55 protein-coding genes (1 of these 55 cut by a window edge) are annotated in these 56,230 nt (G+C 62.3%); 27 read left to right on the top strand and 28 right to left on the bottom strand.

Annotation, left to right across the window (positions count from 1 at the left end):
* Positions 1-553, top strand: partial view of an SDR family NAD(P)-dependent oxidoreductase gene (locus AC07UR_RS16085; RefSeq protein WP_209791141.1) — the 3' portion only. It extends 305 nt beyond the left edge of the window; the window shows 553 of its 858 coding nt (coding positions 306-858); the start codon falls outside the window, past its left edge; the stop codon is at positions 551-553.
* A 95-nt stretch (positions 554-648) separates the two neighbouring features.
* Complete coding sequence (locus AC07UR_RS16080) at positions 649-2,202, top strand: VOC family protein (protein WP_209791095.1); 1,554 nt, start codon at positions 649-651, stop codon at positions 2,200-2,202.
* Positions 2,203-2,507: 305 nt separating this feature from the next.
* Here AC07UR_RS16080 and AC07UR_RS16075 read toward each other — a convergent pair whose 3' ends face one another.
* The 11 genes from AC07UR_RS16075 to speB all read right to left on the bottom strand — a co-directional run bounded on the left by AC07UR_RS16075 (position 2,508) and on the right by speB (position 12,315).
* Positions 2,508-3,071: an NADPH-dependent FMN reductase gene (locus AC07UR_RS16075; RefSeq protein ID WP_209791096.1), complete on the bottom strand. Its 564-nt coding sequence runs from the start codon at positions 3,069-3,071 to the stop codon at positions 2,508-2,510.
* Positions 3,072-3,191: 120 nt separating this feature from the next.
* Positions 3,192-4,145: a ring-cleaving dioxygenase gene (locus AC07UR_RS16070; RefSeq protein ID WP_209791097.1), complete on the bottom strand. Its 954-nt coding sequence runs from the start codon at positions 4,143-4,145 to the stop codon at positions 3,192-3,194.
* A 103-nt stretch (positions 4,146-4,248) separates the two neighbouring features.
* Entirely contained in the window at positions 4,249-5,028 is a 780-nt protein-coding gene (locus AC07UR_RS16065; protein ID WP_209791098.1) for a carbon-nitrogen hydrolase family protein, read from the bottom strand.
* Positions 5,025-5,825 carry an ABC transporter permease gene (locus tag AC07UR_RS16060; RefSeq protein WP_209791099.1) on the bottom strand — a complete coding sequence of 267 codons (801 nt, stop codon included), beginning with the start codon at positions 5,823-5,825 and terminating at the stop codon, positions 5,025-5,027. Before AC07UR_RS16060 ends, AC07UR_RS16065 begins: the two co-directional genes overlap by 4 nt.
* Positions 5,822-6,676 carry an ABC transporter permease gene (locus AC07UR_RS16055; protein ID WP_173423867.1) on the bottom strand — a complete coding sequence of 285 codons (855 nt, stop codon included), beginning with the start codon at positions 6,674-6,676 and terminating at the stop codon, positions 5,822-5,824. Before AC07UR_RS16055 ends, AC07UR_RS16060 begins: the two co-directional genes overlap by 4 nt.
* Positions 6,673-7,710, bottom strand: a complete 1,038-nt coding sequence (locus AC07UR_RS16050; protein WP_173423866.1) for an ABC transporter ATP-binding protein — start codon at positions 7,708-7,710, stop codon at positions 6,673-6,675. The genes AC07UR_RS16055 and AC07UR_RS16050 overlap by 4 nt, the downstream gene beginning before the upstream one ends.
* 124 nt (positions 7,711-7,834) lie before the next feature.
* The gene (locus tag AC07UR_RS16045) at positions 7,835-8,914 is read right to left on the bottom strand and encodes an ABC transporter substrate-binding protein (protein WP_173423865.1); all 1,080 of its coding nucleotides are present in this window, start codon (positions 8,912-8,914) and stop codon (positions 7,835-7,837) included.
* Between the two features lie 73 nt (positions 8,915-8,987).
* Complete coding sequence (locus tag AC07UR_RS16040; RefSeq protein WP_209791100.1) at positions 8,988-9,635, bottom strand: amino acid ABC transporter permease; 648 nt, start codon at positions 9,633-9,635, stop codon at positions 8,988-8,990.
* Positions 9,632-10,300 (bottom strand): amino acid ABC transporter permease, encoded by a 669-nt coding sequence (locus AC07UR_RS16035; RefSeq protein ID WP_209791101.1) that lies wholly within the window; start codon positions 10,298-10,300, stop codon positions 9,632-9,634. Before AC07UR_RS16035 ends, AC07UR_RS16040 begins: the two co-directional genes overlap by 4 nt.
* 63 nt (positions 10,301-10,363) lie before the next feature.
* Positions 10,364-11,158 carry a transporter substrate-binding domain-containing protein gene (locus tag AC07UR_RS16030; protein ID WP_209791102.1) on the bottom strand — a complete coding sequence of 265 codons (795 nt, stop codon included), beginning with the start codon at positions 11,156-11,158 and terminating at the stop codon, positions 10,364-10,366.
* A 95-nt stretch (positions 11,159-11,253) separates the two neighbouring features.
* The gene (speB, locus tag AC07UR_RS16025) at positions 11,254-12,315 is read right to left on the bottom strand and encodes an agmatinase (protein WP_209791103.1); all 1,062 of its coding nucleotides are present in this window, start codon (positions 12,313-12,315) and stop codon (positions 11,254-11,256) included.
* Between the two features lie 221 nt (positions 12,316-12,536).
* Here speB and AC07UR_RS16020 point away from each other — a divergent pair, with 221 nt between their 5' ends.
* On the top strand, positions 12,537-13,583 hold the full coding sequence (locus tag AC07UR_RS16020) for a LysR substrate-binding domain-containing protein (protein ID WP_209791104.1): 1,047 nt from the start codon (positions 12,537-12,539) through the stop codon (positions 13,581-13,583).
* 17 nt (positions 13,584-13,600) lie between these two features.
* Positions 13,601-14,779 (top strand): aminotransferase, encoded by a 1,179-nt coding sequence (locus AC07UR_RS16015; protein ID WP_209791105.1) that lies wholly within the window; start codon positions 13,601-13,603, stop codon positions 14,777-14,779.
* A gap of 105 nt (positions 14,780-14,884) precedes the next feature.
* Here the strand turns inward: AC07UR_RS16015 and AC07UR_RS16010 are convergent, their stop codons facing one another.
* From AC07UR_RS16010 to AC07UR_RS15980, 7 genes are all read right to left on the bottom strand, one after another.
* Complete coding sequence (locus AC07UR_RS16010) at positions 14,885-15,808, bottom strand: DMT family transporter (RefSeq protein ID WP_412728389.1); 924 nt, start codon at positions 15,806-15,808, stop codon at positions 14,885-14,887.
* 146 nt (positions 15,809-15,954) lie between these two features.
* Positions 15,955-17,388 carry an aldehyde dehydrogenase family protein gene (locus tag AC07UR_RS16005; RefSeq protein WP_209791106.1) on the bottom strand — a complete coding sequence of 478 codons (1,434 nt, stop codon included), beginning with the start codon at positions 17,386-17,388 and terminating at the stop codon, positions 15,955-15,957.
* A 16-nt stretch (positions 17,389-17,404) separates the two neighbouring features.
* The gene (locus AC07UR_RS16000; protein WP_209791107.1) at positions 17,405-18,139 is read right to left on the bottom strand and encodes an MBL fold metallo-hydrolase; all 735 of its coding nucleotides are present in this window, start codon (positions 18,137-18,139) and stop codon (positions 17,405-17,407) included.
* A 4-nt stretch (positions 18,140-18,143) separates the two neighbouring features.
* Positions 18,144-19,244 carry an ABC transporter ATP-binding protein gene (locus AC07UR_RS15995; protein WP_209791108.1) on the bottom strand — a complete coding sequence of 367 codons (1,101 nt, stop codon included), beginning with the start codon at positions 19,242-19,244 and terminating at the stop codon, positions 18,144-18,146.
* Positions 19,241-20,032, bottom strand: coding sequence for an ABC transporter permease (locus tag AC07UR_RS15990; protein WP_209791109.1), 792 nt, complete (start codon positions 20,030-20,032; stop codon positions 19,241-19,243). The genes AC07UR_RS15995 and AC07UR_RS15990 overlap by 4 nt, the downstream gene beginning before the upstream one ends.
* On the bottom strand, positions 20,032-20,895 hold the full coding sequence (locus tag AC07UR_RS15985) for an ABC transporter permease (protein ID WP_173423854.1): 864 nt from the start codon (positions 20,893-20,895) through the stop codon (positions 20,032-20,034). The genes AC07UR_RS15990 and AC07UR_RS15985 overlap by 1 nt, the downstream gene beginning before the upstream one ends.
* Before the next feature lie 126 nt (positions 20,896-21,021).
* Positions 21,022-22,119, bottom strand: coding sequence for an ABC transporter substrate-binding protein (locus tag AC07UR_RS15980; protein WP_173423853.1), 1,098 nt, complete (start codon positions 22,117-22,119; stop codon positions 21,022-21,024).
* 114 nt (positions 22,120-22,233) lie between these two features.
* On the opposite strand from AC07UR_RS15980, the gene AC07UR_RS15975 reads away from it, so the two are divergent.
* Both AC07UR_RS15975 and AC07UR_RS15970 read left to right on the top strand, forming a co-directional pair.
* Positions 22,234-22,851, top strand: coding sequence for a TetR/AcrR family transcriptional regulator (locus tag AC07UR_RS15975; RefSeq protein ID WP_209791110.1), 618 nt, complete (start codon positions 22,234-22,236; stop codon positions 22,849-22,851).
* Positions 22,852-22,879: 28 nt separating this feature from the next.
* A complete protein-coding gene (locus tag AC07UR_RS15970; RefSeq protein ID WP_209791111.1) occupies positions 22,880-23,272 on the top strand; it encodes a YybH family protein in 393 nt (130 codons plus the stop codon).
* Between the two features lie 16 nt (positions 23,273-23,288).
* On the opposite strand, the gene AC07UR_RS15965 is transcribed toward AC07UR_RS15970, so the two are convergent.
* Positions 23,289-23,438, bottom strand: coding sequence for a hypothetical protein (locus tag AC07UR_RS15965; RefSeq protein ID WP_173423850.1), 150 nt, complete (start codon positions 23,436-23,438; stop codon positions 23,289-23,291).
* 133 nt (positions 23,439-23,571) lie between these two features.
* Entirely contained in the window at positions 23,572-24,486 is a 915-nt protein-coding gene (locus AC07UR_RS15960) for a transglutaminase-like domain-containing protein (RefSeq protein WP_173423849.1), read from the bottom strand.
* 378 nt (positions 24,487-24,864) lie between these two features.
* On the opposite strand from AC07UR_RS15960, the gene AC07UR_RS15955 reads away from it, so the two are divergent.
* Positions 24,865-26,766, top strand: a complete 1,902-nt coding sequence (locus tag AC07UR_RS15955) for a PAS domain-containing HWE histidine kinase family protein (RefSeq protein ID WP_494700050.1) — start codon at positions 24,865-24,867, stop codon at positions 26,764-26,766.
* A gap of 84 nt (positions 26,767-26,850) precedes the next feature.
* Here the strand turns inward: AC07UR_RS15955 and AC07UR_RS15950 are convergent, their stop codons facing one another.
* The 3 genes from AC07UR_RS15950 to AC07UR_RS15940 all read right to left on the bottom strand — a co-directional run bounded on the left by AC07UR_RS15950 (position 26,851) and on the right by AC07UR_RS15940 (position 30,172).
* Positions 26,851-27,270 (bottom strand): response regulator, encoded by a 420-nt coding sequence (locus tag AC07UR_RS15950; protein ID WP_327795866.1) that lies wholly within the window; start codon positions 27,268-27,270, stop codon positions 26,851-26,853.
* 224 nt (positions 27,271-27,494) lie between these two features.
* Positions 27,495-28,808 carry an NAD(P)/FAD-dependent oxidoreductase gene (locus tag AC07UR_RS15945; RefSeq protein ID WP_209791113.1) on the bottom strand — a complete coding sequence of 438 codons (1,314 nt, stop codon included), beginning with the start codon at positions 28,806-28,808 and terminating at the stop codon, positions 27,495-27,497.
* Positions 28,805-30,172, bottom strand: coding sequence for a glutamine synthetase family protein (locus AC07UR_RS15940; RefSeq protein ID WP_173423845.1), 1,368 nt, complete (start codon positions 30,170-30,172; stop codon positions 28,805-28,807). Before AC07UR_RS15940 ends, AC07UR_RS15945 begins: the two co-directional genes overlap by 4 nt.
* Before the next feature lie 123 nt (positions 30,173-30,295).
* On the opposite strand from AC07UR_RS15940, the gene AC07UR_RS15935 reads away from it, so the two are divergent.
* The 3 genes from AC07UR_RS15935 (at position 30,296) to AC07UR_RS15925 (ending at position 33,147) form a co-directional block, all read left to right on the top strand.
* Complete coding sequence (locus tag AC07UR_RS15935; protein WP_173423844.1) at positions 30,296-30,988, top strand: GntR family transcriptional regulator; 693 nt, start codon at positions 30,296-30,298, stop codon at positions 30,986-30,988.
* 194 nt (positions 30,989-31,182) lie between these two features.
* Positions 31,183-31,869 (top strand): helix-turn-helix domain-containing protein, encoded by a 687-nt coding sequence (locus AC07UR_RS15930; RefSeq protein ID WP_209791114.1) that lies wholly within the window; start codon positions 31,183-31,185, stop codon positions 31,867-31,869.
* A 174-nt stretch (positions 31,870-32,043) separates the two neighbouring features.
* On the top strand, positions 32,044-33,147 hold the full coding sequence (locus AC07UR_RS15925) for a M24 family metallopeptidase (RefSeq protein WP_209791115.1): 1,104 nt from the start codon (positions 32,044-32,046) through the stop codon (positions 33,145-33,147).
* Positions 33,148-33,224: 77 nt separating this feature from the next.
* Here the strand turns inward: AC07UR_RS15925 and AC07UR_RS15920 are convergent, their stop codons facing one another.
* Complete coding sequence (locus tag AC07UR_RS15920; protein WP_209791116.1) at positions 33,225-33,473, bottom strand: hypothetical protein; 249 nt, start codon at positions 33,471-33,473, stop codon at positions 33,225-33,227.
* A 144-nt stretch (positions 33,474-33,617) separates the two neighbouring features.
* Here AC07UR_RS15920 and AC07UR_RS15915 point away from each other — a divergent pair, with 144 nt between their 5' ends.
* From AC07UR_RS15915 to AC07UR_RS15860, 12 genes are all read left to right on the top strand, one after another.
* Positions 33,618-34,334: a FadR/GntR family transcriptional regulator gene (locus tag AC07UR_RS15915; protein WP_173423840.1), complete on the top strand. Its 717-nt coding sequence runs from the start codon at positions 33,618-33,620 to the stop codon at positions 34,332-34,334.
* Positions 34,331-35,503 (top strand): PLP-dependent transferase, encoded by a 1,173-nt coding sequence (locus tag AC07UR_RS15910; protein WP_209791117.1) that lies wholly within the window; start codon positions 34,331-34,333, stop codon positions 35,501-35,503. Before AC07UR_RS15915 ends, AC07UR_RS15910 begins: the two co-directional genes overlap by 4 nt.
* A 67-nt stretch (positions 35,504-35,570) precedes the next feature.
* Complete coding sequence (locus AC07UR_RS15905; protein ID WP_173423838.1) at positions 35,571-36,830, top strand: ABC transporter substrate-binding protein; 1,260 nt, start codon at positions 35,571-35,573, stop codon at positions 36,828-36,830.
* Positions 36,831-36,931: 101 nt separating this feature from the next.
* The gene (locus tag AC07UR_RS15900) at positions 36,932-37,867 is read left to right on the top strand and encodes a carbohydrate ABC transporter permease (protein ID WP_173423837.1); all 936 of its coding nucleotides are present in this window, start codon (positions 36,932-36,934) and stop codon (positions 37,865-37,867) included.
* Between the two features lie 5 nt (positions 37,868-37,872).
* Positions 37,873-38,706 (top strand): carbohydrate ABC transporter permease, encoded by an 834-nt coding sequence (locus AC07UR_RS15895; protein ID WP_173423836.1) that lies wholly within the window; start codon positions 37,873-37,875, stop codon positions 38,704-38,706.
* 9 nt (positions 38,707-38,715) lie between these two features.
* Positions 38,716-39,783, top strand: a complete 1,068-nt coding sequence (locus tag AC07UR_RS15890; RefSeq protein ID WP_209791118.1) for an ABC transporter ATP-binding protein — start codon at positions 38,716-38,718, stop codon at positions 39,781-39,783.
* A gap of 212 nt (positions 39,784-39,995) precedes the next feature.
* Positions 39,996-40,382: a c-type cytochrome gene (locus AC07UR_RS15885; protein ID WP_173423834.1), complete on the top strand. Its 387-nt coding sequence runs from the start codon at positions 39,996-39,998 to the stop codon at positions 40,380-40,382.
* A 140-nt stretch (positions 40,383-40,522) separates the two neighbouring features.
* Complete coding sequence (locus AC07UR_RS15880) at positions 40,523-41,365, top strand: cytochrome c oxidase subunit II (protein ID WP_173423976.1); 843 nt, start codon at positions 40,523-40,525, stop codon at positions 41,363-41,365.
* Positions 41,366-41,400: 35 nt separating this feature from the next.
* Complete coding sequence (ctaD, locus tag AC07UR_RS15875) at positions 41,401-43,176, top strand: cytochrome c oxidase subunit I (RefSeq protein ID WP_209791119.1); 1,776 nt, start codon at positions 41,401-41,403, stop codon at positions 43,174-43,176.
* Positions 43,173-43,877: a cytochrome c oxidase subunit 3 gene (locus AC07UR_RS15870; protein ID WP_209791120.1), complete on the top strand. Its 705-nt coding sequence runs from the start codon at positions 43,173-43,175 to the stop codon at positions 43,875-43,877. Before ctaD ends, AC07UR_RS15870 begins: the two co-directional genes overlap by 4 nt.
* Positions 43,878-43,887: 10 nt before the next feature.
* Positions 43,888-44,610 (top strand): heme-copper oxidase subunit III family protein, encoded by a 723-nt coding sequence (locus AC07UR_RS15865; protein ID WP_173423831.1) that lies wholly within the window; start codon positions 43,888-43,890, stop codon positions 44,608-44,610.
* Positions 44,611-44,619: 9 nt separating this feature from the next.
* Positions 44,620-44,964 carry a cytochrome C oxidase subunit IV family protein gene (locus AC07UR_RS15860; protein WP_173423830.1) on the top strand — a complete coding sequence of 115 codons (345 nt, stop codon included), beginning with the start codon at positions 44,620-44,622 and terminating at the stop codon, positions 44,962-44,964.
* A 15-nt stretch (positions 44,965-44,979) separates the two neighbouring features.
* Here AC07UR_RS15860 and AC07UR_RS15855 read toward each other — a convergent pair whose 3' ends face one another.
* From AC07UR_RS15855 to AC07UR_RS15845, 3 genes are all read right to left on the bottom strand, one after another.
* Positions 44,980-46,041 (bottom strand): hypothetical protein, encoded by a 1,062-nt coding sequence (locus AC07UR_RS15855; protein WP_173423829.1) that lies wholly within the window; start codon positions 46,039-46,041, stop codon positions 44,980-44,982.
* Positions 46,042-46,212: 171 nt separating this feature from the next.
* Entirely contained in the window at positions 46,213-47,169 is a 957-nt protein-coding gene (locus AC07UR_RS15850) for a DUF2950 domain-containing protein (protein WP_173423828.1), read from the bottom strand.
* A 25-nt stretch (positions 47,170-47,194) separates the two neighbouring features.
* The gene (locus AC07UR_RS15845; RefSeq protein WP_209791121.1) at positions 47,195-48,655 is read right to left on the bottom strand and encodes a DUF3300 domain-containing protein; all 1,461 of its coding nucleotides are present in this window, start codon (positions 48,653-48,655) and stop codon (positions 47,195-47,197) included.
* Between the two features lie 388 nt (positions 48,656-49,043).
* Here AC07UR_RS15845 and AC07UR_RS15840 point away from each other — a divergent pair, with 388 nt between their 5' ends.
* From AC07UR_RS15840 to AC07UR_RS15820, 5 genes are all read left to right on the top strand, one after another.
* Entirely contained in the window at positions 49,044-50,126 is a 1,083-nt protein-coding gene (locus AC07UR_RS15840) for a hypothetical protein (RefSeq protein WP_173423826.1), read from the top strand.
* Positions 50,127-50,408: 282 nt separating this feature from the next.
* Entirely contained in the window at positions 50,409-51,038 is a 630-nt protein-coding gene (locus AC07UR_RS15835) for a PE-PGRS family protein (protein ID WP_173423825.1), read from the top strand.
* Between the two features lie 101 nt (positions 51,039-51,139).
* A complete protein-coding gene (locus AC07UR_RS15830; protein ID WP_173423824.1) occupies positions 51,140-52,855 on the top strand; it encodes a type I secretion system permease/ATPase in 1,716 nt (571 codons plus the stop codon).
* Between the two features lie 15 nt (positions 52,856-52,870).
* Positions 52,871-54,313: an HlyD family type I secretion periplasmic adaptor subunit gene (locus AC07UR_RS15825; RefSeq protein WP_209791122.1), complete on the top strand. Its 1,443-nt coding sequence runs from the start codon at positions 52,871-52,873 to the stop codon at positions 54,311-54,313.
* Positions 54,314-54,421: 108 nt separating this feature from the next.
* Positions 54,422-54,691 carry a transposase gene (locus AC07UR_RS15820; RefSeq protein WP_173423822.1) on the top strand — a complete coding sequence of 90 codons (270 nt, stop codon included), beginning with the start codon at positions 54,422-54,424 and terminating at the stop codon, positions 54,689-54,691.
* A 108-nt stretch (positions 54,692-54,799) separates the two neighbouring features.
* On the opposite strand, the gene AC07UR_RS15815 is transcribed toward AC07UR_RS15820, so the two are convergent.
* Entirely contained in the window at positions 54,800-55,537 is a 738-nt protein-coding gene (locus tag AC07UR_RS15815; RefSeq protein WP_209791123.1) for a response regulator transcription factor, read from the bottom strand.
* Positions 55,538-56,230 lie beyond the last annotated feature (693 nt).

Raw genomic sequence — 56,230 nt, 5'->3', positions numbered from 1 at the left:
GGGCAGCGCCATGTTCGGTCCGCAGGCAAACTGGGAGGCGGTGCTCGCCGTCAATCTCTGGGGCGTCATCAATGGTTCGCGCGTCTTCGCGCCGCACATGACTGCCCATGGGCAACCGGCCGTGATCATCAACACCGGCTCGAAGCAGGGCATCACCACGCCTCCCGGCGATCCCGCCTACAATGTTTCGAAGGCCGGCGTGAAGGCGTTCACCGAGGCGCTCGAACATGACCTGCGCAACATCGCCGGAGGACAGGTCCACGCCCATCTGCTCATTCCCGGTTTCGTCTATACGTCTCTCACCGCCAATGGCCGCACGGAAAAACCCGAGGGCGCCTGGACGTCCGACCAGACCGTCGACTTCATGATGGAAAGCCTGGAGCGCGGCGATTTCTATATTCTCTGCCCTGACAACGACGTCGTGAGGTCCACCGACGAGAAGCGCATCCTGTGGGCGGCCGGCGACATCGTCGAGAACCGACCGCCGCTGTCGCGCTGGCATCCGGATTTTGCCGATGCCTTCAAGGCCTTCCTCTCCAAGGACCGGAACTGATTTTCCGCCCGCGTTGAACACAGCGTTCTCCGCCGGGGTTCTGGCGCGGATGACCTGCATGTGGTTTGTGAGCGCATCATATCGGGAGACGACACATGACGAGCGGCATCCACCACATCACGCTGATTGCCCGCAAGGTGCAGGCGAACGTCGATTTTTACGTCGGCTTTCTCGGCCTGCGCCTCGTCAAGCGGACCGGCGGCTACGAGGATGCGACCCAGCTCCATCTCTTCTACGGCGACGCCGAAGGGTCCCCCGGCTCGCTTGTCACTTTCCTGATGTGGGAAGACGGCGCACCCGGCCGCGTCGGCCACGGCCAGCCGAGCGAAATCGCCTTTGCCATCGCGCCTGAAAGCATCGGCTTCTGGCTGACGCGCACATTGCAGCACAACATCAAGATCTCCGGTCCGGCCCAGGAATTCGGCGAGCCAGTACTGCGGCTGAAGGACCCGGACGGTGTCATCGTCAAGCTTGTTGGAACGGCCACTCTTTCGGCAGCCTCGCCCTGGAGCACGCGCGACATTCCCGAAGCGGACGCCATCCGGCGCCTGCGCGGCGCGACGATCCTGACGGAGCAGCCGGCCGACTCCGCCCGCTTCCTCGCCGAGCATTTCGGCTATGTCGAAACCGGCGCCACCGACACCATCCGTCGCTTTACCTCGCAATCGGGCGACATTATCGACGTGCGCGACGCCACCGGCTTCTGGACCGCAGCACCCGGCACCGGCACGATCGATCACATCGCCTTTCGCGCCCCCGACAAGGAAACCGTGCTGAAGGTTCGCGACGACCTGAAGCGCGACGATGCCACCGTCAACGCCCATGATCGCAAGTACTTCTATTCGCTCTACGCCCGCGAACCCGGCGGTTCGCTCTACGAATTTGCCACGGACAAACCCGGCTTCACCTTGGATGAACCGAAGGAAACGCTCGGCACGCAGCTGTTCATCCCGGCCCACTTCGCCGATCGCACTGCGGAAACGCTGGTCAGCCTGCCGCAATTCGCGCTGCCGGGCGAGCCGCGCTTGACGGAGCGCGACCTGCCCTTCGTTCACCGCTTCTATCATCCGGAGACGCCCGACGGCCGCACCTTCGTGCTTCTGCACGGCAGCGGCGGCAACGAGACGCAACTGCTGCACCTCGGCCATCAGGTTGACGATAAAGCCACGCTGCTCGGCGTTCGCGGCCGCTCCACTGAAGAAGGCTCGCCGCGCTGGTTCCGGCGCTATTCCTCGACCACCTTCGACCAGAAGGACGCGCGCGCCGAAGCCGATGCCTTTGCCGCCTTTCTCGAAGGCGCGCGCGACGGCTACGGTATCGATCTGTCAAAGGTCGTGTTCATCGGCTATTCGAACGGCGCCAATCTACTGGTCGCGCTGATGACGCTGCACCCCGGTCTGATCCGGAACGTGGTGCTGATGCGCTCGATGCTCGTCCTCGACGATATGCCCACGCCGGACCTTGCAGGCACGAACATCCTGCTTTTGACTGGCAAGTCCGACAGCTACGGCCAGTTCGCACCACGGCTCAAAGCGGAGCTTGCAAAGACCGGTGCCAGCCTCACGGCCCTTGATCTCGACATGGGCCACGAGATCGGCGCTCCTGATATCGCCGCTATCCAGCAATGGCTGGAGAAAGAAGGCGTCTGAGGGTTCGCAGTCGGCCGGCGGATTTCGGAGCCGCGGCCGCGGCCGACCCGCACCCTCCGTCATGCTCGGGCTTGACCCGAGCATGACGGAGATCGGTTAGGCGCACAACCATGATGGATCGTCGGGTCAAGCCCGAGGAAGACAAACGTCGGAGATGGGTTGTTGCCGTGGCCGCACCTAAAGCCGCCCTATGACTGCAGCTCCTAAAGCATTTCCAGGAAAAGTGCGGAGCGGTTTTCCGTCAGGAAATGCGTAAAAACAGAGATATAGAGCGTTTCTGTGTTTCCGTCTAAATCGGAAACGCTCTAGCGACTGCTCTCCGCCCCCGCAAAGTCCGCAAAAGCTTTGACGAATGCGCTCAGCCTAGCGCCGGCTTCGGCATCGCTCAGCGTCCCATTCTCGTCAAACAGGGTTTCCGCCCGCGGCAGCATCAGCCGTTTGCCCGACCAGAGTTCGGCGCCAAGCGTGCGCATGACCGGCAGCCAGGCATTCTGGCTGAGGATCGTGCCGAAGTTTCCCGGCGACGTGCCGGCAAGCGCGAAGTGACGGCCGCGAAACACCTTGGCGATATCGGCCGACGGCCGGCTCAGCCAGTCGATCGCATTCTTGAAAACGCCGGGTATCGAATTGTTGTATTCGGGCGTGAACAGGATCACGCCATCGGCGGCCATGATCTTTTGCTTCAGGCCGGTGACCGCTTCAGGGATTCCGTCCTTTGCCTCGACATCGCCGTCATAGAGCGGAATGCCGTGGAGCGTCGCGGTTTCGAATTCGACACCATCGGGCGCGTCAACTGCCGCCGCCTGCATCAGGCCGGTGTTGAACGACGCCCGCCGCAGACTTCCTGAAATGCCGAGGATTTTCACCATGATCTGACCCTTTGTTGCGCGTTGGCGCCATCATGGGTCGGTCCCGCCAGAAAGCCAATGGGATCAGTGGGATATAGACGAAAAAGCCGGGGACGAGCCCCGGCTTTCTGTTTTTCATCACTATTCCAGCGGCTTCAGCCGTGCCTCGATCTGGGGCCGCTTCGGCTCCAGGAACGGCGGCAGCGACAGGCTTTCACCCAGCGTCTCCATCGGTTCGTCGACGGCAAAACCAGGCCCGTCGGTGGCGATCTCGAAGAGCACGCCGTTCGGCTCGCGGAAATAGAGCGAGCGGAAATAATAGCGTTCGACTTCGCCGCTCGACGGCAGGCGGAAGCCCTGCAGGCGCTCGGTCCACGCCGTCAGCGCGTCGGTATCCGGTGCCCGGAAGGCGACGTGATGCACGGCGCCGGCGCCCTGGCGGGCAATCGGCAGGCCCGGCTGGACAGCCACATGCAGTTCGGCCGCAGGACCGCCCTCGCCCATCGAGAACACATGTACCTGGCCCTCGCCATCCGGCGACGGATAGCGTCTCGCCTCAGTCATGTTCATCACCTGCGTCAACACCAACTCGGTGTTGGTGATGTCGGGCACGCTGATAGTGATGGGACCAAGCCCCTTGATCTGGTGCTCTGAAGGAACCGAGCTCTTTTCCCACGGGTGCGAGGGCGAAAGCCCGCCATCGTCGATCAACCGGAAACGCTGGCCTTCGCCGTCCTCGAAGTCGAGCGAGGTGCGGCCATCGAGATCACTGACGTCGCCGGCAGTCACCTTCATCTCATCGAGATGCACCTTCCACCAGCGAACGCTGTCGGCGCTGCCGACCCGCAGGCCGGTGCGCGAGATACTGTGCGTACCGCGACCTTCGCGGCCAACCGGCCAGTCAAAGAAGGTCAGGTCCGTGCCGGGCGTAGCCTGGCCGTCGGCGTAAAAAAGGTGATAGGCGGTGGTATCGTCCTGATTGACGGTCTTCTTGACCAGGCGCAGCCCGAGAACCTTGGTGTAGAAACGCAGGTTCTCCGGCGCGTTCGCCGTGATCGCCGTCAGATGATGAATACCGGTCAGTTGCAAGCTCATGATTGCCTCCAATGTGGCTTTTCCGTTGAGCACAATATGGGTCGGCACGGCACTATCAAAAGGAGACGATCAAGAACGGATTGTTCTTCCGGAGTGAACGATGTCAGGCGCGATTCAGATCGCCGAGATAGGTGTTTTCCAGACGCGAGACCGCGAAGCTCGCCGGATCGATATCGGCAATCATCAGCGCTTCATGGGCCGCGTCGCCCTTTGCCAGCACCTGTCCGTCCGGAGAGGCGATGCGCGACAGGCCGGCGAAGGAAAACAGCGGATCGGAACCGCAATGGTTGATATAGGCCACGAAGACCTGGTTCTCGAAGGCCCGTGTCTGGATCATGTGATCGGCGATGAAGGTGCCCGACCATCCGGCCGGCAGCGCCGTCGGCACCAGAACGGCCTCGGCGCCGGCCAGGGCCAGCCGACGCACATTCTCCGGAAACTCGACGTCATAGCAGATCAGCATGCCGCAGGTGACGCCGCGATGGACGAAGAGCTTCGTTGACGGTCTCTCCGGCGCAAAATGCGAGCGCTCGTAGTCGCCATAGAGATGCGATTTCCGGTAGACCGTCGGCTTCGCATCACCATCAACATGGACGGCACTGTTATAGACGACGTCCCCGTCCCGCTCGGCAAACCCGGCGATCAGCGCGATACCGGTTTCCCGCGATATCTCCACCAGGCGCCGGACGATAGGTCCATCGATCGGTTCGGCGAGAGCGCGGATCGCATCCCCCGCCCCATAGCCGGTGAGCCCGAGTTCCGGCGTCAACAAAAGCGTCGCGCCCTTCGACGCCGCTTCCCTTGCCGCCCGCGCGAGGCGGTCGAGATTGGCGGCAACGTCGCCGCAGGCCGATTGCATCTGGAGAGCGGCGAGTTTCATCATTTTCCGTCCGATGACATGGCGCCAAGCAGCTTCGGCAGGTCACCGAAACGGGCAACGAGACCGAAGATCACGGCGGCGGTGGTGACAAACAGAACGGTCACCGACGCCATCGTCGGCGTGTAGCCGTAGCGAAGCGCGTTGAAGATCTTGATCGGCAGCGTTTCCATGGTGAAGCCGACCGTCATGTAGGCAACGATATATTCGTTGAGTGAGAGCACGAAGGCGAAGGCGTAGCCGGAGACTATGTAAGGCAGGATCAGCGGCAGGACGACCGTGCGGAAGATCGTGCGCTCGTCGGCGCCCATCGTCGCGGCCGCCTCGACCAGCGACCGGTCGATCGAGGTAAAGCCGAGCGACAAGGTCACCAGCGGGAGGGTGACGAAGAAGATCGCGTGGCTGACGACCGCGGTCCATGGCTGGCCGTAAAAGCCGACGGTGGCCCAGAAGGTGAGCATGCCAAGCGCGGTGATGACGGGCGGAAGCGTGAAGGGCGCAACGCCGAGCACCTGGAAAATGTTGGCCCAGGGTGCGATGCGCCGCCAGAGGAACCAGGCGAGCGGCAGCGCGATGGCAACCGCGAGCGCCGCTGACAAGAGCGCCAGCGTGACGGAGGCAAACAGCGCGCTGCGCCATTCCGGATTGAAAAAGATCTCGCCGTACCAGGAGAGCGAAAAGCCCTGCGGCGGGAAGGCCAGCGTCTGCTTGGCGTTGACCGAGACGCCGGCAACGACAATGATCGGCAGCGCCAGGAACAGCCCGATCAGGAAGAAATAGGCCTTGCGGAAGATCGAGGTCATGCCGCTTCTCCCTTGCGTCCGGCAATCACGGTCAGCGCCACGAGCCCAAGCGTCACCAGCACCAGGAACACCGCCATCGCCGCAGCGAAAGGCATGTTCGACTGGTAGATCGCCTGGTCGGTGATCAGCACCGACAGCGTCCAGTGCTGCGGCCGGCCGAGCAGCTGCGGCAACAGATAAGAGCCGAGCGCGAAGATGAAGACCATGATCAGCGTGGCGGTGATGGTGTTTCTGAGCGCCGGCACGACGACGGTGAAGAAGGCCTTGAGCGGCGATGCGCCGAGCGTCCGGGCAGCTTCCGTCAGCGTCGGGTCAAGCCGCACGAGGGCCGGAAACAGCACCAGCACCGTATAGGGGAACGCCTGGTAGACCATGCCGGTCAGAACCGCGCCGAAGCTCGGCGTCAGTGCCTTGGCTTCCGACATGATCCCGAGCGCGACCAGAATGTTGGTGATCCCTGCGGTGCGCGAAAACAGCGTCGACCAGGCAAAGCCGATGATGACTTCCGATAGCGACAGGATCGACAAGAGCGCCACAAGCCAGACCACCTGCACCTTCCGGCCCATGCGCGTCAGCATGTAAGTGAAGGGCAGCGCCAGCACGACGCAGCAGATCGCGACGGTGATCGCCAGGAACAGCGAAAAGCCGAGCACGCCGCCGAAGAAAGCGGAGAGGAAGCGCGCATAATTGTCGAAGACGAAGGCCGGCGTGTAGAAACCACCCTGCAGACGTTGAAAAAAGCTGACGGCGATCATCGTGCCGAACGGCACGACGAAGAAGATCGTCAGCATCGCTGCGGGAAAGAGAAGCGGGGCGTAATCGCCGAGTTTTTGCGGAGGTTCGCGTCTCATTTCTTCAGCACCACGCAAACGTCAGGCGTGAGCGCGATGCCGACCTCCTGGCCGACGGTGACGTCTGGCCGGGCGCGCGGCGTCGAGACCGCGACGATCTGACGGCCGGCAATGTCGACGAAAGTTTCGATCGTGCCGCCGAGATCGCGCACGAAGGTGACCTTGCCCGAGAGCGCGCCGGCGCCCGGCGCCGTCAGGTGCACGTCTTCAGGGCGAACCGACAGCGTTCCCTTGGATGCACCCGCCGGCAAGGCGAGGCCGGCAATCGGCTGGCCCAGCACCTCGACGCGGCCAGCGCTGTCGGCCTGCACCTCGAGCAGATTGGTCTGGCCGATGAAGTCGGCGACAAAGCTATCGGCAGGGCGGCGGTAGATCTCGATCGGCGATGCGGCCTGGCGGATTTCGCCGCCGTTCATGACGACGACCGTGTCGGCCATGGTCATCGCTTCGCGCTGGTCGTGGGTAACGACGATGGTGGTGATCCCCAGTTTCTGCTGCAGCTGGCGCAATTCCACCTGCATCGCCTCGCGCAGCTTGGCGTCGAGCGCCGAAAGTGGCTCGTCGAGCAGGAAAAGCTTGGGCGAGATCGCAAGCGCCCGGGCAATCGCCACGCGCTGGCGCTGGCCGCCGGAAAGCTTGGCAACGGGTCTGTCGGCATAGCCGGTGAGATGGATCATCGACAGCAGCTCGTCGACCCGCTTCTTCTGGTCCTCCTTTGCCGCACCGCGGATGCGCAAGGGATAGGCGATGTTCTCGCCGACGGTCAGATGCGGGAACAGTGCCAGCGACTGGAACACCATGCCGAGATTGCGCTTATGCGTCGGCACATGGGTGATGTCTTCGCCATCGAGCCGGATCGCCCCGCCGGTCGGCAGGTCAAGGCCGGCAATCATGCGCAGAAGCGTGGTCTTGCCGCAGCCGGAAGGCCCGAGCATGCAGACGAACGTCCCGTGAGGCACGTTGAGCTCGACATTGTTGACGGCTCTGAAGGACCCGAATTCCTTGACGACGTTTTGAAGGGCAAGTCCGGACATTGTCTCTCCGCGGAAATGTCCCCTCCTCATCATGGGAGGGGCAAGGGCGGGGAGTAGCCCGTGGGCCCTCCCCGTCAGTCAGCATAGGCCCTCCCCGCCGAGGCGAGGAGGTTGGTCGTCGCAATCAGCCGACGATCAGCTCGGTCCACTTCTGGTTCAGCCAATCGGACTTGGACTGGTACAGGTCGTAGCGCGGCACGATCGGCTCGATATCCGACGAAACGGCTGCGAATTCCTTGTCCGTCAGGTCGGTGACTTCGCGCTTGACGGTCGGCGACGTGCCGACCTTGCGCGACAGCGTTGCCTGGATCGAAGGCTGGCACATGTAGTCGATGAAGATATGGGCTTCCTCGGACTTCTGCGACGCGCGCGACAGCGCCCAGCAACCGGAATCCTGGATGCCGCCTTCCTTCGGGAAGGTCGAGCGCACCGGATTGCCGTCAGCAGCCGCAAGGCCGGTCACGTCGTGGTAGTACTGGCCCATCGGGATTTCGCCTGACTTCAGCGACTGCTCGAACTGCGCCTCGTCGCGGTACCAGAGCCGGACGTTCGGCTTCACTTCGGCAAGCTTGTCGAACACCTTGAGGATGCCCTCTTCGGTGTCGAGCGCATTGGTGCCGCCGAAGAAGGTCTTGGCGGTCACTTCGAGCAGGAACGAGTTGGAAACCAGCGCCAGCAGGCCAAGCTTGTCGGCGTTTGCCGGATCCCAGAACGCAGCCCAAGAGGTCGGCGCTTCCTTGTAGACGTCGGTGTTGGTGACGAGGGTGATGTACCAGGAGACGGCACCGATGCCGGCCACGCGTCCGTCAGGGTACTTGTTGATGAAGCGGTCGAGCAGGTTCGAGCTGTTCTTGATCTTCGACATGTCGATCGGCGTCCACAGCTCGGTCGACTGGCCCTTAAGCATCGCGACCTGCGACATCATCGAGACGTCGGCAGGCGCCTGGCCGGCGCGCGCGGCCTGTTCCAGCTGGACGAGCCAGGCTTCGCCGGTCGGCTCGGCGATCGATTCGACCGCGATGCCCGTCGCCTTGGTGAATTCCGGGAAGATGTTCTTGTCGAACGAGGTTTTGAAATAGCCGCCGTAAACGCCGACCTTCAGCGACTTGTCCTGGGCGCGCAGCACCGAGGGCATCGCCAGCATCGAGGCGCCGGCAAGGCCCGCGCCGAGCAGCGTGCGGCGCTTGATGGAAGTTGTAATCATCGTCTGTCTCCTTTGTTTCGGCGGTGATCCGCCTTGTTCCCTGTTCTCGTTGATTTCTTGCACATTTTCGGTCTCAGTGCGCGGGTATTTTGCGCTCCAGCATGCGTGCATATTGCGTCAACGGATAGCACAGCACGAAGAAGATCACCGCAACCAGCCCATAGACCGTGAAAGGTTCGAAGGTTGCATTATTGATCGCATTCGCGGTTCTGAGAAGCTCCTCGAAGCCGATGATCGACGTCAGCGCCGTGCTCTTGATGAGCTGGACGAGAAAGCCGACAGCCGGCGGCCGGGTGATCGCAAACGCTTGCGGCAGGATCACCAGGCGCAGTTCCTGCAACCGGTGCAGACCCAGGCTGGCACCGGCATCCCACTGGCCGAGCGGCAGCGCTTCGACGCCGCCGCGCCAGATTTCGGCGAGATAGGCGCTGGCATAAAAGGTCAGCCCCAGTGCCGCAGCCGTCCATGGCTCGATGCGAAAGCCGAGCATCGGCAGGCCGAAGAACATCAGGAACAGCTGCATCAACAGCGGCGTGCCCTGAAACAAGGCGATGTAGCCCGAACCGAACCGACGCAGCCACTTCTGTTTGGAGATGCGGGCAAACAGGATCATCAGGCCGACGGCAGCGCCGCCGGCAAAGGCGACAGCCGACAGAAGCACCGTCCAGCGGGTGGCGAATACCAGGTTGCGCAGGATGTCCCAGAAAGTGAATTCGATCATGACACGCCCGCTCCCAGCATGCGCCTGCCGCCGGCGACAAACAGCCGACGGATGGCCATCGACAGAGCCAGATAGATCAGCGTGACGACAAAATAGGTCTCGAAGGACCGGAAGGTGCGTGCCTGCAAGAGGTCAGCCTCATGGGCGAGTTCGCGCACTGCGATCTGCGACACGACGGCCGATTCCAGCATCATGATGATCACCTGGCTGATCAGCGCCGGGAAGATGACTTTCAGCGCCTGTGGCAGGATGATCTTGACGAAAACCTGACGTGGCCTGAGGCCGAGCGCATAGGCCGCCTCGCCTTGGCCTTTCGGCACGGCGTCGAGGCCGGCGCCAACGATCTCCGTGGTGTAGGCCGCCATGTTGAGCGTCATCGCCAGGATCGCGGCAACGACCGGATCGAGCCTGATGCCGATGCTCGGCAGGCCGAAGTAGATGAAGAACAGCTGCACCAGAAACGGCGTGTTGCGGATCACCTCGACATAGACCGCAACCGCCTTGCGCAGGATGCCGTAGCGGCTGCGGCGGGCGGCGGCAAAGAGAATGCTGATCACGATGCCGAGCACCGTGGTGCAGGCGATCAGGAAGAGCGTCATCATGGCGCCATGGGCAATCGCGCCCGCGGCATCCCGAAGCCATCCGAAATCGAGGCTGTAACCCATCGTCGCAACCTTTCCCCGAAAGGCCCACGGAGACGCCAAGTCCCCGTGGGCGTCAAGAGCTGATTAGTCCTTGAGGTTTTCGGGGTTGAGCGGCGTCTTCAGCCAGGCCTCGGAGCTGGCGTTCAGCTTGCCGTCGGCCAGCATCTTGGCAACGGCGTCGTTGACGGCCGTCTTCAGTGCTTCCTCGTTCTTGTTGAGGCCGATATGCGACGGCGAGGTCAGGAGCTGGAACTTCTGCTCCGGCTTCAGCGCCTCCTGGCGGGCCAGCACCTGCGCGCCGACGTCGTTGCCGACGACCATCAGCTGGGTCTGGCCGGAGATGAACGCCTGGATCACGGCATTGTAGTTGTCGAAGCGCTGGATCGCGGCGGTCGACGGGGCCGCCTCGGTCAGCGACGTATCTTCCAGCGTGCCGCGGTTGACGGCGATGGTCTTGTCGGCGAGGTCTTCCTTGCCGGCGACCTTGAGGTCCGCCGGGCCGATGACGGCGATGTAGTAGGGCGCGTAGGCGGCTGCGAAGTCGATCACTTCGGCGCGCTCCTTGGAGAACCCGACGCTCATCAGGATGTCGACGCGCTTGTCGTTGAGATAGGGAATGCGGTTCTGGCCGGTAACGCTGACGAGGTTCAGCTTGACGCCGAGGCCGTCGGCGATCTGCTGGGCGACGTCGACGTCATAACCCTTGATGCTCATGTCGGCGCTGGCAGAGGAGAAGGGCGGGAAGTCGGAGAAGATGCCGACCTTGATCTCGCCGGCCGACTTGATGTCGGCGAGCGCGTCGGCACGGGCGATACCGGTTGCAGCACCGAGCATGAGCGCGGCGGCGAAGGCTGCTTTCATTGTCTTTTGAAGTGTCATTGTCGTTCCCCTGTCTGGAAGCATTGTTGATTGTGGGCATTTTCTGGTCGGCTGCCGCTTCCAGTCCGGCAGCCGACGAATCTTTCTCTAAAGTGTCAAGCCGATTTGCCTGTGACAGCAGGGCTGAACACCATGAGGCTGAGGATTTCGAACAGAACCTGAGCGCCGGCATGCGCCGTGTTGGTGGTCGCATCATATTGCGGCGCGACCTCGACGACATCGCCGCCGACAAGGTTGATGCCCTTGAAGCCGCGGATCAGTTCCAGCACTTCGCGGGTGGTAAGGCCGCCGACTTCGGGCGTGCCGGTGCCCGGCGCAAAGCTCGGGTCGAGGCTGTCGATGTCGAAGGAGAGATAGGTCGGGCCGTCGCCGACGATCTTCTTCGCCTTCTCGATGATCGCGGGAATGCCGAGACCGGTCACTTCCTCCGCATGGATCACGGTCATGCCGGACTCGTAGGAGAACTCCCAGAGATATTCGGCCGAGCCGCGAATGCCGATCTGCACGACGCGGGTCGGATCAAGCACGCCGTCAAGCACCGCGTTGCGGAACGGGCCGCCGTGGTGGAACTTGGTCAGATCGTAGGCACCGCCGGTGTCGCAATGGGCATCGATGTGGATCATGCCAACCGGCTTCTTCTTGCCGACGGCCTTCAGGATCGGATGGGTGATCGAATGGTCGCCGCCGACAGACAAGGGCAGAACACCGGCATCGACGATCTGGTTGATGCGCTTTTCGATGTCGTCATGGCTGAGCTCCAGCCGGTAACGGCTCTGGAACGGCACGTCGCCGATATCGGCAACACGCAGCTCGTGAACCGGTGCGCAGCCGAGCACGTGGTTATAGGGGCCGATACGCTCGATCGAACGCAGCGCCCGCGGTCCGAAACGCGAGCCCGGACGGTTGGTGACGCCGAGATCCATGGGAATGCCGACAATCGCGACCTGCAGATTGCCGAAATCAGGCTCGTCGGCATCGATGGCCATATGCGGCGCGGTCAGGAAGGTCGGAATGCCGGAATAGGGCGCAAGGCGGGTGCCGCTCTTCGTGAAGATCTTGTCGGCAACGCGGCGGAAGGTCGGGTCGAACAGCTCGCCGCCATGGCTCTCGCCGTATTTCGCCTTGAGTTCGCCAAGCTTCTTATCGTCCCAGGCCATCCACAATCCTCCGTCACGTCAGCCGGGAAATGCGCACGAAGGCGCCACAGATCAACATCTGCGGATGGGGCCGGTTCTCTCCGGCGCTATCAAGTTCCCCAGGCTTTTTGCCCTTGTTGAGCAGCATTAGGTGACAAATCCGCTGGAAAATCAATTGACATTGTTATAGCGTTTCGTGTGAGAAAAATTCACATCGTTTAAGCCCGCCGGAACCCCAAGATTTGTCCAGCCGCCTGCCGCCCCTGAACCCCTTGCGCGCCTTCGAGGCGACGGCGCGCCGTGGCTCGGTCTCGGCTGCCGCCCGCGAGCTCAACGTCACCCACGGCGCTATCAGCCACCAGATCCGCGCGCTGGAACTGTCGATCAACGCCACGCTGTTCGAGCGCGGCGGCAAGCGGCTAAAGCTGACGCCGCAGGGCGCACTGCTGCTACCGGCCGTCACCCACGCCTTTGCCGAGATCGCGGCGGCGACCGCCGCCATGACGCGACCGACCACCAGCGGCGAGTTGCGCATCACCTGCGTGCCTGCGCTCCTCTCCTTCTGGCTGATCCCGCGTCTGCATTTGTTCACCGAGCAGTTTCCCGATGTGCGCCTGACGCTGATCGCCTCCAACGACGCCGCCTATCTCGATGCGTCCGATGTCGATGTCTGCCTGATCTATGGCGACGGCAACTGGCCCGGATGCTGGTCGAAGCTCTGGAGCCGGCTCGCCCTCTTCCCGGTCGTCAGCCCGACTTTGCTCAACATGCGGCCACTGCGCTCCGTACGCGACCTGCGCGACCACGTGATGCTGCACGGCGACGACGGGCGCGAATGGAACACCTGGCTGGCGGCAGCCGACGCCAGCGACCTGCAGCGCGGCCGCCAGCACTTCATGAGCGACGCGCGGCTTTCGACCGAGGCCGCCCTTCACAATCAGGGTGTCGCCCTTGGCGACACCATCACCGCCGGCAGCCTGATCGCCCGCGGCGAGCTGATCGCGCCGTTCGACCTGACAGTTCCGGCCAACGACGCCTTTTACGTCGCCTGCCGTAACGAGGTTCTGGCCGCCCCGATCGTGCGCATCTTCATCGACTGGATGTTCTCGGCGCTCGAAAACGACCCGATGCCGGAGCTGCAGACCTCGGCGCGCACGATTATTCGCAGCCGAGCCTCGAAATCCGAGCCGACAGATCGTAAATCGGTGCATGACGGCTTTCAGCCGGTTTCAGCTCCGGCCCGTGGCCGACGCATGGAACGCCCCCAGAAACGCAAGAACAAAGCCTGAGCCATAGGAACTCCGCCATGCCGCATTTCAATCCGCTCGTCGAAAAGCTCTCGCCGCCGCCCGTCCCCTCGGTGCTCGCTTGGGCGAAAAGCTATGATGGCTCCCGCGGGCCGCTGATCGACCTGTCGCAGGCGGTGCCCGGCTATCCGGCGCACCCGGACATGCTGGCCTGGCTCGGCGAAGCTGCCGCATCGACCGCCTTTACCGGCTATGGCGCGATCGAGGGCGAAGCGGTGCTGCGCGACGCCTACGGCGCGCATGTGGCAAGCCTCTATGGCGCCGCGATCACGGCCGACAACATCCACATCACGTCGGGCTGCAACCAGGCTTTCATCTGTACCGCGATGGCAATTGCCTCGGCCGGCGACACGATCCTGATGACCAACCCCTACTACTTCAACCAGGAAACGACGCTGGCGATGCTCGGCATCAATGTCGAGCTGGTGCCCTGCGACGCCGGTCACGGTTTCCTGCCGGAGGTGGACGCAATCGCCGCTGCGCTGCGGCCAGGCATCCGGGCGCTCGCGCTGGTGTCGCCAAACAACCCGACCGGTGCGATCTATCCGCCTGAGCTTCTGGCGCGCATTCACGAGGCCTGCCGCGCCAACGGCACCTGGTTGATCCTCGACGAAACCTATCGCGACTTCCTGCCCGATGCCGGTGCTGCACCGCACGGTCTGCTGCAGACGGAAGGGTGGCAGGACAGCTTCATCGGCCTCTACAGCTTCTCCAAATCCTTCTGCATCCCCGGCCATAGGCTCGGCGCGATAACCGCCGGGCCTGCACTCGTCGATCAGGTCACCAAGATCATGGACAACCTGCAGATCTGCGCCCCGCGCTCGGCGCAGGCAGCAGTCGCCAGGGCCATTCCGGCGCTTGCTGAGTGGCGCCTGGGCAATCGCGTCGAGATCGCCGCGCGCGCCGATGCGCTGCGCGACGTCATGAGCCGGCTGCCGCAATGGAAGCTGCAGGCGATCGGCGCCTACTTCGCCTATATCCGCCACCCCTTCCCCGACATCGATTCGCAGTTCGTCGCCGAGAAACTGGCGAAACTCGCCGGCGTCGTCTGCCTGCCGGGCGACTACTTTGGCGAGGGCCAGGAAAACTACCTGCGCTTTGCCTTTGCCAATGCCGATGCGGCCACGATCCGCCAGCTGGAAGAGCGGCTCGCCGGCTTCAACCTGCCCGGTCTCTGAAGCGAACGAGAGCGTTTCCAGCGTCGTCGGCGACGTGGAAACGCTCAACCTCTTTGTTTTTACGCATTTCCTCGCGGAAAACCGCTTCACACTTTTTGGAGATGCTTAACCCCGGCGAGCGATCAGGATGCCGACGAGCACGATCGCCCCGCCGATTGCCTGCATCAGCCCGACCGGTTCGGACAGCAGGATCCAGGCAAGGATGGCTGCGACCACCGGCTGCAGCAGCAGCGTCAGCGACGAAAACGCCGGCGGCAGATAGGCAAGCGCATAGGTGATCGCCACCTGCCCGCCCGCGTGGCTGACGAAGGCGAGGCCGAACAGCATCGACCAGCCGAAGGGCGTCGGCGGCATCAGCGTCGGTTCGGACAAAAGCACGATCGGCAGCATGCAGATGGCGGCCGAGGCCGTGCTCCAGACCATGATCCTGATGGTGCTGAAGAGGCTGCGCAACCGGCCGATCGCCAGGATATAGCCGGCATAGAACATCGCGGCGACAACGGCGACGCCGTCGCCCAGCAGATTGCCGTCGCCAAGCGCCATCGGCCCGCCCTTCAGCGTGATCACCCCGACAACCGCCGTCACCAGCCCGATGGCAAAGACGGTGCTGATGCGGGCGCGGAACAATAGCCAGCTCGCGAGCGTGACGAACACAGGGGCAAGGTTGGCGAGAAGCGTGGCATTGGCGACAGACGTCTTGGTCAGCGCATAGTGCCAGGCGGCAAGGTCGATCGCGAGGAACACGCCCGGCAACACCAGCAGCGCATATTCCGAGAGCTTCTCGGGCCGCCGGTCCCCCGCCGGCGCGCCGCGAAACCAGGACCAGGCCAGAAGCGGGATCAGCGCCAGCGCCACCCGCCAGAAGGCCGTCGCCATCGGCCCGACCTCGGACAGCCGCACGAAGATCGGCGAGCCGCCGATCGCAGCCCCGCCGATCAATAGAGCGGCCATGGCAAGGCGGTTATGGGACGAGGCGGTGGTGGGTGCTCGGGTCACGGCAATGTCGCTATTCTGCTGGCGGGCAATCATGGCGCCCTCAACAAGGCAGCTAACAGAAGACCGGCATCGGCGACAGTCGCAATAAATCGCCCACCAGAACAATGGCGGCCGCCCTGCACAAACGGGGCGGCCGCTGGTTTATCTATCGCGTCTGACGGACGCGATGCTTCGTTCCGTCAGGCTGCGTCCGGAATGTGCACGGTCTTCACCTCGAGGAAATCCTCAAGGCCGAACATGCCGCCTTCACGCCCGTTGCCGGACTGCTTGTAGCCACCGAACGGGCTGCCGTAGCGATGCGGCCCGCCATTGATGTGAACCATGCCGGCGCGCAGGCGCGATGCCACCCGCTCGGCCCGCTTTGGATCGCCGGTCTGCACATAGGCGGCGAGGCCGTAATTGGTGTCGTTGGCAATCGTGATCGCTTCTTCCTCGGTATCGAAGGGAATGATCGCCAGCACCGGCCCAAACACCTCCTCGCGGGCGATGCGCATGGTGTTGTTGACGTCGGCAAAGATGGTCGGCTTGACGAAATAGCCGGTCTCGAAGCCCGAGGGCTTGCCGGCACCGCCGACGACAAGACGCGCGCCTTCGGCAATGCCCGCCTCGATCAGCGCCTGCACCCGGCCGAACTGGACGTCGCTCACCAGCGGTCCGATGTGGCTGCCTTCCTTGGTCGGATCGCCAACAGCCGCCTCGCGGCCGACGCGGCCGGCGATCTCGACCACCTTGTCGTAGACGCTGCGTTCGACCAGCATGCGCGTCGGCGCATCGCAGGACTGGCCGGAATTGTTGAAGCATTCGAGCACGCTTCCGGTGACACGGTCTTCAAGGTTGGCATCGGCGAAGACGATGTTGGGCGACTTGCCGCCGAGCTCGAGCGTCACCCGCTTGACCGTTTCGGCCGCGTCCTTGCTGACGGCGATGCCGGCGCGGGTCGAGCCGGTGAACGACATCATGTCGATGTCGCGGTGCTTCGAGAGGGCGGCACCAGCGTTGATGCCGTCGCCGTTGACGAGGTTGAAGACACCCGCCGGGAAGCCGGCCTCGTCGATCATCTCGGCATAGAGCATGGCGTTGAGCGGCGTAAACTCGCTCGGCTTCAAGACGCAGGTAGAACCCGTGGCCAGTGCCGGAACGACTTTGAGCGCGATCTGGTTGATCGGCCAGTTCCAGGGCGTGATCAGGCCACACACACCGATCGGCTCGCGCAGGATCACGTCGCCGTTCGGAAGCGTGTCGCGGGTCTTCAGCCGCTTCAAGGCGTCGATGAACCCCTGCAGATGGCCGACGCCGACATCAGCCTGCTGTTCGCGCGTCATCGTCTTGGGAGCGCCGAGTTCCATGGTGATGGTCGCGACCATTTCGTCATAACGGCGCTTGTAGATCGAAAGCAGCTTTTCGAGCAGCGCGAGCCGCTCGTCGACGCTCGTGTGGCTATAGGTGGCGAACACCTTCTTCGCGGCGGCAACCGCACGATCGATATCCGCGGCCATGCCCATCGAGATCACCGCAACCGGCTTTTCGGTCGCCGGGTTCAGCACCTCCAGATCGTTGGCCGTAATCGGATCGACCCATTGGCCATCAATGTAAAACTTCCTCTTGTCGAGCATGTGCTCCTCCTTCCCGTCAGATTGTCTTTTCTTTCTCAGCGAGCCAGTCCTTGATGAGCGTGCGATACCGCGCGCCGGAAAAGCTCGGAAAATGTCCGCCGTGGACGATACGCGCCGGAATGCGCAGCAACCGTTCCATCGACGCCAGATAGTCGTCGGCATTGGCGTGGTAGGTGTCCTCGATCAGCGGCCCGTCGTAGAGGATGTCGCCGGAAAAGAGCACGCCGGTGCTTTCCTCCCAAAGCGCGATGCCACCGGGCGAATGGCCGGGCGTGTGGATCACCTCGAACACCCGGTCGCCAAGATCGATATGATCACCGTCATTGAGCAGTCGCGTCGCCGGCGCTGCCTTAACCGCATAGGTCGCGGAGGCATAGGGCTCGGGCGGCAGCGCATCGAAGATCTCGTCGGCAACATAGGGCTCGGCCAGCGTGTTCCTGCGTGTCGGATGCGCCAGGAGATCCGCTTCGCCTGAATGCACGCAACGGCAATCGAACTCGTGATGGCAGCCGATATGGTCGAAATGCGTATGGCTGGCGACGGCCGTCAGGGGGCGTTCGGTGACCAGCGGCACCCATTCGCGCAGGGACACCACCCCCATGCCGCTATCGACCAGCATGTCACGGTCACGTCCGCGCACATGCCAGATGTTGCAGCGATAGAATTCCTGGATGAAGGGTTCGCAGATAGAGGTGACATCGTCGTCGAGACGCTTCACCTGATACCAGTCTTTCGGAGCAATTCGCCGCATTTTTCTACAGGGTTCCGCTTGCCGCCGGCAAAGCTACGACGTCGGCAGCCCGCACGGCAAGGGGGACAATCTCGCCGTCACGCACGTCGGAGGATTGCGGCAGATGTGCCACCAGCGCATCGCCGTCGGTGGCACAAGGCTGGAGGTGGCAACGGTAGTGTGTGCCGAAGAAGGCGCTGCCGGCAACCCGGGCATCCCCCAAAGCGAACATCGGATCGTCCGATTTGTCTTCGCCGCGAAAATGCTCCGGCCGGATGGTCAGCGTGATCGCGTCACCGGCCTTCGGCACGGCAGCGGTAAAATTGGCGGCCGGAAGCGCCAAGCTGCCGAGCGAAGTTTCGACCTCGGCCGAAGATGCGTTGGCGGTCTTGACCCGGCCGGGGACGAAATTGACCTCACCCATAAAACCTGCCGAAAACAGCGAGCGCGGTCGCATGTAGATCTGCGACGGCGGGCCGAAATCCTCGATCCGGCCCTGGTTCATGACGACGATCCGGTCGGCGATCGCCATCGCCTCCTCCTGGTCGTGGGTGACATGCACGAAGGTGGTGCCGACCCGCTTCTGGATCGCTTTCAGCTCGTCCTGCATCTGGCGACGCAGCTTCAGGTCCAGCGCGCCAAGTGGTTCGTCGAGCAGCAGCACTTCAGGATCGACCGCCAGCGCCCGGGCAAGGGCCACGCGTTGCCGCTGGCCGCCGGAAAGCTCGTGCGGCCGCTTGCCGGCGGACGCCTTGAGACCGACGAGGTCGAGAAAGCCGAGCGCCTTTTCGTCCCGCTCCGCTTTACCGAGGCCGCGCATCCGGAGCCCGAAGCCGACATTGTCGACCAGCCGCATATGCGGAAACAGCGCATAGTCCTGAAACATCGTCGTCGTCGGGCGCTTGGCCGGCGTCACGAAGGTCATGTCGCGATCGCCGATCACGACACGGCCGGAACTTGGCGACAGGAACCCGCCGAGAATGGACAGAAGCGTGGTCTTGCCGCAGCCCGACGGGCCAAGCAGCACGATGAACTCCCCTGCCCGGATATCGAGCGAAACCTTGTCGAGCGCCGTGAAGTGGCCGAAGGTCTTGCTGACGTTTTCGATCGAGACGGGAGCGGTCATTGTTTCTTCGTCCTTCCGAACAGGGAAAACTCGAGGATCAGCAGCAGCGCCACCGAGGCGAGAAAGACCAGCGAGCCGATGGCATTGGTCTTGGGATTGAGGCCGGAGCGCAGCATGCTCCAGATCTCGACAGGCAGGGTCACGTCGAAGCGCGACAGCAGGAAGGCGATGATGAACTCGTCCCAGCTGAAGGTCACCGACAGGAAGAAGGCGGCCAGGATCGACGGTATCAGCATTGGTGCTGTCACCAGCGCCATAACCTTGAAATCGCTGGCGCCGAGATCGCGCGCCGCCCGCTCGATGTTGATCTGGTGATCCCCCATCGAGGCGTAAATGATAGCAAAGCAGAGGGGCAGGTTGATCACCACATGGCCGATGCCGACGGTCAGAAGCGACAGCGGCATGTGCAGCGCATTGAGCAGCGCCAGAAGCCCGAGCGCGATGATGAGATAGCTGACCGTCATCGGCGCGATCAGCAGGCCCCTTTGCAGGGCCGAGCCCGGCAGCTTGTAGCGCGCCAGCGAATAGGCGGCGAGAAAGCCGAGCACGCAGGAGACAACCGACGAGGAGATGGCGACCAGCATCGAATTGCCGAGCGCTGCCATCAGCTTGCGGTCGGCGAAGACGGCCTCGTACCACTGCGTGGAAAAGCCGTTGAACGGCGGCACCGGCAGCCGTCCGTCCTGGAAGGAGAACAACACCAGCACGGCGACCGGCAGGAAGATGAAGGCGTAGACGAGGGCAAGGTAGGTCCAGGACACACCACTGACGAAAACTCTGCGCAGCATCACGCCCTCTCGATCTTCAGCCAACGGGCGCACAGGACATAGGCGACGGTGACGGCCAGCATGAGAATGATCGACAGCGCCGCCGCCATCGGGAAATCGGCGCGCCGGCCGAGCTGCAGCATGATGATCTGCGGCAGCACCAGCTCGTTGTTGCCGCCGAGAATCTGCGGCGTCACGTAGTCGCCGATGCACAGCACGAAGGTCAGAAACGCACCGGTCATGATGCCGGGCAAGGTCAGCGGCAGCACCACATGCCAGAAGGTCTGGAAGGCGTTGGCACCAAGGTCGGCGGCCGCGCGGCGATAGTTCGGCGAGAGCTGGATCAAGTTGGAATAGATGGTCAGCGTCAACAACATGACGAAGAAATGTACGAAGCCAATCACCGTTGCCGTGCGCGTGCTGGCGATCTCCAGCGGTTCGGCGATCAGTCCCAGGCCCGTCAGCATCTGGTTGATGACGCCGTTTTTCGACAGCACCAGCAGCCAGGAGTAGGAGCGGACCACATAGGAGGTCCAGAACGGCAGGATCGCGAGAATAAGCGCCATGCGCTGGAACCGCTTCGGCACGCGCTCGGCGATGATCCAGGCGAGCGGATAGGCAAGCAGCACCGAAAGCACCGTGACGATGACGGTAATCTCAAGCGAATTGACCAGGCCCTGCAACAGGGCGTTCTCGGAGAAGAAGCGCGCGTAGTTGTCGAGGTTCCAGACGCGGACGATCTCCCGCCCCTCACGCTTCCAGAGGCTCATCGCCGCCATGAAGAGGAAGGGGACGACGAAGAAGGCGAGTGTCCACAAAAGCGCTGGCGCTGCGAAGCCCCAGGCCTTTCGACGGTCGGCATCCTCAAGGGTTGTCGCAGTCATGAAAGCTCCAGATTTGAGCGCGCCCCGACAAGGTGTTGGACGCAGTCCACCGTCCCACGGAAAGGTGGGGCGGCAGTCGGGCTGAAGGATCGGCGACCGCCGCGTGCGGTCGCCAGGTATCAGGCGTTATTGCTGCAGCATCTCCGTCCAGGCATCCTGGAACTGCTGATCGAGTTCGGTCGACGGGATCGGGTAGAGCTGCGTCTTCTTCAGGTATTCGGCCTGTTCGTTGAAACGCAGCGCCGCCTTCTGCGGGTCGGTCAGATGCTCGCCCGCCTTGCTGTTTGCCGGCATCGCCCAGTAGCAGGAGGATGTAGCAAGCCGCGCCTGGCCCTCAGGGCTGACAATATACTGCACGAATTTCAGTGCCAGATCCTGCTTGGCGGAATCCTTCATCACGCCGATCGACTGCGCCCAGCGCACAGCACCCTGCTCCGGGATGGTCCAGTCGAGGTTTGGCTTGTCGGCCGAAAGCACCGCCGTGATCCATTCGCCGCCGCCGACCAGGATATCGACTTCGCCAGTTGCCAGCGCCGTCTGCGAAGACACGACATCACTGACCTGCTTGGAAGCCGCCCGCATCTCAGCGAGCTTCTCCTTGAGAGCCGGCATGTCGGCCTCGGAAAGCTCAGCGGTCTTCTTGCCAAGGCCAAGCCCGGCAAGGCCGATCATCGGCAGGTAGTAGTCATAGAGGGCGATGCGGCCCTTGTACTTGTCGGAGAAGACAACCGAAAGATCCTGCATGTCCTTCGGATCGACCTTGGACTTGTCGTAGGAGACGGTGTTGTAGCCAAACTTTTCCGTGACGGCGTAGGTCTTGCCGTCCTTGGTGTTGTTGGCTTCCATCCGCACCTCGGGGAAAATGTCTGCCGTCGGCAGCGCGTCGGCCGGCATTTCTGCAAGCAGGTCGAGATCGATGGCACGGTGGACGTCGACGCCGTCGATGACGAGCACGTCCCAATCGCCCGGGCGGGATTGATCGAGGATCGAGAGCGCGGCACCCGTTCCCTCATAGACCTTGAGATTGACCTTGACGTCGTTGGCTTTCTCGAACGGTTCGACCAGCGCCGGATCCGTGTGGTCGCACCAGACGAGCGCATTGAGCTCTTCGGTGGCAAAAGCCGGTGCCGGAACCGAGATTAGCGAGGCGGCGACGATCGCGCCTGCGGCGACCGAGGAGAAAAACCGGCGCAGGTGCGCGCCGTCATGAACTGACTGCATCATGCTGTTGCCCTCTAGTTTTGACGCTCGTTTCGGCGTCTTCAAAAAAAGATTGAATGAATTCATTTTTTAAGTCAATCTCAATTTTGAGGACATTCATAATTCAGGAAAACGCATATGACAGGGCTGCGCGCACGGCAGAAAGCCGACCGGAACAGACGTATCCTGGACGCCGCTGCCTTGTTGTTTCGCGAGGTCGGCTACGACAGCGCCCGCATCGAGGACATCGCCGAGCGGGCCGAGGTGTCGGTCGGCACTTTCTACAATTACTATGAAAACAAGGGCGACATCCTGGTCGCGACCGTCTCGATGGAAGTCGAGGAAGTGCTCGCCGCCGGGCGCACCATCGTCGACAATCCGCCCTCCTCCGTGGAAGGCGCGCTGCAGGCCCTGATCGATCAGTATTACGATCACTCGCTCGTCTATCTCTCCAAGGAGATGTGGCGCACGGCGATGGCGATCTCGATCCAGCAGCCGGAAAGCCCCTTCAGCAAGCGCTACACCGAGCTCGATCGCCGGCTTTGCGATCAGGTCTCGACGCTCATCCACAAGCTGCAGATCAAGGGCCTCGTCGCCCCCGGCACCGACGTTCGCGCCGTCGGCGAAATGCTGTTCAACAATCTCAACCTGATGTTCATCGAATTCGCAAAGGACGAGGCCATGCCGCTCGATGAGCTCAAGGCGCGCGTTGCCCGACAGAACCGGCCGATTGCCTCGCTGATCGCGGCACTATGATCCACCTCCGACAATAAAGAGAGTATCGATGCAGGACACGGAAAAGACGGTGCTGGACGCCGCCGATCGGCTCGTCGAGGCCTTTGCCCGCCATGACGCGCAAGCCTATTTCTCAGCCTTCGCGCCGAACGCGACCTTCATCTTCCACAATCTTGAACGGCCCTTGCGCAGCCGGGCAGAGTATGAGGCCGAATGGGCGTTGTGGGAGACCCGCGACAAATTCCGCGTTCGTGCCTGCCAGTCCAGCGACCGGCATGTGCAGGTAATCGGCAACGTTGCCGTCTTCACGCACGGCGTTCAGACCGAACTTGAAATCGGCGGCGAAGCGCTGACGTCGCAGGAAAGAGAAACGATCGTGTTTGAACGGGATGCAACCGGCGCTTGGCTTGCGGTTCACGAACATCTGTCGCGCGCCAGCTAGAGGTGCAGACGTTCGGCTAGAGAGCGCCGATAACCACGGCGGAGATGAAACAGAACGCAGCCATGAAGGCGATTGCGTGCGGGAAAAGTGCGATCGGCGAGCGGCGCTGTGGGGCCGCCGCGTAAAACGCGTATCGGGACTGGATCGTCGGTTTCGCAGCGTTCATCGCGTCTCTCCGTCGTTCAGGTCGGAAACAGGACCGTCAATAGTCATGTTCTCCGATATTCTCGATTGAGTTTATAGATATTATTTTCTCCATTCCACCCCGAAAGTGAAAAATCATCCGCCGACCGTCCGCTTCAGTGCCGATTGCGGTCGCGCTCCTGAACATGTCTGGACCAGCTTTCGCTGAACCATGGCGTCAGCAACGACACATCGGCTTCGCGATGGGAGCGGGTAAGACCGACGTCGGCCTCAACGCAGGTCCACACCGTGAACGCGGTCAGTTCGTGTTTTCCGAAGGTCTGGATCAGCGGGATGTCGGCTGCATCGCGGCCACGGGCAACGGCGATGCGTCCTGCCCGGCGCACATTGTTCTTGGCGTCGAACGTAAACCAGCGGTCACCGAGAAACACCTCGAACCAGGCATTGAAATCCATCGGCGCAACCCTCTCCTCGCCTTCGAGGTCGGGCATGTAGCCGTTGACGTAGCGCGCCGGCATGTTCATGCAACGGCAAAGCGCGATGGCGAGATGCGCATAGTCGCGGCTGACGCCGAGGCGATCCTCATGCGCTTCGAGCGCGCTGCGCATCGCCTGGGCATAGCCGTAGCTGAACACCAGGCGCTCATGCACATAATCGCAGATTGCCTGCACGCGCGACCAACCTGGCGCCGCATCACCAAAAAGCCTCCAGGCAAGCGCGCCCAGCCGATCGGTCTCGCAATAGCGGCTGGCGGCGAGATAGGGCAGCGTGTTCGGCGGGAGTTTTTCGACGGGAACGGCCAGCGCCAGTGGATCGGACGCGTCGGGCCGGCCATCGTCCTCTATGACGGCATCATAGGTCAGCATGAAATCACCTTCCGGCGCGATCATGCGCAGGCAGGCGTTCTTGTGCGGATCGACAACCTCCTCCATCTTGACGATCGGCGAGGTCACGGGGCCGCGCTCGCGCCTGATATCGGGTCGCCTTTCGGCAACCACGGAAAGGTAAGTCATCATCGGCGTCGGCTGGGGACAGCGGATGCCGATCTCATAGCCAAAGCGTACGAACATCTCCAACCTCCCTCGTTCGGCAGGAATGTTTCACGCCCCCCTTTGTTCCCTCAGGATCGGGACAAATCCGTGCTGCATACGCACACAAGAAAACGCTGAAACAAGAAGGGTCGCGGGCTCGACAAAGGTCTAGATATCGATGGCTCAGGCTCACGAGAAGCCCGGGTCGAGCCTGCCCATTCCGAGCCCAATTCTAGGCCCGAACGCCGCAGGCGACAACCGCATTCGCCGGTGCCGCCCAACCGAAGTGCACCAGACCGGGCTCGACGACTGTCGCCGGCAGGAAAGTCTACGCGGACACATGACATCTGGCGAAACTCGCCTATATTGGCGCGAAAGCGGCAGAAATGCCGACAAATCAAATGTTTGGAACCGTCGATGACCGCCCCTTTGTTCCCGAAGGCAGATACGAGACCGCCCGGAAAACTTGGCTCCAGCAAAATGTACGCTCAGTTTCAAACCTTCGACTGGTCCGCAACAGCGCTCGGTGCGGTCGACGACTGGCCCACGGCGCTGACGATGACCCTGAGAATGATGTTCACGTCGCCGGTCGCAATGGCTGTCCTTGCCGGTCGGGACGGCGTGATGATCTACAACGACGCCTATATCGAGATCGCCGGCAAGCGTCACCCCGATTGCTTCGGTCAATCGGTCTTGATCACATGGCCGGAGGTTGCCGCATTCAACCGGCAGATCATTGCCGTTGTCTTTGCCGGCGAAACCGCATCCTTCGAGGATGCGCCGCTGACGCTCTATCGCAATGATGTTGCCGAAGATGTCTGGCTCGATCTGGATTACAGTCCTGTTGTCGATGACGATGGCAGCACAATCGCGGTGCTTGCCATCCTCGCAGAAACGACGAAGCGGGTAAAAGCGGAGAAAGCCCTTCGCGACAACCAGGAGCGCCTGTCGCTGGCGCTCAGCGCTTCCGGCGTCGTCGGCATCTGGGACTGGCGGGTCAGGGAAGACCGGATCTACGCCGACGAACGTTTTTCCGACCTGTTCCATGTGTCGCGGGACATTGCTCGCGACGGTGCACCGATATCGGCCTATCTCGCCTCCATCCATCCGGATGATCTCGAGAGCCTTGAAGCGGCGATGACGCGGGCCATTGAAACCGGCGAAAGCTTCACATGGGAATACCGGATCGTTCAGCCGGAAGGTGGCGTGCGCTGGGTGCTTGCCGAAGGCCGGCCGGCGCTCGACGAGCATGGCATCTGCGTCCGCTTCCCCGGCATTGCCGTCGATATTACCGAGCATAAGGAGGCGATCGAGGCGCACGCCCGATCCGAGGCGGCCTTTCGAACACTCGCAAACGCCATGCCGCAAATGGTCTGGTCGACCCGACCCGACGGCTATCACGATTATTACAACGCCCGCTGGTACGAATTCACCGGCGTGCCGGAAAACTCGACCGACGGCGAAGGCTGGAACGGCATGTTCCACGCGGAAGACCAGGAGCGCGCCTGGGCAAGCTGGCGCCATTCTCTGGAAACGGGCGACCCTTACCAGATCGAGTATCGCCTGCGCCACCACAGCGGCGTCTACCGCTGGGTGCTGGGGCGGGCCCTTGCGATCCGCGACAATCGCGGACGGATAACCCGCTGGTACGGCACCTGCACCGACATTCACGACACCAAAATGGCCGCCGCCGAGCGGGAGGTGGTGGCCCATGAGCTCAGCCACCGCATCAAGAACATCTTCTCCGTGCTCAGCAGCATCATCAGCCTTTCCGCGCGCTCGAATCCCGATGCCCAGCCCTTTGCCCTGGAATTGCGCAAGCGCATCGAGGCGATGGGCCGGGCGCATGATTTCGTGCGCCCGCACAGCCAGGCGTCACGCCCTGTGCCTGTAGAACAGTCGATCTTCGGGCTGGTCGAGGAACTGCTGGTTCCCTACGGCAATGCTGACGAACGCATCAGCGTCAGCGGTGAGGACATCCAGCTTGGCGACAGCGCCGCCACGCCGCTGGCACTACTGCTGCACGAACTGGCGACGAACGCGGCAAAGTATGGCGCGCTTTCTGGCGATGCGGGTAAGCTCGCAATCAGCGGCCGACAGCATGAAACCGACTATATCCTGGAATGGCGTGAACATGGCGGAACGGGCGCTGTCGGCGAACCCGATCAGGAAGGTTTTGGATCGCGGCTGATGAGAATCAGTGTCGAGGGCCAGCTCGGCGGCAAGCTCGTCAGGCGCTGGGAGCCGGATGGCGTTCACGTAACGGTCACCATGCCGCGCGCAGCAGTTACGCGAACGAACCGACTTTCGGGTCAGTAGGACTGAGACACCATGTGAAAGGCAGCGCGAAGTCGCCGCCTTTGATCGCCGCTATAGTTGGCGCACGCTCAGGACCGCTGCGCGTCAGGCGAAAAGCGTCAGGCGCTCCGGCGGCTCCGCGTCAAGTGTGCGGCGGCGCGCGACGGCATAGTTGACGGCCTGCTTCATCTCATGATCGGCAACGGGCTTGCTGATGACGCCGACGGTTCCGGGCACGCCGTCCCCGAGCTGCGCCGGATTGGCTGTCATGTAGAGGACGGTGATGCCGTGTTCGGCGGCAAGCATCCGCCCGATGTCCTTGCCGGTCGGCCCATCCCTCAGGTTGAGATCGACAAGGGCGACCTCCGCCATCGGAGCAAGGCTGATCGCGGTTGCCTGATCGGCAGCTATGCCCACCGGACGATGCCCGAGTTCCGAGACCACGTATTCGATTTCGGTCGCAACGAGAAACTCGTCTTCGACAATCAGTACTCTGCAAGCCATATCAACTTTCCAACGCTTCACTTCGCGGCATTGGCGGAACCGTCTCCCAAGGTTTCCGGCTTATGCCTGTTAAACTTCAACGGTACAACGCACCATTGTCCAGCAGGGTTCCCCCTGTTTTCAATCGCGACATGCCGTTCTGCACAAGAAGGGAAGCCCGAACGATGCGGACATGCATTCGGGCGACAGGAAACGATCCCTGCCGCCTTTTTGTTCCAGGCAAATGAAAATAATCTAAACCGGCTTTACCAGCCGACCGCATCCTTGAACGAATACCACCAGGAGCCGATGGTCGAATACTGGGCACGGAACATCCGCCCACCCGGGAACGGATACCAGGGCAGCTTCTCGAACATGTCGAAGCGCGTCGCGTCGCCGTCGATCGCCTCGGCGAGCGTGCGCCCGAACAGGTGAGATCCGGTCACGCCGTGGCCGCTATAGCCGTGGGCGAAATAGGTGTTCGTCCCGATACGGCCCATCTGGGGTACGCGGGTAAACGAGAGCGCGAAATTGCCGCTCCAGGCATAGTCGATCTTCACGCCTTTCAGCCTCGGGAAGACCTTCTCCAGATTGGGCTTGAGCTTGGCCACGACATCGGCCGGGTCGGTCCCACCATAGACTGTACCGCCGCCGAAGATCATCCGCTTGTCGGCCGACAGCCTGAAATAATCGAGGATGTAGCGCACGTCCTCGACGCACATGTCGCTCGGGATCAGCGAATGGGCAAGTTCCTCGCCAAGCGGCGCCGTGGTGATCATCTGGGTCGAGACTGGCATGACGCGCGACACGAGCTTCGGCACCGCATCGCCGAGATAGGCATTGCCGCAGAGGACGACGATGCGCGCAGACACTTCGCCTTCGGCGGTGTAGACCGTCGGCCTCACCGCCTCATGGTCGACCCGCGTGACCGGCGACTGTTCGTAGATCGTACCACCAAGGCTTTCGAGCGCACGCGCTTCGCCAAGCACCAGATTGAGCGGATGCATGTGGCCGCCCGTCGTATCAAGCATGCCGCCGCAATAGGCGTCGGACTTCACCAGCTTGCTGAGCGCGTCGCGGTCGAGCAGCTGGTGGTCGTCCATGCCATACTTGCGCCAGAGCGCCTGCTTGGCTTCCAGTTCCTTCATGTGCGCCGGCGTATAGGCCGCATAGATGTTGCCGGGCTTCAGGTCGCAATCGATCTGATACTGGCTGACCAGCCGTCGGATAATCTTGCCGCCTTCCTGCACCAGCCCGCCGACGAAGCTTGCCGCATCCTCGCCGTAGCGGCGCTGGATGGTGGCAAGGCTTGCGTTGAGACCGTTGACCACCTGGCCACCATTGCGCCCCGAGGCGCCCCAGCCGACCTGCGCGCCCTCGATGACGACGACCTTGTAGCCCTTCTCGGCGAGGTGGATGGCCGTCGACAGACCGGAATAGCCGGCGCCGACGACGCAGACATCCGTCTCGACGCGACCTTTGAGCGAAACCGGCGTGCGGATGATATTGCGGGAGGCGGCGTAGTAGCTGGTGGGATAGCTGCCGTCACCGGCATAGGATTTTTGGTGTCTCGTCATCATACGATTTCCAGATAGGCACTGAATTCATAATCCGTGACCTGCTCGGCAAAGCCGGCGATCTCCTGCCGTTTGCAGGCGATCAGCATCGAGCGCAGCACGGGATCGAAGATTTCGGCGGCAATCGGTCCTGCCTCGAAGGCATCGACCGCCTGCCCCCAATCAGCGGGAATTTTGGGCAATTTCTCCGCTGCATAGGCCCGGCCCGTCACCGGCGCCGAGGGTTTCCACTTGTTGCGGATGCCGACCAGTGCCGCGCCGAGGATCGCGGCGATGACGAGATAGGGATTGGCGTCGGCACCGGCCACCCGGTGCTCGATGCGGCGCGCTGCCGGATTGCCGCCGGGAATGCGGATCGCCGAGGTGCGGTTCTCATAGCCCCAGCACACCGCCGTCGGCGCATGCGTATCCGGCCGCAGCCGGCGATAGGAGTTGAAATGCGGCGCAAACAGCAGCGTCGTTTCCGGCATGCCGCGCAGCAGGCCCGCGACGGCGTTCTTGAGGACTGCCGAGCCTTCGTCGGTGCCGTCGTTGAAGACGTTGTTGCCATCGGCATCGAGCAGGCTGAAGTGAATGTGCATGCCGTTGCCCGAGCGCGTTCCGTAGGGCTTGGCCATGAAGGTTGCCGCCAGCCCATGCTTGCGGGCGACCCCCTTGACGATGCGCTTGAAGAAGATCGCGTCATCCGCCGCCTTCAGGGGATCATCCGTATGCAGCAGATTGATCTCGAACTGGCCGATGCCGTTCTCGGCGATCGCCGCATCCGCCGGCACGTTCTGACGGGCACACTCCTTGTAGACATCGGAGAAGAACTCGCCGAAATCGTCGAGTTCGTCGATCGACAGGATCGCGTCGGAGTCGAGCCGTTTGCCGGTATAGGGCGAGATCGGCGGCACCGCGCTGTCGGGCTCCGGATCGATCAGATAAAATTCCATTTCGGTCGCGACCACCGGCCGCAAACCCAGCTCCTCGTATTCGCGCACGATCGCCGCCAGCGCCTGGCGCGGATCGGCCAGGAACGGCTTGCCGTCCTCGAGCAGGAGCCAGAGCGGCACCAGGGCACTTGGCCGCGATGTCCAATTGACCGGCAGCGCGCCGCGCCCGGTGACGCCGCAGATGCCGTCGCGGTCACCGCTCGCAAACACCTGCTCGCTGTTGATGATGTCCTCGCCCCACACATCGACGCCGACGATCGACAGCGGCATGCGGATGCCGCCGCCAAGCACTTTCGCCGCCTGCTCGACCGGCACGCGCTTGCCGCGCATGATGCCGTTGAGATCACAGACCACGGCCTGGATGCTTTCGATAGGGCCGTTCTGCTCCAGCCAGGCCTTAAAGGCGCTCGGGTCTTCCGCGTCGAGGGTCATATCGCAAATCTCATTTTGTGATCACATTTTCGCAAAGTTGACATAATTCAGAAGTTGGAGTCAACCTCGACGGATGTTATCAGCCCGCGAACATTCCCCGTGTGGCAGAAGGAACCCGCTGATTTGAAGACCCCGACGCTGCCGCTCTTTGACCGCCCGGAAGGCATGACCACCCATGACTACGCCTTCGCCAGGCTTCGCCAGGCGATCATGGTCGGCAGTTTCCGACCCGGCACTTCGGTGACGATCCGCGGACTTGCCGAGGCGCTGGAAAGCAGCCCGACGCCGGTGCGCGAGGCCTTGCGGCAGCTGACCTCCATCGGCGCGCTGCAGGTCCTCGAAAACCGCCGCATCGTCGTACCGCACATCACGCCCGCCCGTTTCGAGGAGCTGATATCGCTGCGTATCGCGCTCGAAAGCCACGCCGCCCGCCGCGCCGTCGCCCATCTCACCGAACGCCAGATCGAACGGATCTCGGCGATCGACGACAGCATCGAGGACGAAATTCGCCGCGGCGACCAGGCCGCCGCGCTCATCGCCAACCAGGCTTTCCACCGGACGATCTACACTGCCAATCCCGACCAGATCGTCATGCCGTTGATCGAAAGCGTCTGGCTGCAGCTGGGCCCGATCCTCGGCATCGCCATGGAGCATGTGAGCGAACTCTATGTCGTCGACCGCCATCGCGAGGCGATCGACGCCCTGCGCCGCCGCGACGAGGGCGCCGTTGCCGACGCCATCGCAGCTGACATTCGCGAAGGCATCGGCGGCTTCGACCAGCAGGCCATCGCACGCCTGTTGAAGCTTGCAGCCTGACGGCAAAGCAGGCCTGGATCGGTGAAATTTTAGTGTAGCTAAAATTTTCGTTGACAAGGCGTGAACGCCGCCCCAAAGTCCGGAAAATACGAGCGCATCGCCCTGAAATCCCTAGCGATTTCCGGGCATGGATGGCGCGCCCACGCAGGAGATCCTCCCCGAAACGAGGACGTGGGATGAGAGGGGATTTCGCAGTGGATTCGCAGTCTCGGCCAGACAATCCCGTATCTGAGCTTCCGCCGCTCGGCGATCGCCTGCGCCAGCGTCGCAAGGCGTTGAAGCTGACGCTCAAGGACGTCGCGGATCAGGCGGATTTTTCCGTTGGTTTCATCTCACAAATCGAGCGCGGCATCACCGTACCGTCGCTGACCTCGCTCGTTGCGGTCTGCCGCGTGCTGAAGGTCGAGGTCGGCACGTTCCTCAATTCCCCCAAAGTCGCAACGCCCTTTACCCGCCATGACCAGCGCCGCGCCTACGCACTGGCAGGCTCCGTCGACAGCAATGTCTCCTATGAGCGCCTGTCCGCTTCCTTTCCGGGCAGCGTCCTGCGCAGTACCGTGGTGCACACGCCGCCGGGTCACCGCAGCGAGGCGATGACCCATGAGGGCGAGGAGATATTCTTCATCCTTCAAGGCGCCCTGACGATCGAGATCGATGGCGAGGAGACTGTGCTGGAAGCGGGAGATTCCGCACATTTCCTCTCCGGCCTCACCCACCTCACCTGGAACCACACCGGCGAACCAACCGTCATCCTGCACACCTGCACCATGGATGTCTTCGGCGACGCGCTGTCGGCGGAAACGCCGGAAGGCGCCTTTGCTGTAACACGCGCCGATGATCGGCGCAGTGCCGCCGCAAGCCCGGACAAGGGCACCGGATAGTCCCGCCCGATCCGGCCGCGCAAGCGCTTCGGCGACTGCGCTCCTCAGCTCCCCAGCCTTTCGTCCGGGCGCCTTAGCCCGGCGACCGCCGCGCGTCGATCGACGCCCGAACACGAGACCGGCGCGCGGCCCCTCACCTGACCCAACCCTGCCAGAACCAGAACTGGAAACGCCATGACTGAATTGACGAAAGCACGCTTCGCGGCCCTTCGCGCCAAGATGAACGACACCGGCAGCGGGCTGGTGGCACTTGCACCCGGATCGCACATGGATTGGCTGATCGGCTATCATCCGCATCCCGACGAACGCCCCTGCCTGCTGCTGATCGGCCCCGAGAAGGAGGCGTTCCTGATGCCGGCGCTCAATGCCGAAGGCACGCGCGAGCACACCGACATTGCCTTCCACAACTGGGCCGATGATGTCGGCCCAGCCGATGCCCTGACCGCAGCCCTTGCCGACGTCGGCGCTACTGCACCTGGCCGCGTCGTGCTGGACGAGACCATGCGCGCCGATTTCGCGCTGCTGCTCCTCGACAATCTGCCCGCTGACACCGCCCGCGACTTCACGCCGGAAACGCTCGGCGCCCTGCGCATGCGCAAGGACAGAATCGAGTACGACCTCCTGAAGATGAACGCCGGCATCGCCGACCGCGCCATGCAGGCGGCCTTCTCGAAAATCCGCCCTGGCATGACCGAGAAGGAACTGGCCGCTGAAATCCGGGCGCACTTTGCCTCCGAGGGTGCGGCACCGGCCTTCTGGATCGTCGGTGCCGGCGGCAACGGTGCTTTCCCGCACCACTCCGCCAGCGAGCGGGTGATTGCCGAAGGTGACGCCGTCGTCATCGACATCGGCGGCCGCAAGCAGGGCTTCCCGAGCGACATCACCCGGATGGCGATTGTCGGTCGCGCGCCGGAAGGCTACGGCCAGATCCACACGATCGTCGAGCGGGCCGTCCAGGCGGCGCTAAAAGCCGCTCGTCCCGGCGTCCTCGCCAAGGAAGTCGACGATGCGGCCCGCAAGGTGATCGCAGACGCCGGCTATGGCGAATACTTCGTCCACCGCACGGGCCACGGCATGGGCATCGACGGCCACGAGCCGCCTTACATCACGGCGACGTCGGAAACGGTTCTGGAGGAAGGCATGGTGTTTTCGATCGAACCCGGCATCTACCTGCCCGGCCGCTTCGGTATCCGGCTCGAGGATATCGTCATCCTGCGCGCGGACGGACCGGAAGTGCTGTCGTCGCTGCCGCGCGACGTTCACGTCGCACAAGTCTGACATGACATTGGTGGCGCCTTAGGGCGCCACTTTTCTACCCGCTCCAGCCCGCCTTGGCTGAAGGAAGGATTGAGCACCTACCGGGTCGGCGGTTTGCGCCCCTTTAGCGATTGACTGCCGTCCGCATCCTTGCCGCGACGCGGCACATAGACCGGCTCGCGCTGTTCGGCCGGCGGCCAGATCCAGAAAGTGTAGCCATAGGGCTTGCGCTGGATGCCCTCGTAATATTCCCCCTTCCTGGTCCGCATCTGCGCCTGTGCATCGCCGGCGAGCGCCGCCGCACTGATGATTGCCGTGGCGAACAGCACATATCTCGATTTCAACATCTTCAAGCTCCTTGCCCCCTGTCTACGCCTGCCGGCGACGAGGTCAACTGATGTCGAGCTTAATAAGTTCCTGCTTGACGGCCTCCGAGACCTTCGACATATTGATCAGATGTCAGACCAATTTGGCGCCGAGGGGGAGGCTGAATGACTGAACAAGCCAGAGCCGCACTTCTGCCATTGCCGCCCGCCGACCGGGCGCAGCAGGTCATTGCCGCGCTCGCCGATTACGTCCAGCAGTCCGGCCTGAAACCCGGCGACCGTCTGCCGGCGGAACGCGAACTGATGACGGCGCTCGCCGTCGGGCGCTCGACCGTGCGCGAAGTCATTCGCCATTTCCAGGCACTCGGCGTCGTCGAGGCGCGCAAGGGCAGCGGCACCTATCTGCTGCGCGCCATTTCGGCCTCGACCCTCCATATGCCGCTGACGCTCGATGCCGGACACCTGCGCGACGTGCTGTTGATGACGCTCGAGGTCCGCCGCGGCATCGAGGTCGAGGCCAATATGGTCGCCGCACGCCGGCGCACCGACAAAGACCTCGAGATCATCGAAGTAAAACTCAACGAGATGGAGCGGGTGCACATCGCCAAAGGCACATCAGGTCCGGAGGACCTCGCCTTTCACCTGGCGATCTATGATGCCACCCACAATCCCTTGTTCCGGCAGTTGCTCGAGCAGATGCGCGAGGCCTTCGAGCGCTTCTGGGACCATCCTTTCGATCGCACGGATTTCGCCCGCCGCTCCTTCCCGTTCCACCGCACCCTCTTCAACGCCATCGCGGCAAAGGACCCTGACACCGCGCGCGAAGAAACATTGAAAATCCTCGCGATCGTCGAGGAAGACATCAAGGAAATGTCCAAATGAACAACGGCCTCGATCCGTTCGACCACGCCTCGCTGATCGTCGCGCATGACGAAGGCAATGCCTTCGACGCGGTGGTTCCGCCGATCGTTCAGACCTCGCTTTTCACCTTCAAGGACTATGACGACATGGTCGCGTCCTACAAGGGAGAGCGCGTGCGGCCGATCTACACCCGAGGCCTCAACCCGACGGTGCGCATGTTCGAGGAGATGCTGGCGAAGCTCGAAGGAGCAGAGGACGCAATCGGCTTTGCCAGCGGCATGTCGGCGATCTCGTCGACCGTCCTATCCTTCGTCGAACCCGGTGACCGCATCGTCGCAGTCAACCATGTCTACCCCGACGCCTTCCGGCTTTTCGGCACGCATCTGAAGCGCATGAAGGTCGAGGTGACCTATGTCGATGGCCGCGACGAGGAAGCGGTCGCCAAGGCACTTCCGGGCGCCAAGCTCTTTTACATGGAAAGCCCGACGAGCTGGGTGATGGACACCCATGATGTCGCCTCGCTTGCCCGGCTTGCCAAGGACCAGGGCATCATCACCGCCATCGACAACAGCTGGGCGAGCCCGATCTTCCAGCAGCCGATTGCGCTCGGCGTCGATCTCGTCATCCATTCCGCCTCGAAATATCTCGGCGGCCACTCGGACGTGGTCGCAGGTGTCGTCGCCGGTTCGAAGGACCTGATCGGCCGCATCCGTTCGGAAGCCTACCCCTATCTCGGCGGCAAGCTCTCGCCCTTCGATGCCTGGCTCCTGATCCGTGGTCTTCGCACCCTGCCGATCCGCATGAAAGCGCATGAGCGCTCGGCGCTGACGGTGGCTCAGCGCCTGCAGGCACATCCGCTGGTCGAGACCGTCTGCCATCCCGGCCTTGGCAACACCTTGCCGCCGGGTCTGTCCGGCACATCGGGTCTCTTCTCTTTCATCTTCCGCGACGGCGTCGATGTCAGGCGCTTCGCCGATCACCTCGACCTGTTCAAGCTCGGCGTTTCCTGGGGCGGACACGAAAGCCTGATCGTTCCGGGCGAAGTCGTGCTGTCGCAGAAAGCCCAGCCCAATTCCGCGGCCGCCTTCGGCATCTCGCCGCGGTCCGTACGGCTCCATGTCGGCCTGGAGGGAACGGAGGCCCTCTGGAGCGATCTTGAAGCGGCGATGTCTGCCGCTTCGTCAGGCTGACAGGAGCGGGATGCCGCATCCCGCTCATTGCATGTGGATCAACCATCAAAAAACAAAGGGAACAAAAATGAGGAAACTGATTACCGCCACTCTGCTTGCCACCCTGATGGCAGGAAGTGCACTGGCCGATACCAAGCTGAAGCTCGTCGAGGTCATCACCAGCCCCGAGCGCACTGAAACGCTGAAGTCGATCGTTGCCAAGTTTGAAGCAGCAAATCCTGGCACCACGGTCGAGATCATCTCCCTGCCCTGGGGCGAAGCCTTCCAGAAGTTCGCCACCATGGTTTCGGCCGGCGAGCTGCCCGACGTGATGGAAATGCCCGACACCTGGCTTTCGCTCTATGCAAACAACGGCATGCTCGAAAGCCTGGAGCCCTATCTCGAAAAGTGGGAGCACACGCCGGGCCTGACAGAGCGCACGCTCGAACTCGGCCGCGACATCAAGAACACCGCCTATATGCTGCCCTACGGCTTCTATCTGCGCGCCATGTTCTACAACAAGAAGCTCTTGTCGGAAGCCGGCGTCAACGAGCCGCCGAAGACCATGGACGATTTCGTCAAGGCATCGGAAGCCGTCTCCAAACTGCCGGGCAAATCCGGCTACTGCCTGCGCGGCGGTCCGGGCGGCCTTAACGGCTGGGTGATGTTCGGCGCAACCATGGCCGGCAGCAACAAGTTCTTCAATGACGACGGCACCTCGACCATGAACAGCGAAGGCTGGGTCAATGGCCTCACCTGGGTAATCGACCTCTACAAGAAGGGGCTGGCTCCGAAGGACAGCGTCAACTGGGGCTTCAACGAGATCGTCGCCGGCTTCTATAGCGGCACCTGCGCCTTCCTTGACCAGGACCCGGATGCATTGATCGCCATTGCCGAGCGGATGAAATCGGAAGACTTCGGCGTCACCACCATGCCGAAGGGCCCGAGCGGCAAGGCGTTCACCACCATCGGCTTTGCCGGCTGGTCGATGCTGTCGGCAAGCCAGAACAAGGACCTCTCCTGGAAGCTGATCGAGACGCTCGAAGGGCCGGAAGGCAACATCGAGTGGAACAAGCGCACCGGCGCGCTGCCGGTGCACAAGGCTGCCGAGAAGGATCCCTTCTATGCGAGCCCGCAGTTCAAGGGCTGGTTCGACGAGCTTGCCGACAAGGACGTCGTTTTGACCGTGATGCCGACCTACCTCGAGGAATTCGCCTTCTTCAAGGATTCGCTCGCGATCAAGACCACCCAGGAAGCCTTGCTTGGCGATATCACGCCAGCGGAGCTCGCCAACCAGTGGGCCGATTACCTCACCAAGGCGCAGCAGAAGCACCTCGCCAAGAAATGAGCCTTCGGCCGGCGGCGCTCTGAGGCGCCGCCGGTCACCCGATGTCGTGAAAACAAGGCACGCCAAAAAAACCGGCGGCCGCACAGGGGAAATTTCGATCGATGGCCTATGTCGCCCGCCAAGACGGCCTGCCCGCAAGCAGGACGCCGCTGATGAAGCGCATCGCCGATGGCGCCGCACCCTATCTCTACAGCGCTCCGGCGCTGATCCTGATCGTCACCGTCATGCTGGTGCCGCTGGCACTCGGCGTTTCCTATGCCTTCCGCGATATCCAGCTGCTCAATCCGTTCTCCGGTGCCTTCATCGGCCTCGATCACTTCCGGGCACTGTCGCAGGACCAGGCCTTCTATCGGGCGCTGCGCAACACGCTCTGGTGGACCGGAGCCTCGGTCTTTCTGCAGTTCCTGCTGGGTCTTATCTTGGCGCTGCTGCTCGACAAGCCGTTCTACGGCCGCGGACTCGCGCAGGCGCTCGTCTTCCTGCCTTGGGCGGTGCCGAGTTTCCTTGCCGGCCTCAACTGGTCCTGGCTGTTCAATCCTGTCGTCGGACCGCTGCCGCACTGGTTTTATGCGATCGGCATCATGAGCGAACCCACAAACATTCTCTCCGACCCGCAGCTGGCAATGTGGGGGCCGATCATCGCCAATGTCTGGTGGGGTATCCCGTTCTTCGCCATCACCCTGCTCGCGGCGCTGCAGGCTATCCCGCGCGATCTCTATGAAGCTGCCAGCATCGACGGAGCCGGCCCGGTGCAGCGGTTCCTGTCGATCACCCTGCCCTTCCTGGCGCCGACGATCGCCATCACCATTCTCTTGCGCACCGTCTGGATCTCGAACTTCGCCGACCTGATCATCGTCATGACCAATGGCGGGCCGGCCGATCGCACCCAGATCGTCGCCAGCTACATCTTCACCCAGGCCTTCAAGCGACTGGACTTCGGCTATGCCTCGGCAATCGCGCTGGTGCTTCTGGCACTGCTGCTCGCCTATTCCATGCTGATCGTCATCCTGCGCCAATGGCTGCTGAGCAAGGATTGAGACCAATGCGCGCCAAACCCATTCTTCTCGTAGCCGCGCATCGATTGGCGATCCTCGCCTATATCGCCTTCGCGCTCTTCCCGCTCTACTGGCTGCTGAAGGTCGCAGTCACGCCGAACGACTTGCTCTACTCCGAAGGCATTCGAATGTGGCCTTCGCGTGCCAGCCTCGAGCATTTCGATTTCGTGCTGCGCCACAGTGCCTTCCCGGTGTTCTTCAAGAACAGCCTGATCGTCTCGGGCTCGACCGCCGTCATCGTCACCGTCCTCGCCTCGCTCTCCGGCTACGCGCTGTCGCGCTTCAACTTCCGCGGAAAGTACTGGTTGGTGGCGCTGATGCTGCTGACGCAGATGTTCCCGCTCGTCATGCTGGTCGCGCCGATCTTCAAGATCCTGTCGCCGCTCGGCCTCACCAACAGCCTGACCGGTCTCGTCATCGTCTACACCGCCTTCAACGTGCCCTTTGCCACCTTCCTGATGCAGTCCTTCTTCGACGGCATTCCGAAGGATCTCGAAGAGGCGGCGATGATCGACGGCGCAACCCAGTTCGTCGCCTTCCGTCAGATCATCCTGCCGCTGACGCTCCCCGGCATCGCCGCCACGCTCGGCTTTGTCTTCACCGCTGCCTGGAGCGAGCTTCTGTTTTCGCTGATGCTGATCTCGGGCAACGACCAGGCGACTTTTCCGGTCGGGCTTTTGTCCTTCGTGTCGAAATTCTCGGTCGACTTCGGCCAGATGATGGCCGCGGGCGTGCTCGCGCTGATCCCGGCCTGCCTCTTCTTCCTGCTCATTCAACGCTATCTCGTCCAGGGCCTGACGGCCGGCGCGGTCAAAGGCTGAGGATCCCCCATGGCTTCCATCGATATCGCCAATATCCGTAAATCCTACGGCATCCACCCGGTCCTGCACGATGTGGACCTCAAGATCGGCGACGGCGAATTCGTCGTGCTGGTCGGCCCGTCCGGCTGCGGCAAGTCCACCCTACTGCGCATGATCGCCGGCCTTGAAAGCGTCACTTCGGGCGAAATCCGCATCGCGGGCAAACGCGTCAACGAACTGGCGCCGAAGGACCGCGACATCGCCATGGTGTTCCAGTCCTATGCGCTCTATCCGCATATGTCGGTCGCCAACAACATGAGCTACAGTCTGAGGCTGAGGAAGACAGCCAAGGAAAAGATCGCCAGTGTCGTCTCGGGCGCTGCGTCCAAGCTCGGTCTCGATCCGCTGCTGGAGCGGCGCCCGCGTGCCCTTTCCGGCGGCCAGCGCCAGCGCGTCGCCATGGGCCGCGCCATCGTGCGCGAACCCAAGGCCTTTCTCTTCGACGAACCGCTGTCGAACCTCGACGCACGCCTGCGCGAACAGATGCGCGCCGAGATCAAGAAGCTGCACAAGGATCTGGGCGCCACCTCGATCTACGTCACCCACGACCAGATCGAAGCGATGACGCTGGCCGACCGGATCGTTGCCATGAACGGCGGCTTCGTCCAGCAGGTCGGCAGCCCGCTCGATCTCTATGACCGTCCGGCCAACCTCTTCGTCGCCGGCTTCATCGGCTCGCCCGGCATGAACTTCTTCGAAGGCACCTATCGAAACGGCCAATCGCCTCGCTTCGAGACAAAAGGTGGCGTCACCATCCCGGCGCAAGTGCATGCGGAACTGGCAGACGGCGCCAGCGCGACGCTTGGCATCCGGCCGGAACATGTCGAGATTGGCACCACGGCACCGGATGCATTGAAGGCGACGGTCGATCTTGTCGAACCGACCGGCTTTGGCATCATCCTGCATCTGTCCTTCGGCAAGGCGATCTTCAAGGCCTTCACCAACGACCGCGCCTTCCTCAAGGCATCGGGGGAAATCCCGGTACGGTTGCCGCCGGAGCGCCTGCACTTCTTCGACGCCGACGGCAATCGCGTCTGATCGCCGGGTCGCGGGCGGAATTGCACGCCCTGACAGGTGCCTGACGGTATCGCCCAAGACCGGAGATTGACATCTTCGGACCGAGGCGTACCGTCATCCCGTCGCAAGTATCAACCGCCCGTGGCGCCCAATTGAGAGAAGCAAGTACCGCCAAGACGACGAATTGACGATAGCCTTCCTTGCCACGCGCCCGGCGATTTTGAGGAAGTGTCATGCGAAACTCTGTTGTTGCCCTTGCCTTTTCGACAACGCTGCTCTGTCCCATCGCCGCCCTTGCGCAAGAGGGCGATGCGGAGGCGGGCGCGACCGTATTCAAGAAATGCGCGATCTGTCATATCGTCGACAGCGATACCAACAAGGTCGGCCCGTCGCTCAACCACGTGCTCGGCCGCACCGCCGGCACCCACCCCGACTTCAAGTACTCGCCGGCGATGATCGATGCCGGCAAGGGCGGGCTTGTCTGGGACGAGGCGGCGTTGCGCGACTATCTCCACAATCCGAAGGCGAAGGTGAAAGGCACCAAGATGGTCTTTCCCGGACTGAAGGATGAAGGGGATATTTCCAACCTGCTCGCCTATCTCAAGCAATATTCGCAATAGACGCAACGGTTGGAACCGCCGACGGGCACTCCACCGAACGGTCAATTGCGAGTATTTTCCGTTCGTGCAATACTTGTATTTGAAACTCTACGGATTGCGTATTCATGCCCACAGCCGCAAGCGGCGAGGAGGGACAAGAAATGGCCGTGGTGGTTATTCTGGTTTTGCTGGCCGCCGGATCGGTGTTGTTCCATTTGTTGAGCCCGTGGTGGTGGACGCCGATCGCGTCCAACTGGAACTACATAGACAATACACTCATCATCACCTTCTGGATCACCGGCGCCGTCTTCGTCGCCGTCGTCCTGTTCATGGCTTACTGCGTCTTCCGTTTTCGGCACCGCCCGGGAAACCGGGCGGCCTATGAACCCGAAAACAAGAAGCTCGAAAGCTGGCTTGCCGCCGGCACGACGCTGGGCGTCGCGGCAATGCTGACGCCGGGTCTGTTCGTTTGGCATCAGTTTATCACCGTGCCGGACGGGGCAAGGCAGGTCGAAGTGGTCGGGCAGCAATGGCTGTGGAGCTTCCGCCTGCCTGGCGCCGACGGCAGGCTCGGCACGTCGGAGACGCGCGACATCTCGCCGGAAAATTCGCTCGGCCTCAACCGAAACGACGCGGCCGCCCTCGACGACATCATCATCGAAGGTGGCGAACTGCACCTTGAGATCGGCAAACCGGTCAAGATGCTCCTGCGCTCGGTCGACGTGCTTCATAATTTCTACGTGCCGGAGTTCCGCGCCAAAATGGACATGGTGCCCGGTATGGTCACCTTTTACTGGCTCACGCCCACGCGCACCGGCACTTTTGAGGTTCTTTGCGCCGAACTGTGCGGCGTCGGCCATCCGCAGATGCGCGGCACCGTCGTCGTCGACAGCGCGGAGGATTACCAGACCTGGCTCACGAGCCAGCAGACCTTTTCGCAGTTGATGGCAGCAGCACAGACAAAGGAAACGGCACAGGCAGGAAATGCCGCCCCGGCGCGGTAGGAGGCGCCCCGACGGCCATTGTTGGGAGAGTTTAGATGGTCGATATCCGGTCAGGCACAGATGGGGCGCTCGGACCCGCCGAGGTGGAGGATGTCGAGCTCTACCATCCTCACAGCTGGTGGACGCGCTATGTCTTCAGCCAGGACGCCAAGATCATCGCCGTGCAATATGCCTCGACCGCCATCGCCATAGGCATGGTGGCGCTGGTTCTCTCCTGGCTGATGCGGCTGCAGCTCGGCTTTCCCGGCCAGTTCGCCTTCATCGATGCGGAGCGCTATTACCAGTTCATCACCATGCACGGCATGATCATGGTGATCTATCTGCTGACCGCCCTGTTTCTCGGCGGCTTCGGCAATTACCTGATCCCGCTGATGCTCGGCGCGCGCGACATGGTGTTTCCCTATGCCAACATGCTGAGCTACTGGATCTATCTGCTTGCCGTGCTCGTGCTGGCCGCAAGCTTCTTTGCTCCGGGCGGCCCAACCGGCGCCGGCTGGACGCTCTATCCACCCCAGGCGGTGCTTTCAGGCACGCCCGGCGGCAAGGACTGGGGCATCCTTTTGATGCTGTCCTCGCTCATCCTCTTCATCATCGGCTTCACGATGGGCGGACTCAACTATGTGGTCACGGTGCTCCAGGGCCGCGCGCGCGGCATGACGCTGATGCGCATGCCGCTGACCATCTGGGGCATCTTCACCGCGACTGTGATGGCGCTGCTCGCCTTCCCCGCCCTCTTCGTCGCCTGCGTCATGATGATGTTCGACAGGGTGCTCGGCACCAGCTTCTTCATGCCGGCGATCGTCGAGATGGGCGAACAACTGCAGCATGGCGGCGGCAGCCCGATCCTTTTCCAGCATCTCTTCTGGTTCTTCGGCCACCCGGAAGTCTACATCGTTGCGCTGCCCGCCTTCGGCATCGTCTCCGACCTCATCAGCACGCACGCCCGCAAGAACATCTTCGGCTATCGCATGATGGTCTGGGCGATCGTCGTGATCGGCGCGCTCTCCTTCGTCGTCTGGGCGCACCACATGTATGTCAGCGGCATGAACCCCTATTTCGGCTTCTTCTTCGCAACGACGACGTTGATCATCGCGGTGCCGACGGCGCTCAAGGTCTACAACTGGGTGCTCACTCTCTGGCGCGGCGATATCCACCTCAACCTGCCGATGCTGTTTGCACTGGCCTTCATCGTCACCTTCGTCAATGGCGGGCTCACCGGCCTCTTCCTCGGCAATGTCGTCGTCGACGTACCGCTGTCCGATACGATGTTCGTCGTTGCCCATTTCCATATGGTCATGGGTGTCGCCCCGATCCTCGTCATCTTCGGCGCCATCTATCACTGGTATCCGAAAGTCACCGGTCGCATGCTCAACGAGGCGATGGGCCAGCTTCACTTCTGGGTCACCTTCGTCGGCGCCTACCTGATCTTCTTCCCGATGCACTATCTCGGCCTGATCGGCGTTCCCCGGCGCTACTACGAAATGGGCGAAACCGCCTTCGTACCGGCCTCGGCCCATACGCTCAACGAGTTCATCACCATCGTCGCGCTCATCGTCGGCGCGGCCCAGATCGTCTTCCTGTTCAATCTGGTCTGGAGCATCCGCCACGGTCGCGAGGCCGGCGGCAACCCCTGGCGGGCAACGACGCTCGAATGGCAGACGCCGGAAACGCCCCCGCGCCACGGCAACTGGAAAGACCTGCCGGTGGTCTATCGCTGGGCCTATGACTACAGCGTGCCGGGCGCTCCGGAGGATTTCATCCCGCAGAACCAGCCCGGTCCCGACAACCTGACGCGGGAGACGGCGACATGAGTGTCACGCTGATCTTCCTTGCCGTCATCGCCGCGATCGCCGGCTGGTGGCTGTCGCAGCAGCGGATGCTATCGAAGCCCTGGCTGGAGGTCGGCCAACACCACGACACGCGTCCGCAGGGCCCGCGCCCGATCGAACCGGCCAAGATCGGCCTCGGCGTCTTTCTCGCCGTGGTCGGCGCGCTGTTCACCCTCTTTATCAGCGCCTACTTCATGCGCATGGCCTCGACCGACTGGTGGTCGACGCCGATGCCGAAGCTTCTCTGGCTGAACACGGCGGTGCTCGCGTCAGGAAGCCTGATGCTCCATGCCGCCAAGGTGTCGGCTGAACGCCACCGCGACGATGCCAGCCGCACGGCGCTGATCGCCGCCCTAGCCTTGGGCCTCGCCTTCCTCGTCGGCCAGGTCTTCGCCTGGCGCGAACTCACCGATGCCGGTTATCTGCTCACCGGCAACGCGGCCAACAGCTTCTTCTACATGATCACGGCCATGCATGGCCTGCACATCGTCGGCGGCCTGGTCGCGCTTGCCCGCACCATTCTGACAACGCGCAAGGGACCGATCGGCTCTAAGGGGACACTGTCGATCACGCTCTGCGCCACCTACTGGCATTTCATGCTCGGTGTATGGATCGTGCTGTTTGCGCTGTTCTCCGGCTGGGCAAACGACTTCATCGACCTCTGCCGGCAAATCTTGACCTAGGAGCTGCCCCATGTCCGCGCCGACACATTCTCCTGTCACAGAGCCCCTACCCCGGCCGTCAGGACTGGCTGGCTTTGCCGCCGACTGGGCATCGGATCAGCGCACCTTCAAGAATGTCTCCTGGGGAAAGGCCATGATGTGGATCTTTCTCTTGAGCGACACCTTCGTCTTCGGCTGTTTCCTTGTTGCCTATATGTCGGCGCGCATGTCGACCGTCGTGCCCTGGCCGAACCCGAGCGAGGTCTTCGCGCTGCACATCGGCGGCTCCGACGTGCCGCTGATCCTGATCGCCATCATGACTTTCGTGCTGATTTCCTCGAGCGGCACCATGGCGATGGCGGTCAACTTCGGCTATCGCCGCGACCGTCGCAAGACGGCGGCACTGATGGTGCTGACCGCGCTCTTCGGCGCCACCTTCGTCGGCATGCAGGCGTTCGAATGGACGAAGCTGATCTCCGAAGGCGTGCGCCCCTGGGGCAACCCGTGGGGTGCGCCGCAGTTCGGCTCCACCTTCTTCATGATCACCGGCTTCCACGGAACGCACGTGACGATCGGCGTCATCTTCCTCCTGATCATCGCGCGCAAGGTCTGGCGCGGCGATTTCGAAACGGGAAAGCGCGGCTTTTTCACCAGCCGCAAGGGGCAGTACGAAATTGTCGAAATCACCGGCCTCTACTGGCACTTCGTCGACCTCGTCTGGGTCTTCATCTTCGCATTCTTCTATCTCTGGTGAGGAACGGCCATGACTGACGCACCGGCACATCTTGCTGTCAAAGAGCATCAGCAGCACCCGATCGGCCTCTATCTGCTGGTCTGGGGCCTGCTTTTCGTGCTCAGCGCCTTTTCCTACATGGTCGACTATGTCGGCCTGCAGGGTTATCTCAGATGGTCTCTGATCCTGCTCTTCATGATGCTGAAGGCGGGGCTCATCGTTGCCGTCTTCATGCACATGGCCTGGGAGCGCCTGGCGCTGATCTACGCCATTCTGCTGCCGCCCCTCCTGGTGCTGGTCTTTGTCGCGCTGATGGTGTCGGAATCGCACTACGTGCTCTTCAGCCGCCTCACCTTCTTTGGCGCGGCGCCCTGAGCGAGACGTCGCCGGTCAAAGCAGCAGCAGTTTCTTGAGAACCGAGAAAACTTCCTTGTAGGGAAGAATGGTGGCGCCGGCAGCAGCGATCGGCAGAAGGGCAGCCGCTGCAACAGGCACGATGGCCGACCGGTTCAACAGCATTGCCGACAGCTTGCGCGTGGTCTCGAACTGTTTCGTCGGGTCAGCGATGTCGTCGGCCTGCTGCTGGGCCTCGTCGGCACTTTCCGCCGCAACGTTCGTCCCCAGAATCTTGCGCTCGTTCAAACGCTGATAGCGTGTGGCCTGCGTGCCCAGCATCAGCAGGCTCTTCTCCTTCAATTCCGCAAGCGGCTTGGAGAAGGCCGACAACGGATAGGCAAAGAGCGCGAGCACGACCACCAGCCAACCGCCGGCAATGATGCTGAATGTGGTGCTCGTCAGGCTTTCCTGCAGCAGATGCTTGGCAACTGCAGCGCCGATCGCCGCGCTGACGCCGAAGATGAAGAGGACATAGGCGTTGGGATAGCTGGCGAGAAAAGCCAACCCGCCATTGCCATCAGGGTGGGTTGCCACCAGCCGGAGCTCCAGTCGGGCGATCCGGCGCAACAGCTGCGCCCAGACGAAATGTCGCCAGAGCCCGCGCAAAAGCAGGAACACGAACAGCGGCTGGCTGACGAACACCATCCACCAGGCGGTCAAGGTGAGGCGGTTGCCGTCGGGCGAAACCTCAACCGCCCAGGACGACACAGTCGCCGCGTGGGTGTTGGCGAAAGCCACCACCGCAGCGACAATCGCAAGGACAAGGCAGACCGCTTCTGCGACCCGCGAGTCACGTCTTTCCAGCGCGGTCGTCACGGCCTGGGCGAAAGGCGCAACAGAACCGGGTGCGATCAACGGTGCCTTCAGAAATTGCCCGAGCTTGATGCGCAACCCGCGCTCGACCTGCTGTTCGGCGAGCACGAAGGCGCCGATCGCCACCACAAAACGGGCCCAGACGCCGAGATCGCCGAGATAGGAGCCCGGCGTGTCAGCCGCGAGAAAGCTGCGTGGTAGCCCGAGCAAGAGCGGCACGAACCAGGCCAATCCGACGAACAACAAGGCTCGCCTGCCAGTCTTCAGCGAGCGCTCGTGAAGCAGCCCAAATCGTCGTTGCAACTCGAAAAACGGCCCTCCATGGGCCGCCAGATACTCGCTGGCGGCAGGATCAGGACGCCGCGCCGCTTGTCCCTTCCCGGCTTGCTCCTTGTTCTTGATCCCCAAGAGCGCTCAATCCTCGGTAATGGTCCAGTTGTCGTTGGGATTGAACTGCTTGATATCACGCGCCATCGCATCCGTGCCCTCTCCGAGATCGGCTTGATAGACGATACCGTTGCGATTGACGACGAAAGTATTGACGCCCGTTTCGCCATATTTTACCGGCCACGCGACGAGCCCGAAGCCCGCAATCATATTGCCGTTGATGACATAGTCGTAGGAGCCGCCGGCGATGTTTCCACCCTGGCGAGTCAGGATCTTGAAGCGGTAGCCGTAATAGCCTTCGTTCGCCTTGGCCTTGTCGAGCTCGGCCTGCGAAAGGTCGCCAGCAGGGCTATCACCATCCCCCTGCTCTGCCGGCCAATAGAGGCCATCCGTCTTGCCTTCGCTCGAAATCAGCTTCTGGGCATATTCGAGCACGCCGTCCCCGTCATGGTCTTCCTCGGCATACTCTTCCTGCGCATCGACATAGGATCGCACGGTGGCGATGGCCTCAAGTTCGTTCTCCCCAACGCGCCGGTTGATGATCTCCTCGATGCCGGCATAGGTGTCGAAAGCCCATTTGCCACCGTCGTCCTTCGTGATCGGGAACGGCAGGGGCCAGAGTTCGTCGCCGATCTCGATAATCTTATGGTCGTCCTCGTCGGTCAGAACGACCTTCTTGGCAGCACCGGCCTTGATCTTCTCGAAAGTGTCCATGACGCCTTCGCTCTTTTTCAGCTTTTCGGCATCAAGGCCGAGCAAGGCGGCAAGTTTGCTCAGGTCGGCCGCGCCCAGGGTTTCCTTGAACGCTGCCACCGCTTTTTCCGGGTCGTCGAAGGTGGGAGGATCAGTCGGCGAAATGTAATCTTCGAGTTGCGCCGGCTCGCTCTCGGCAGCCAGGGACACTCCGGCGTAGGCCGACAGGCCGAGCAATGCGAGCCCGACACCCGAACGGAAAATCATGCTCTGACGATAATACTTGGTCATGACCATACCCTCCCGTTTCACGCGCTCAACGACGACGTCCACCGCCACCACGGCCACCACCGCCACCATGACGGGCACCGCCACCACCACCGTGCCGGGCCATGGATCGCCCGCCGCCGCCCCCGCCCTGACCGACCGACCGGTGCGGTCTACCGCCACTACGGGCGCCACCCCCCATGGCCTTCCCACCGCGCCGCGACTGGATCTGCGTGGCCTTGCCCGAGCGTACTTCACCCAGGCCCGACGGCTTGCGCGGACGGTTGTCGGCCTTGGCCGCCGGACGTGGCTTGCCGGCCGGGCGGTTTATCTTGCCCCCGGAGCCGGCCTTGGGCCGCGAAACATTGTCCGGCCGCTTTGCCGCGATGTTGCCGGCCGCAGGTCTGTTACCTGCCCCGATGTTCGGCTTTGCGTTGCCCGGCCGGTTCTTCAGGCCATCGACCTTGTTGGCGCGAACGTCCTTCAGGTCCTTGAAGGACCCGGTATCGACCTTCTGCCGCAGATTTGCACTGGCATTGCTCCGCGTGATCTTGGCCTTGTCGCGGATATTGTTGTGGCCGTTCGCCTCAAGCTTGTTCTTCATGTTCGTTCGGTCGAGCTTGGCGAACTGGCTCTTGTCGATATTGATCTTGCTGCGGTCAACGTTCTTCCAATCGATATCGTTGAACTTGACCTTGCCGTTGATATTGTTGAAGCAGTTGTTGCAGTCGACGTCGATGTCACCATCGAACCGGCCGCCCCACACGCCCCAGTCGTCCCAGTCGACCATCGCGCCGAACACGGCCCCGGTGACAGCGCCAGCAAAGAACGTCGCCGCCGGATAGTAGTAGTTCGGGTACGGTTCGGGGTAATAGGACAGCGGCTCCACAGCATAGTCCGGCACGTAGAGCATCTCCGGCTCGTACTGCGGCACGTAGATCTTTTCCGGATTGGCCGCCTGAATGATGACGTTTTCGTTTTCCTGGACGACCTTCATCTTGTCGTCGGTTTTGAGCACGCCTGAGGCAACGGCCTTGTCGCGAAGCTGCTGAATGGCGACCAGCACGTCCTTCTGCTGGTAGGCCATGGCATCGGAGAGCGACTGCGTCCAGTCGAGGTCCTCGCTCATCATCTTGACGAGATCGGGATAGTTCAGCAGCGAGATGACGCTGCCGTCCCAGCTGTCCTTCGGCTTCAGATCCTTGTTCTTCTTCAGGTTTTCGAGGAAGCGCTCCGCCTCGACGATCTGCAGCGGGAACAGCGAGGCCGATGCTATGAGCGCGATCAGCTCATCTGGGTAAAGCGCGATCCGGGCGACCAGAACTTCCAGCTCGTCCTCGCTGAGCGGTTCCGGCTGTTCCGGCGCAGCCGCCTGCCCGGATGGGGCGGCAGCAGGCTGTTCCTGCGCATAAGCGCGAAAATTATAGGAATAGGGTTCAGGGATCAGCAAACACGCAGTCGCTAGAAAACAGATCGATCGATGCAAACGGATGACACGCTTAACTGCCATTTCCCCTCCCGATCGGACGCGCTGTGGCGTCACCTGTAATAGTCTGCTGGTGCGTGGATCTCGTCTGCCTGTCTGCTGATCTTAGATGCCGGCGGCGCCTCTGGTGCAACCGTAGGGGCATAGTAGTGCATAAGCCGTTGCTTTTTCAATGCACAAATGATGTCCGCACGCTGGTACCTGTTGGAGGTTGTACCAGGTTGAGACGACAGCGCTGTGCAGTACGGCCAAACGGCTAGACCCCGCCCAAATGGGCGTAGACGAATTGCAGGCTCTTCTTTTCCCGCAACTGGCTACAGAATAGCGGTTCAATTCGGACCCATGTCCTGCGCGAAATTGTCCTGCGCGAAATTGCAGGGGCTGCGCTGAACGGTGGATTGGAGAGACGGCGATGACGGAAACTCGTCCCTTGTCGGAAACGGCGCCGAACGCGAACACCAATCAGATCACGGTCGCAAGCGCTGCCGCCGGGCACCTCGCGCTGGTTCCCACCTGGCTTCCCCTCGAACTCGTTCCCGATCCAGACCACAATTCGGCCGGCAGCGGCGGCAATGGAACGAGCATCGGCACGCTCGACAGCAACACGCTCGCCGTCTTCATGCCTTCGAACGCCGCCATTACCGGCCCCCATTCGGCTGCGGACGCGCAGCAGGGAAATGACGCCCTCATCAATCAGCATGTCACCGAGATGGCCGGCATGGGCGGCGACGGCGGCAACGGCAATTCCGCCGGCAGCGGTGGCGGCAATGCCGGCGGTGGCGGGCATGGCACCTTCATTGGCAGCCTGGTGAGCACCGACGTGGGCGTGTTTGCCCCGGTGAACACGGCGGTCGCCGCAGGCCCCGGCTCGACGGCGACCGCCAACCAGGTCAACAACGCCGCGATGCTGCAAGGCGCCACCCAGATCGGCGGCATCGGCGGCTCGGGTGGCGACCACAACATTGCCGGCGGCGGATCGTCCGCCAACCACGGCACATCCATCACCTTCACGGGCGATAACTTCGCCGGACACGGCGGCGACGGCACCTTCATCGGCAGCATGATCGACGTCAACGTCGCGGTGTTTTCGCCGATCAACATCGCCATCGGGGCGGCCGGCGGCGACGCCCAGGCCCACCAGACCAACAACGCCATCTTCGATCAGGGCGGCGTACAGATCGCTGGCATCGGCGGCGCCGGTGGCGGCTTCAACCTGTCCTCCGACACGATCTTCACCGGTGATCAGATGGCCGGTGGCGGCGGTTCCGGCTTTTCGAACGGCAGCATGGTCGATGTCAGCATCGGGTATTTCCACCCCATCAATATCGCCGTTCCGGCCGGCGGCACGGCCGATGCGCAGCAGCTCGACCACGTGCTCTATGATCAACACGCACTGCAGATGGCAGGCATCGGCGGACTTGGCGGAGAGGGCAATCTATCCGACGCCCATTCGGCGCTCGTCGACGATATCCTCAGCCTCGTGGACGGCAGCTGAATTTTTTCGAGACCTGCCGCCGCGCTGCGACGGCATCAAGAAGACATTATCAAAGCGCACCCGCAACCGGGTGCGTTTGTCTGTCGCCCCCACTCTATTGCCTGCCCCATATCCGCCACGTGGCCCATACCCCGCCCAAAGGGACGTCACCGATTGTCCAGCTAGCTCGCACGCGCAAGAACGCGCACCATTCATTCGCGGTTACCCCGTCTGCCACACGGTATCGCTGGCACCGAACCGCTGAGAGAACACGGGGGTCAAGATACGTAGAGGAGCAACGCTATGCCTATTCCGCAAGCATCTGACACGATCAATCTCAGCAACTCCAATGCTGGCGACGCGAATGCCGGCAACGGCGGTGATGGCTTCAACTATGGTGATATTCACTATAATCCGGTCGCCTATGTCGCCAATTCGCAGACGGTAGAAGGTGCCTACACCAAGCTCTACAACGGGGATCACGTCTGGCAGGACGCTGGATGGGGAACCGGTGACGGCGGCGAAGGCGGACTTGCCCAGGCTCGTGACGGCTTCCTTGCCTCGCTGACCAACAGTGGCTCCGGTGGAGCCGGCGGCGACGCCACCTCCAGTGGCGATCAAGGCAACACCAGTGGTGGCAACGTGGCAGCGGTCGCTGCGGACACCACGGCAACACAGAACACGCAGTTCCTTGCCGACCAGCATGCAACCATTCTCGCCGGCGTTGGCGGCAATGGCGGCAATGGCAACCAGGCATTGGGCGGCGACATTTCTTCGGCCCTGGTTCACACCAATCCGTTCACGGAAACCAACACCTCGACCGAAACCAACACGTCTACAGACACATCGACCGAAACCACAACGGTCTCGAATGCGCTCGACAATTTCATCAACGCGTTCGGATCGATCGACCTTAGCGATCTCGGTTCGTGAATTGGCAATGAGGATCGTCGGCTTCGGCCAACGATCCTCATCCTTGTCTGTGCCGTGCCAAAGCCCTGCCTTGTCAGAGTCGATTGCACCGAGATCTGATAATGACAACCAACTCGCAACCCTCGCCGCGCGAACCGACGCATCTGGTCATGGCCCTGAGGGCTTCAGCCGGAGCCTTCGGCTTGGTCTTCCTTTACAGCTGCGGCTACAACCTGTTTCTGCTCGCCCCATCCATCTATCTGCTGCAAATCTACGATCGCGTGCTGTCGAGCCGCAGCGCCGACACGCTGGTGATGCTGACGCTGATTATCGCCGTCGCCGTGGTCGTCGGGTCGCTGCTTGACATCGTGCGTCGGGCCGCCCTTTCGCGCATCGGCAGCTGGCTGGACCATCGGCTGCGCCCGGTGGTTCTCACCGCCTCCTTCGAATATGGCGCGCGCACCAGCTCCGCGGCCGCGACGGATTGCTACAAGGACCTGTCGACGCTCAGGCAGTTTCTGGATTCACCCGCAAGTTCGCTGCTCTTCGACGTGCCCTGGGCGCCGGTTTTCCTGCTGCTTTTGTTTCTCGTCCACCCGTTGCTCGGCGTCATCGGCCTGCTGAGCGCCGCCTCCCTGCTGCTGCTGGCAATCCTCACCGAATTGTCGACGCGGCGTCCCCTTGCCCACGCCAATCGTGCGCTTGCGCGCAGCTACCTGCGCTTTGCGACCGCCCTCAAATACATTCAGGTCATCCGCGCGATGGGCATGCAGGACGGCGCAGCCCAGATCGTCTACCGCGACGCCGAAGCGGCAAGGAAGGCCCAGGACGCCGCGATGCAGCGCACCGAGGTCATTCTCGGCCTGTCGAAATCCGTGAGAACGCTGACGCAAATCCTGATGATGGGCGCTGCCACCTGGCTGGTGCTCGAGGAAAACAGCAGCCCCGGCATCATCTTCGTCGCCAGCCTTCTGCTCGGCCGCGGGCTGGCGCCGGTCGAAGGGGCGATCGGCGCATGGCGCTCGGTCGCCTTTGCCCGCAATGCCTTCAATCGGCTCAATCAGATGCTGATTGCGGTCGCAGCCGATAGCGACGCGCGCATGGTTCCCGTGCCCGAGCAGAGCGGCCTTATCCTCGACAGCGTTGGCTACACCCTGCCCTATCCGGACAGGCAAATCTTGCAGGGCGTCACCCTGCGGCTGGCGCCGGGCGATTGTGTGGCCCTGATCGGGCCATCGGGGTCGGGGAAATCAACGCTCGGACGAATCATTGCCGGCGTCGAGCCGGCGACCAGTGGCTGTGCCCTTCTTGGCGGCGTCGACATCGCCGCACTGCGCCTGTGCGCGGGGACACGCCATGTCGGCTACCTGCCGCAGGACATCGAACTCTTCGGTGGCGCGGTCAAGGACGTGATCGGCCGGCTGGATGGAGCCGATCCCGGCAAGGCGATCGAGGCGGCGAAGCTCGTCGGCCTGCATGAGACGATCATGCGGCTGCCCAAGGGCTACGACACCGACATCGGCGAAGGCGGCGGGCTGCTCCTGAGGGCGCAGCGCCAGCAGCTTGGCCTGGCGCGCGCTGCCTACGGCAATCCATCGCTGGTGGTGCTTGATGATCCGAACTCGAGCCTCGACTACGACGGCGAACGCAAGCTGTTCACGGCCATATCGCGGATGAGATCGCGTGGCATGATCGTCGTCATCATCACCCATCGCATGGGTATCCTGCCCGTCACCAACAAGATCGCCATCCTGCGCAACGGCACGGTCGATGCCTTCGGCGACAGCGAACAGATCTTCGAGGCACATCTTCAGCCTCCGGCGCGAACCGGAACGTAGGAGGAGGACGACACGATGCATCTCGTTCAGATCGAACCGCCTCCAGCACGGATCATTGGCGCGGCAAACGTGGCTCACCGCCCGATAAAGCCGCAGGGCCCAATCGGAAAACTGCTGACCTATTCGCCGCAGGACGGCATCAACCCGATCGAGCTCGCGGCCGCTTCGCCGATGTCACGGCTGCGTTCCGTCGCCTGGACCGGCAATCTGCTGATCGGCTTCTTTGTCATAGGTCTCGGCACTTGGTCGGCACTGGCGCCACTCAGCAGCGCGGCAATCGCCTCAGGCGTCGTTGAACCGGAAACCAGCCGCAAGACCATCCAGCATCTCGAAGGCGGCATCATCCGGCAGATCCGCGTCAAGAACGGCGATGCGGTCACCTCCGGCCAGGTGCTGATCGAACTGGACGATACCAAATTCCGCTCCGAACGCGACAGCCTCCAGGGACAGTTGTGGGACGCGGATGCCAGGCGCGCGCGGTTGCTTGCCGAGCAGGATGACGCAGACAGCATAACCTATCCGCCAGAAATGCTGGCAGTGATGGCCGACAACGCCGCCATCAGTGCGATCGTCACCGGCCAGCAGCGGATCTTCGAGACCCGTCGCCAGGTGTTGCAGTCGGAGATCGCGATCACACAGGAAAGAATGAAGCAGGTGCAGCAGGAAGTCGCCGGCCTCGCCGCCCAGAAGGCAGCGTTGAGCGAACGGGTCGAAATCTCCAGGCAGGAGCTTGAGAGCGTCACGACGCTGACGGCCAAGGGATTGGAAAAGAAAAGCCGCGTTCTCAACCTGCAACGGGAAAAGGCGGATATCAGCGGACGACTGGGTGAAATTTCGGCGCAGATATCCCGTGCCTACCAGGTGATCAGCGAGGCCCAGTCCTATCTTGTGAAACTTCGAAGCGACCGGCTGAACGAAGTCGCCCAGACCATGCGCGAAACTGAAACCCAGATCCTGCAACTGAGCGAAAGGTTGCGGGCGATCGACGACCAGCTGGCCAGAACCGCGATCCGGGCGCCGGAAGACGGTGTGATCATGGATTTGCGCATCCATACCAGCGGTGGCGTCATCGGCGCCGGCGAACCGCTTGTCGACCTCGTCCCGCGCAAGGGACGCCTGATCGTTTCGGCCAGAGTACGACCTGAAGACATCAATCTGGTGCATCCGGGTCTCGAGGCACAGGTCCATCTGCTGCCTTACAATCAACGCCGGGTGCCGCTTCTGAAGGGAAAGGTCGAATATGTATCGGCGGATCGCCTGGTCGACAAGCAAACCGGGCAATCCTACTACGCCGCGACGATCCATGTGGCTGATGAGCGCTTGGCCAAGATGAGCGAAGTCGAGCTGGTGCCCGGCATGCCAGCCCAAACGCTGATCGAAACGGGCACGAACAGCGTCGCCCTCTATGCGCTGAGGCCGCTGCTCGACAGTTTCAACCGGGCATTTCGTGAGGACTGAAACATGCTGTAGCCGGCTGCTCTGTGCGCGACGCGAATGGAGGTACGTGCTCCGTTGCCGCCCCATGCCCCTTGCATCCCTGGCTTGGTTCCACCAAAGGACACCATGATGGGCAAGCGAAAATTCGATGACGACGAGATCATGGACATCCTCCGGGAGCATCAGGCCGGCGCGACAGTGGCTGATGTCTGCCAGCGCTACGGCGTCAGCGAACCGACTTTCTACCGCTGGCAATCCTCGCAGCTTCGAACCGTTGGCTTCGACGTCAAACGCATAAGGGCACTGGAACAGGAAAACCAAAAGCTGAAGAAGCTCTTGGCCGAAGCCATGCTGACGGCCGCGACCCTGAGCGAGATGCTGGAGAAGACCTCGAGATGACGGCGGCTAGAGCGTTTCCGGTTTAGACAGAGTCGCAGAAACGCTCTAGCATCTTGTTTTTAGGCATTTCCTGACGGAAAACCGCTTCGCACTTTTCCTGGAAATGCTCTAGGTGACCGCCGCGCCATCGCCGGGCGACGATCTGCCGCCGAGCCGTGCGACCACCTCCGTGCGGTTCTGCACCTGCAGCTTGCGCATGATGTGCTGGAGATGCATCTTCACGGTATGGCCCGACAGGTTCAGCTTGCCGGCGATGACTTTGTTCGAGGAACCGCACTGCAATTCGGCCAACACATCAGCCTCGCGTGGCGTGAAATCGGCCAGCATAGGATCGTCGTGGCGCAACCGTCTGGGTTCGGGCTGCTCCTCCGCTGGCACCAGATGCAGCGCCGCGTCGTCGCCGAACGCACCCAGCGGATGCGGGCAGAACACGCCGCCGGCAAGCACAAGCCTCAAACCGGCAAGCGCAATCTCGATTGGCAGCGCGGTGGTGAAGAAGCCGCGGATCCCCATCTGCAGGGCCTGCGTCGCGACGGAAACATCGTCCGTATCCGACAGCAAGGCGATCGGTGCTTTGGGAAAGCGCGCGGCAACGGCCGCCAGATCGTCGAGCAAGCTGCTGCTTCTGACGCCCCTCCCCGCCAGATCGAGGGTAATCAAACGCACGTCCATGCCGAGAGCCTTGTCCAGACTTGCAGTCGAGATCATATCGATGAAGGTCCACCCCGCAAGTTCGCGCTCAAGCAGCGTGACGATGGCGGTGCGGGCAAGCGTATGCGGTTCGATGACGATGCCGGTCGGTGCATTGCGCGCTTTGCGGCGCACCGCTCCTGAACTGATGGACACAGGTCGACCCCCAGGATGTTTGCAACCTCTAAGGGATGCATACTAGGCCCGGAGATGCATCATGTCATGAGAAAATCAGGATTAATCCTATTGGACCAACGGCAACATGGCATTGAAATTAAACACATTTTTTGAGTGCATTTCGCAAGGCTGACTGTTGTAACATATCTTGAGTAGTGAAATCCGCGTTGTCCATCGAGACAGTGATGCAAGGCGCGTCGATCACGCGACCCTGAATTTGCAACTCGATCTGGCGATACGCGCCTGGCCCCGGCGAAACATTTGGCAAACTGGCTCTGCTCCGCGCCCCTAGGCACTGGACGGTTTCGGTTGACCATTTCAGCCCGACGGACCCAGCGGGGTTGATGGAGCCGGTTGCGCAGCACTTTGTGATCCGGGGAATTTCAGGCGGTAGAGTTGCGCCCGCGCGGGGTTTGGTGGCCTCCATGGGCGGCTGATCACCATCCCGTCGCACGCCTCGCTGCAAGCAGGCACATGTCCTATTCTGCGAACCACCGGTGTTTTCTGGATTTTGTTTCGGGGCGCTTTGCTGGCTTTGTCGCTGTCCCAGAACGCCAAAAAGCCCGCCGACCTATTGGTCTGACGGGCTTTTGTTTGATTTGGTTGCGGGGGCAGGATTTGAACCTGCGGCCTTCAGGTTATGAGCCTGACGAGCTACCGGGCTGCTCCACC

This window comes from Ensifer sp. GW821-FHT05G01, from assembly GCF_059419585.1.
Note: the sequence above shows the minus strand (reverse complement) of the source record. Positions and strands in the feature narration are given on the sequence as shown.

What these genes read in the sequence shown, in the direction of transcription:
- AC07UR_RS16080 (WP_209791095.1), top strand. Translation starts at nt 649, where the DNA reads ATGACGAGCGGCATCCACCACATCACGCTGATTGCCCGCAAGGTGCAG.
- AC07UR_RS16075 (WP_209791096.1), bottom strand. Translation starts at nt 3,071, where the DNA reads ATGGTGAAAATCCTCGGCATTTCAGGAAGTCTGCGGCGGGCGTCGTTC.
- AC07UR_RS16070 (WP_209791097.1), bottom strand. Translation starts at nt 4,145, where the DNA reads ATGAGCTTGCAACTGACCGGTATTCATCATCTGACGGCGATCACGGCG.
- AC07UR_RS16065 (WP_209791098.1), bottom strand. Translation starts at nt 5,028, where the DNA reads ATGATGAAACTCGCCGCTCTCCAGATGCAATCGGCCTGCGGCGACGTT.
- AC07UR_RS16060 (WP_209791099.1), bottom strand. Translation starts at nt 5,825, where the DNA reads ATGACCTCGATCTTCCGCAAGGCCTATTTCTTCCTGATCGGGCTGTTC.
- AC07UR_RS16055 (WP_173423867.1), bottom strand. Translation starts at nt 6,676, where the DNA reads ATGAGACGCGAACCTCCGCAAAAACTCGGCGATTACGCCCCGCTTCTC.
- AC07UR_RS16050 (WP_173423866.1), bottom strand. Translation starts at nt 7,710, where the DNA reads ATGTCCGGACTTGCCCTTCAAAACGTCGTCAAGGAATTCGGGTCCTTC.
- AC07UR_RS16045 (WP_173423865.1), bottom strand. Translation starts at nt 8,914, where the DNA reads ATGATTACAACTTCCATCAAGCGCCGCACGCTGCTCGGCGCGGGCCTT.
- AC07UR_RS16040 (WP_209791100.1), bottom strand. Translation starts at nt 9,635, where the DNA reads ATGATCGAATTCACTTTCTGGGACATCCTGCGCAACCTGGTATTCGCC.
- AC07UR_RS16035 (WP_209791101.1), bottom strand. Translation starts at nt 10,300, where the DNA reads ATGGGTTACAGCCTCGATTTCGGATGGCTTCGGGATGCCGCGGGCGCG.
- AC07UR_RS16030 (WP_209791102.1), bottom strand. Translation starts at nt 11,158, where the DNA reads ATGACACTTCAAAAGACAATGAAAGCAGCCTTCGCCGCCGCGCTCATG.
- speB (WP_209791103.1), bottom strand. Translation starts at nt 12,315, where the DNA reads ATGGCCTGGGACGATAAGAAGCTTGGCGAACTCAAGGCGAAATACGGC.
- AC07UR_RS16015 (WP_209791105.1), top strand. Translation starts at nt 13,601, where the DNA reads ATGCCGCATTTCAATCCGCTCGTCGAAAAGCTCTCGCCGCCGCCCGTC.
- AC07UR_RS16010 (WP_412728389.1), bottom strand. Translation starts at nt 15,808, where the DNA reads ATGATTGCCCGCCAGCAGAATAGCGACATTGCCGTGACCCGAGCACCC.
- AC07UR_RS16005 (WP_209791106.1), bottom strand. Translation starts at nt 17,388, where the DNA reads ATGCTCGACAAGAGGAAGTTTTACATTGATGGCCAATGGGTCGATCCG.
- AC07UR_RS16000 (WP_209791107.1), bottom strand. Translation starts at nt 18,139, where the DNA reads ATGCGGCGAATTGCTCCGAAAGACTGGTATCAGGTGAAGCGTCTCGAC.
- AC07UR_RS15995 (WP_209791108.1), bottom strand. Translation starts at nt 19,244, where the DNA reads ATGACCGCTCCCGTCTCGATCGAAAACGTCAGCAAGACCTTCGGCCAC.
- AC07UR_RS15990 (WP_209791109.1), bottom strand. Translation starts at nt 20,032, where the DNA reads ATGCTGCGCAGAGTTTTCGTCAGTGGTGTGTCCTGGACCTACCTTGCC.
- AC07UR_RS15985 (WP_173423854.1), bottom strand. Translation starts at nt 20,895, where the DNA reads ATGACTGCGACAACCCTTGAGGATGCCGACCGTCGAAAGGCCTGGGGC.
- AC07UR_RS15980 (WP_173423853.1), bottom strand. Translation starts at nt 22,119, where the DNA reads ATGATGCAGTCAGTTCATGACGGCGCGCACCTGCGCCGGTTTTTCTCC.
- AC07UR_RS15975 (WP_209791110.1), top strand. Translation starts at nt 22,234, where the DNA reads ATGACAGGGCTGCGCGCACGGCAGAAAGCCGACCGGAACAGACGTATC.
- AC07UR_RS15970 (WP_209791111.1), top strand. Translation starts at nt 22,880, where the DNA reads ATGCAGGACACGGAAAAGACGGTGCTGGACGCCGCCGATCGGCTCGTC.
- AC07UR_RS15965 (WP_173423850.1), bottom strand. Translation starts at nt 23,438, where the DNA reads ATGAACGCTGCGAAACCGACGATCCAGTCCCGATACGCGTTTTACGCG.
- AC07UR_RS15960 (WP_173423849.1), bottom strand. Translation starts at nt 24,486, where the DNA reads ATGTTCGTACGCTTTGGCTATGAGATCGGCATCCGCTGTCCCCAGCCG.
- AC07UR_RS15955 (WP_494700050.1), top strand. Translation starts at nt 24,865, where the DNA reads ATGACCGCCCCTTTGTTCCCGAAGGCAGATACGAGACCGCCCGGAAAA.
- AC07UR_RS15945 (WP_209791113.1), bottom strand. Translation starts at nt 28,808, where the DNA reads ATGATGACGAGACACCAAAAATCCTATGCCGGTGACGGCAGCTATCCC.
- AC07UR_RS15940 (WP_173423845.1), bottom strand. Translation starts at nt 30,172, where the DNA reads ATGACCCTCGACGCGGAAGACCCGAGCGCCTTTAAGGCCTGGCTGGAG.
- AC07UR_RS15925 (WP_209791115.1), top strand. Translation starts at nt 32,044, where the DNA reads ATGACTGAATTGACGAAAGCACGCTTCGCGGCCCTTCGCGCCAAGATG.
- AC07UR_RS15920 (WP_209791116.1), bottom strand. Translation starts at nt 33,473, where the DNA reads ATGTTGAAATCGAGATATGTGCTGTTCGCCACGGCAATCATCAGTGCG.
- AC07UR_RS15915 (WP_173423840.1), top strand. Translation starts at nt 33,618, where the DNA reads ATGACTGAACAAGCCAGAGCCGCACTTCTGCCATTGCCGCCCGCCGAC.
- AC07UR_RS15910 (WP_209791117.1), top strand. Translation starts at nt 34,331, where the DNA reads ATGAACAACGGCCTCGATCCGTTCGACCACGCCTCGCTGATCGTCGCG.
- AC07UR_RS15905 (WP_173423838.1), top strand. Translation starts at nt 35,571, where the DNA reads ATGAGGAAACTGATTACCGCCACTCTGCTTGCCACCCTGATGGCAGGA.
- AC07UR_RS15900 (WP_173423837.1), top strand. Translation starts at nt 36,932, where the DNA reads ATGGCCTATGTCGCCCGCCAAGACGGCCTGCCCGCAAGCAGGACGCCG.
- AC07UR_RS15895 (WP_173423836.1), top strand. Translation starts at nt 37,873, where the DNA reads ATGCGCGCCAAACCCATTCTTCTCGTAGCCGCGCATCGATTGGCGATC.
- AC07UR_RS15890 (WP_209791118.1), top strand. Translation starts at nt 38,716, where the DNA reads ATGGCTTCCATCGATATCGCCAATATCCGTAAATCCTACGGCATCCAC.
- AC07UR_RS15885 (WP_173423834.1), top strand. Translation starts at nt 39,996, where the DNA reads ATGCGAAACTCTGTTGTTGCCCTTGCCTTTTCGACAACGCTGCTCTGT.
- AC07UR_RS15880 (WP_173423976.1), top strand. Translation starts at nt 40,523, where the DNA reads ATGGCCGTGGTGGTTATTCTGGTTTTGCTGGCCGCCGGATCGGTGTTG.
- ctaD (WP_209791119.1), top strand. Translation starts at nt 41,401, where the DNA reads ATGGTCGATATCCGGTCAGGCACAGATGGGGCGCTCGGACCCGCCGAG.
- AC07UR_RS15870 (WP_209791120.1), top strand. Translation starts at nt 43,173, where the DNA reads ATGAGTGTCACGCTGATCTTCCTTGCCGTCATCGCCGCGATCGCCGGC.
- AC07UR_RS15865 (WP_173423831.1), top strand. Translation starts at nt 43,888, where the DNA reads ATGTCCGCGCCGACACATTCTCCTGTCACAGAGCCCCTACCCCGGCCG.
- AC07UR_RS15860 (WP_173423830.1), top strand. Translation starts at nt 44,620, where the DNA reads ATGACTGACGCACCGGCACATCTTGCTGTCAAAGAGCATCAGCAGCAC.
- AC07UR_RS15850 (WP_173423828.1), bottom strand. Translation starts at nt 47,169, where the DNA reads ATGACCAAGTATTATCGTCAGAGCATGATTTTCCGTTCGGGTGTCGGG.
- AC07UR_RS15845 (WP_209791121.1), bottom strand. Translation starts at nt 48,655, where the DNA reads ATGGCAGTTAAGCGTGTCATCCGTTTGCATCGATCGATCTGTTTTCTA.
- AC07UR_RS15840 (WP_173423826.1), top strand. Translation starts at nt 49,044, where the DNA reads ATGACGGAAACTCGTCCCTTGTCGGAAACGGCGCCGAACGCGAACACC.
- AC07UR_RS15835 (WP_173423825.1), top strand. Translation starts at nt 50,409, where the DNA reads ATGCCTATTCCGCAAGCATCTGACACGATCAATCTCAGCAACTCCAAT.
- AC07UR_RS15830 (WP_173423824.1), top strand. Translation starts at nt 51,140, where the DNA reads ATGACAACCAACTCGCAACCCTCGCCGCGCGAACCGACGCATCTGGTC.
- AC07UR_RS15825 (WP_209791122.1), top strand. Translation starts at nt 52,871, where the DNA reads ATGCATCTCGTTCAGATCGAACCGCCTCCAGCACGGATCATTGGCGCG.
- AC07UR_RS15820 (WP_173423822.1), top strand. Translation starts at nt 54,422, where the DNA reads ATGGGCAAGCGAAAATTCGATGACGACGAGATCATGGACATCCTCCGG.